The sequence below is a fragment of the Actinoplanes sp. NPDC051405 genome (assembly GCF_055586185.1).
The window spans coordinates 54,655-111,368 of sequence record NZ_JBVJIR010000025.1 but is presented as its reverse complement, the minus strand read 5'-3'; the positions used below and the strand labels follow the sequence as shown (position 1 = coordinate 111,368).

The window sequence follows — 56,714 nt, the reverse complement described above, 5'->3', positions numbered from 1 at the left end:
GAGGTCTTGTAGCCCGAGCCGCCGAACTTGCCGCCGGCGTGCAGCCGGGTGAGCACCAGCTCGACGCCGTTGAGGCCGGACTTGGCGTTGATGTCGGTCGGGATGCCCCGGCCGTCGTCGTCGACCTGCACCGAGCCGTCGGCGTGCAGGGTCACCTCGACGTGCTCGGCGTGCCCGCCGACGCCCTCGTCGGTGGCGTTGTCGAGGATCTCGTTGGCGAGGTGGTTGACGCCCCGGCTGTCGGTGGAACCGATGTACATACCCGGCCGCTTGCGGACCGCATCGAGTCCTTCGAGGTGCGTGAGGTCATCAGCCCCGTAGAGGATCTCTGGTTGCGCAGTCACGAGGTATTACTCCCGGCAGTGGCAGCTGTGAACGACGCGGCGAGCCTACCGGGCACCTCCGACGACTTTCGTGAGGCCGACCGTGAGCTGGTCGCCATAACACACGACTAAAGGGGCAAATGCTCCGGGTCGTGAGCCACAACACGATTCCGGCCGGCCTGTTTGGCCGCGTAGAGGCCGGCGTCGGCCCGGCCGAGCAGGGTGTCCGGGGTCGGGTCGCTGGGGCGCAGCCGGGCCAGGCCGACGCTGATGGTCACCGGGATGGGCCCGGAGCGCGTGTCGACCGGCGTGCCGGCCACCGCGGCCCGCAGCTCCTCGGCGAGCTCGGCCCCGGCCGAGTCGATGCCGGGCAGCAGCACCGCGAACTCCTCACCGCCGTACCGGGCGACCAGGCCGTCCGCCGGCAGGCCGCCGAGCAGGCGCTGGACCACACCCTTGATCACGTCGTCACCGACCTGGTGGCCGTGCGCGTCGTTGATCCGCTTGAAGTGGTCGATGTCGACCATGAGGGCGGTGACCGGCCCGTCCACCGCCCGGGCGGCGGCCAGCGAGCGCTCGGCGAGCTCGAAGAACCGCCGCCGGTTCGCGACGCCGGTCAGGCTGTCGGTCGTGGCCAGCTCGTTCACCCGGCTGAACAGCCGGGCGTTGTCGAAGGCGACCATGCCCTGGCCCACCAGCGCCGCCGCCAGCCCGAGGTCGGCCGCCGCGTACGCGCCCGGCCGGTCCGACGCCAGCACCAGCACGCCCACCGCGCCGTTGCGGTCGTCGAGGGTGACGGTGAGCCAGCTCTGCCCGGTCGAGTCGTCGAAGGCGCCGGCCCAGGGCGGCGTACCGTTGATCATGTCGGCCTGCCGGTTGTCCAGCAGGGCCCGCAGGTCCGGGTGCTCGGCCAGGGCGAGCTGCACCGGGGCCGGCCCGCCGAGCACGGTGATCTCCTCCGAGTCGGAGGTGCCGAGCAGCAGCCAGCCGCGGTTCGCGCCGGGCGTCTGCCGGGCGGTGAGCAGCAGCCGGCGCAGCACCAGCTGCGGGTCCAGGGTGCCGGTGAGCCGGGCCATCGCGCGGCGCAGCGTCTCGGCGAGGTCGCGCTGGCGGTTGGCGGCGGCCACCGCGACCTCCAGCTGGGCGGCCCGGGCGGTCTCCAGGCCGACTGCGATGTGGTGGGTGATGGCGGTCAGCACGTCGGCGTCGTCCACGGTGAAGACGCCCTTGGCGACCCGGCTGTCCAGGTAGACCACGCCGAGCAGGCGGTCGTCGAGCTCCAGCGGGGCGACCAGGATGCTGCGCAGGCCGTACTGGACCACGCTCTGCGCGCCCAGCGCCTCGCCCTGCTCGGTGCCGGTGACCACGAGGGGCTCGCGGCTGTGCCGGACCTTGTCGACGACGGTGGCGCTGTAGCCGGTCAGCTCGGCGACGTCGCGGCCGCTCGAGTCGCGGCCCACGAACGGGGCGAGCACCTGGGTCTCGGCGTCCATCAGGAACAGGATGGCGCGTTCGGCACCGAGCAGGCGGGTGGTCTCGTCCAGCGCGACGCGGGTCAGCCGGTCCGGGTCGATGACCCGGCTGGCGGCGAGACTGAGCTGCTCCAGGGCCGCCCAGCGCTGGCCGGCCCGGCCGCGGGCGGCCACCACCGGTACGCGGTTGCGGCGCCCGGCGTCGAGCCGGAACTCGGCGGCCACCCGGCGGGCCCGGTGCGGCCAGCCCCGGTCCTCGGCGATCCCGGCGGCCATCCGCGCCTGCCGGTCGGCCTCCCCGGTGCTGCCGATGGCGGCGAGCGCGCGGGCGCGTACCAGGGCAGCCTCGAAAGCCGGCAGCGGCGCGTCGACCTGGCGCAGCAGGGGCTCGGCCTTGGTCAGCAGGTCCAGCGCGGCCACGCTGCGCGCCGGGTCCAGGGCGAGCAGCGCCGCGCGGGCGACCCGGTGGTGCGCGGCCACGACGGGCCGGCGGGTGACCCGGCCGAGAGCGGAGACAGCCGCCGCGGCGACGGCGACCGCGGTGTCACGGTGGGCCGGCGCGGCCCGGCGGGCCTGCTCCAGCCGGCCGTATGCCAGGTAGACGTAGTAGCAGTGCTGGGCCGGCAGCACGTCGAGCGGGCGCAGCCCGAGGCTCTCGAAGTCCGCGACGGCGTCGTCGAAGGCGCCTTCGAGGTCGTCGCGCTCGATGGCGGACAGCATCCGGGCGATGATCGTGTCGACGACCTCGTGGATCTCCTTGGGTCCGTCCCCGGCGCGGGCGAGCGTGGTGATCGCCTCGCCGGCCCGGCCCCGCATGGCCAGCAGCCCGGCGTCGACGGCGACCACGGCACTGCGGTCGGCGTTGCCGCCGGCCTCGAGCCAGCGCTGGCGGCCCGGGCGGGCGGCCTCGGCCTCGGTGATCTCGCCGCGCAGCAGCCAGTCCCAGCCGAGGACGGCGTAACAGTCCAGGATCAGCCCGACGTCGAGGAAGCGGTCGCGTTCGGCCAGCACCTGGCGCACCCGCTCGCCGGAGTCGGCGCCGCTGCCGTGCACCGCGATGGCGGTCATCCAGTCGATGCGGGCGAGCAGGGTGGGGTCGCCGAACTCGTGGGCCTGCCGGACGGCGGCCGCGGTGATCCGGTCGGAGGTGCGCTGCAGTCCCAGCATCCGCAGGGCGAGGGTGAGGCCGACGAGGTCACGGGCCCGTTCCGGGGACCGGCCGAGCCGGCTCGTCGGGTGGATGAACCGCAGGCCGTAGAGCAGTGACCGCAGCGGGCGCAGGGTCCGCACGCTGCCGGAGCCGCCGTAGTGGTAGAGCGTCGTCTGGAGCCGCAGCCGCTCGCGGTAGGCGCCCTTGGCGGTGCCGTAGCCGAGCCGGGTGACGCCGATCAGGCAGCCCACGAAGAACAGCCACAGGCCGGTGAGAGCGGCCAGGACCGGGTTGCGCGGCAGCGGGCGGCCCAGCTCGGCCAGGCCCTGCTCGACCGCTCGGACCTGCGCCGCGCCGCCCCAGTTGCTCTCGTGCACGCGGGCCAGGTGCAGGTGCAGGTGGGCCCGCGCGATCCGGTCGGTGGTCCCCTCCAGGGCGGTGGTCAGGGCGGCGATCGCCTCGTCGAAGCGGCCGTTCTGGTGGTACGCGATCCCGAGCAGCTGGTGGAACTCGCTGCCCACGGTCAGCTCGCCGGTCTCGGCGGCCTCGGCGGCGTACTCCAGGAAGGTCAGCGCCGTGTCGGGGGCGTGCTCGGCCAGCGCCCGGGCTCCGGCGGCCTGTCCGGCGCGCAGCATCCGGGCCGGTTCGTAGGAGGGGTCGCCGAGCGCGCAGTGCCGGGCGAGGGCGTACACGTCTGAGCCCTCGCGGTCCAGCACGTCGGCGATGCGCTGGTGCAGCCGGCGTACCTCGTCGTCGGGCAGGCCGTCGATCAGCGCGAGGCGGATGCTGTCGTGCACGAACCGCACCGTGCCCTCGCGGTGCTCGACGAGGCCACGGCGGGCGGCGTCGGACAGGACGTCGAGGACCCGGCGGCGGCCGACACCGGCCACCTCGGCGACCAGGCCGGGGGCGAAGGTGGCGCCGATGACGCCGGCGAGCTGCAACAGCCGGCGGTTCTCCGGGGCCAGGGTGCCCATCCGGCGCAGCAGCAGCTGGGCGGAGTCGGCCGGCAGGGCCAGCTCCTGCACGCCGGCGGTGTCGACCCGCCAGACGCCCCAGTCGGGGGTCAGCAGGCCGGCGTCGATGACCGCCCGGGCATAGCCGAGGGTCGCGAACGGGTTCCCGCCGGTCAGCAGGGCGATCGCGGTGGCACCACGCTCGTCGATCCGGACCCCGCCGGACAGGGAGCTGATCAGGTCGCCGACCGCCGCGGCACTCAGCGGCGCCAGCGTGATGTCGGTGTCGGGGCCGGGCTGGAGGCGGTTCAGGACCATGGCGGCCGCGGGCGCGCCCTCGTCGTCGTTGCGGGCGGTGGCCACCACGAGCAGCGGCACCCCGGTGAGCCCGGCGGCGAGCTGCTCGAGCACCCGGACCGTGCCGTCGTCGAACCACTGCACGTCGTCGAGGTGCAGCAGCACCGGGCCGGTCGTCCGGGCCAGGCCGGTGAGCAGGTCGGCGACGGCGGCCGAGTGCCGCTCCAGGCCGATCTCGGCGGCCACGCCGGGCACGCCGAGCGCGTCGGCCAGTGCCGGCGACAGGCTGGTCACCAGGCCGGCACCCTGCCCGGCGGCGGAGCGCAACAGCTTGCCGGCGGCGACCGCGCCATCGGGGCGGCGCCGCAGAGCCCGGACGTACGCGTCCACAGCCGCTCGCAGCGGCGCCATCGGCCGGCGGTCACTGGGTGAGGCCGTACCCCGCAGCACGGTGCCCCCGGCCGCCACGACCAGCTCGCCCAGCTCGGCAGCCAGCCGGGTCTTGCCGCTGCCGGTGCTCCCGTGCAGCACAGCGATGCCACCACGGCCCGCCGCGGCGGCACTCCAGCGCTCCCGCAGGGTGCTGAACTCGGCGTCGCGACCGGTCAGCGGGGCGGTGGCGAGGGTGACCGGGCCGTCCTGCTCCCCGAGCGGGAACATCGCGGCCGGGTCGTCCCCGAGCCGCCGCAGGTCCGCCAGCAGGCCCGCGGCGCTCTGATAACGGTCGTCGGGGTCCTTGGCGAGCAGCCGGACGATGATCGCGGCGAAGGCGGCGCCCAGGCCCGGAGCCAGGGCCCGGGGATCCGGTACGGGCGCCGTGGCGTGCAGGTGCAGCAGCTCGCCGACGTCCCCCGCGGCGAACGGCGGCGCCCCGGTGACGCACTCGAAGAGCACCGCACCCAGGGCGTACAGGTCGGAGCGGCCGTCGACGGGCCGGTTGAGCATGCCGCTCTGCTCGGGCGGGCTGTAGAGCAGCGTGCCGGCGACCGGCTCCTCGGTGATCCCGGCGCCGGCCGAGACGCGGGTGGCCAGCCCGAAGTCGACCAGCCCGGCGCCGCCGTCCGGGCCGACGACGATGTTGTCCGGCTTGACGTCGCGGTGCACCAGGTCGTGGGCGTGCGCCGCCACCAGCGCGCCGGCGATGTCGGTGCCGATCCGGACGGCCACGGCCTCGCGGACCGGGCCCCGGGCCAGGCGGGCGGTCAGTGGCTCGCCCGGGAGCAGATCCATGATCACGTACGGGCGGCCGCCGGCCGTACCGGCCTTGTGCACGCGGGGCAGGCCCGGGCTGTCGACAGCGGCCAGCAGCGCGCACTGGCGGCGGAACTCGCGTACGCCCTCGTTGCTCGCGGCGATGGTGTCGCGCAGGAGTCTGAGGGCGTACTCCCGGCCGCGCAGGCGTACCCGGTGCACGACCGCCTGGGTGCCCCGGCCCAGCTCGCCCAGCACTTCGAGCCCGGCGGCATCGCCGGGCTCGAGCTGCAGCAGGGCCGGCTCAGCCGGCGGAGAAGGCGTGGCACCCACGTTGCCTTTATCGGCCCAGGTCGCCCCCGCTGAAGGATTGGCCCCCGGCGGATCTGCCGGCCGGGCCGGTCAGCCGCAGGTCTGCAGGACCTGTCCGGCCGTCACCACCTGCGGGTACAGCGCCCGCGACAGCTCCACCGGCGCCGACTTGCCGGCCACCGAGACCGGCGGCATCTCCTGGTAGACCACCGCGTGGTCGGTCACCGCCCGGGTGGCCGCGCAGACCACCACCGTGTCGTGCGGCGCGTACGCCTGCAACCGCGCCGCCGTGCTGACCACGCTGCCGCTGACCATCCCGTACCCGCCGTCGCGGGTCTGGTCCAGGTCGACGATGGCGTCGCCGGTGGCCAGCCCGACCCGGGTCCGGACCGGGAACCGGCCGGCCAGGAGACGCCCCCGCAGCGCCTCCTGGATCGCCAGGCCGGCCCGGACCGCTCCCACGGCCGCGCAGCGGGTGTCCTCCGGCGTGCCGGGCACCGGCCCGCCCGCCCCGAAGATCGCCATGACCGCGTCCCCGATGAACTTCTCGACCACCCCGCCCGCCGCCCGGACCTCGGCCGACACGGTGGCGAAGTAGTCCATCTGCAGATCCCGGACGTCCGCGCAGTCCAGCTCGTCGACGATGGCGGTGAAACCCACGATGTCGACGAACAGCACGGTCACTGTCTGTCGCCGGCACCGGATGCCGGCAGTGATTCTGTTCATGCCCCACGCCCCTTCGCCGCATTGGCGAGACAAACGGTGCCAGCCGGCAGGGGTACAGCGGATCCGCAGAATGACGTATCTGTGACAGCGGGCCCAGCGTCGAATTTGTGACGCAGAACAGTCCGAACCGACGAGAACGTGCTACCCGGATCGGCACTAGGCTGCCACGCATGGCCAGCGAGGGGGACGACGCGCCTATTGTCGGACGTACCGGCACTTTGACCACGGTTCGCACGGATCTGCTGGACGCCGGTCCCAGCGGCACCGCGGCAGTGTTCGTCACCGGCGAGAGCGGCGTGGGCAAGAGCCGCCTGCTGCGCGAGACGGCGGATGCGCTGCGTGACGCGGGTGTCGCTGTGCTGTCCGGCACCTGCCTGGACATCGGCGACGCCTCGCCCCTGCACCCGGTCCTGCAGGCGCTGCGCCGCGCCGGGGTGCACGCCGATACCGCCCCGGTGGACGCCGCCGCCAACCAGGACGGCGCGGGCGTGCTCCTCGAACGGGTCTCCCAGCAGCTGCGTTCCCTGGCCCAGGGCCGGCGGCTGCTGCTGGTGCTCGACGACCTGCAGTGGGCCGACCGCAGCACCCGGCAGCTGCTGCTCTACCTGCTCGCGGGCCTCGGCGAGATCAACCTGTCGGTGCTGGCGGCGGTCCGGGCCGAGTCGCTGCACGGCTCCCATCCGCTACGGCGGGTGCTGGCCGAGCTGCGCCGGTTGCGGTCCGTACGCGTGCTCGACCTGGCCCCGCTCGACCAGGAGTCGACCGGTGAGCTGGTCGCCGCGATCGCCGGCGCCGACGTGGCCCCGGAGGACGCCGACCGGGTCTACAAGCGCAGCGGCGGCAACCCCTTCGTGGTCGAGGAGCTCTCCCGGGACCTGCGGGACGGCCGGGTCGAGCTGTCCGACACGCTGCGCGAGATCTTCCTGTCCCGGGTCGACGAGCTGCCCCCGCACGCCCACGACGTGGTGCACGCCGTCGCCGCCGGGGTCGAGCCGGTCGAGCACGCCCTGCTGGCCCGGGTCCTGCCGCTGCCGGAGACGGAGCTGATCGAGGCGATCCGGGCCGCGGTCGCGCACCGCTTCGTGACCAGCGCGGCCGACGGCTACCGGCTGCGGCACCAGGTCGTCGCCGAGGTCCTCGAGCACGAGGTGCTGCCGGCCGAGCACGCCGCCCGGCACCGCCGCTACGCCGAGGCGCTGGAGGCTGTTCCCGGCGCCGTCGACCACGCCCGGCTGGCGCATCACTGGCGGCAGGCCGGCGAGCCCGCCCGGGCCATGCCCTCGGTCGTCGCCGCGGCCCGGGCCGCCGAGCAGCTCTACGGCTTCGCCGAGGCGCACCGCTACTGGAGCATGGCGCTGGAGCTGGGCTGCGACGAAGCCCCCGAGCGCACCGAGCTGCTCGCGCACGCCGCCGAGTCGGCGCACCGCTGCGGCGAGCACCAGCGGGCCCTGACCCGGCTCGAGGAGCTGGCCGCCCGCCCGGACGGCCCGGGGGCCTGCGAGATCCACCTGCGCCGGGCCCGCTACCTGGCCGCGGCGGGCCGCTCGGCGACGGCCGAGATCGAGTACGAGCGGGCGCTGGCGTTCGCCGAGTGCACCCCCTCGGAGAAGGCCAGCGCGGCCGCGCACCTCGCCGAGCTGCTGGTCCACCTGGGCCGCTACGCCGACGCCGGGGTCCGCGCGCGGGATGCGCTGGAGCTGGCCGAGAAGGCCGACGGCTCGACCGCCGACCTGGTCCGGGCCAGCGCGGCGCTCGGCTTCAGCCTGGCCTTCCGGGAGGACCCGGACGCGGGGCTGGCGGTGATCCGCCAGGCGGTGGAGATCGCCGAGCGCTCGGGGCACCCGGACGACATCGGCTGCGCCTATCTGCACCTCGCCGAGCTGCTCACCGGCCCGCTGAACAGCGTCGAGGAGGGCGTGCTGGTGGCCCGCCGCGGCGCGGAGAAGCTGGCCGCGATCGGGCTCGGCCGCACCTACCAGACCCGGCTGCTGGCCATCGCCGCCAACGGGCTGTTCCGGATCGGCGACTGGGCCGAGATGGAGAAGGTGCTCGACACCGCGATGCGGCACCGCCCGTCCGGCGCCGACGCGGTCGAGCTGCTGCTGTCGCGCTGCCGGCTGTGGGTCGGCGTCGGCGACGTGGAGCAGGCCGACCGCGACCTGGAGGCGGTGGCGACCATCCTCGCCGGTGGCGGGGCCCGGCACGTGCTGCCGATGCTCACGCTGCGGGCCGGGCTGGCCATGTGGCAGGGCCGGCACGCGGAGGCGCGGGCCGCCGTGCAGCGCGGCCTGACCGAGACCCGCTCCGACGATCTGGTGCTGCTGGGCGTGCTGGCCTGGCACGGGCTGCGCGCCGAGGCGGAGGCGCAGGCCGGCGGCAAGGTGCCGGTGGACCCGGGCGCGGTGCGCCGGCTGCAGACCGTGGTCGAGCGGATGACCAAGGGCGCGGGCAACGCGGCCCCGCCGGTACGCGCCGTGGTCGACGGCTACCTGGACCTGTGCGCGGCCGAGCAGAGCCGGATCGACGAGCGCAACGACCCGGAGCTGTGGGCCCGGGCGGCGACGGCGTGGGACAGGCGCAAGCAGCCGTACCCGGCGGCGTATTCGCGGCTGCGGCAGGCCGAGGCCACTTTCGCGCGCCGGCCTGGCCGGTCCAACCGCGGGCGGGCGGCGGCCACGATGGCGCTGCGCGAGGCGTACGCGACCGCCCGGGCCATGGGCGCCAACCCGTTCGCGGCCGAGATCACCGCGGTGGCCACCCGGGCCCGGGTGGCGCTGACCGGTGACGAGGAGACGGTCCCGATCCCGCCGCCGAGCCGCGACTCCGGCGACGAGCTGGACGTGCTGACCGAGCGCGAGCGGGAGGTCCTGGCGGCGGTCGCCGAGGGGCTGACCAACCGGGAGATCGGTCAGGCCCTGTTCATCAGTGAGCGGACCGTCGGCGTGCACGTCGGGCACATCTTCGACAAGCTCCAGGTGCGCACCCGGGTGCAGGCCAGCCGGGTGTTCCTCCGGGCGGCGTGACCTTTTCGTTATCTACGTACGCGGAATACGTCGTTCTACCGATCCCCGCGCCCGCCCCCGATGAAAGGCTGACTCTCGTTCGGGGGAGCACCGCCCGGCCGGCCGGTCCGACCAGGCCGCCGGGCGGTGCTGGAGGGCCTCCGCGAGGGAGTTCCGTGTGTGGAGGACCGCGATGATCACCGATTCCGTCTGGGGGCCTGTCCGCCAGGACATGGCCGACGTGCTGGCCGGGCACCCCGATGACGTACCCGCGGTGGTCGACCAGCTCACGAAGCTCCAGGACGTGCTGGAGCGGGTGCCGCCGTTGCTGGTCAGCAACCCGCTCGCCGACTTCAACAAGCTCTATCTGACCATCACGACCAGCGTGCTCGAGCGCCTGTACGCGGGCCGGTTCGCCGACCCGGCGTTCCTGTCCCGCCTGGACGTGGAGTTCGCCGCCCGCTACTTCGACGCCCTGCGCCAGTGGTCGGACGCCAGCGCCGGCTGCCCGCGGGCCTGGTCCGTGCTGTTCCACCGGATCCCCGGCCCGGACGCGCGCCCGCTGCCGTCGGCGGCCGCCGGGGTCAACGCGCACATCAACTTCGACCTGCCGTTCGCCCTGGTCACCACCTTCGACCACCTCGGCTCCGACCCGGTCGACGACAGCGACCAGCACCACGACTACCTGCAGATCAACGACATCTTCGCCGAGTCCATCCCCGGGCTGCGCCGCGGCTTCCTGGAGAAGTGGCAGCTGATCATCGACATGATGAACGGCGACCTGGACGACTGGTGGCAGGGCGAGCTGATCGAGTACACCCGCAACGTGGCCTGGCGCAACTCGCAGAAGCTCTGGTGCGTGCGCCATGACCTGCAGGCCCTCGGCCGCGAGCGGACGCGCCTGGACGGCACCGCCGAGGCTTTCGGCAAGCTGCTGATGTCGCCGATGGGCGCCATCCTGCAGTGACCTGATCTTTCTTCCGGGGGGCGGGGTGCAGGGCCCGTGCTTGTCCAAGAGCACGGGCCCTGAACCTCCGGGCTACTTGATCACGACGAGCCGGGCGACGTTCTTGCCGCCGTCCTTGGCGCCGGCCAGGCCGATCTCCGCGCCGCTCTTGATCGCGCCGGTCTCGACCTTCTTCTTGTCCTGCACGACCCGCAGCTTGTCGCCGTAGGTCCAGGTCTGCGCGAAGCCGTCGGCCGACTTGACGCTCACCGTCGTGGCGTCCACCGCGGTGACCGTGCCGCGCTGCACGACGACGGTCTTGACGCCGTCCTTGCCCTGCACCGTCATCTCGCCGTGCAGGGTGTTCTTCCGGAGGAATTTACGGGCTCCGGGGTGCTTGCCCGCCTTGTCCGGCTTGGCCGCGGCGGAGGCCGACGGTGCCGGGTCCGCCTCCAGGCCGACGGCCGCGAGCGCGAAGGTCTCGTCCGCGACGTCCGCCGCGGGCGCCGCCGGGGCGCCGGCCGGGCCCGCGCCGCAGCCGCTCAGCCCGAGCAGACCGGCGAGGCTCACAGTGGTCAGGGTCAGCGCGATACGGGTTCGTGTCATGCGGCCAAGACTGCGCCGGGCGTGCACGGGCCGGATCAGCGTCATGTTCGGGTTGGGTAAGAGCCGGTCGCGGCGGGCCGGGCGGCAGAGGGCAGGCTGATGGTGAACATCGCGCCACCCTCCGGGGCGTGCCCGGCCGCGATGGTGCCGCCGAGCCGCCCGACCAGGCGGGCGGCCAGAGCCAACCCCAGACCGCTACCGGTACGCCGGATGCCCCGGTAACGCCGCTGCAGGGCGCCACGCTGGAACGCCACCGCCAGGTCCTCGTCGGAGAAGCCCGGACCCCCGTCCCGGATCTCCAGCACACCGCCGTGCGGACCGGGCCGTATCGCCAGGATCAGCGAGGCACCCGGCGGCACGACCCGCAGCGCGTTCTCGCACAGCCCGTCGATGACCTGGCGGATGCGGCCGGGATCGGTGGCCACCACGACCGGCTCGGCGGGCAGCTCGGTGCGCACCCGCGGGCCGTCCGGGCCGCAGCGCTGCGCCCACGCCTCGGCGGCCGAGCCGGCCAGGTCGACCAGGTCCACCGGCACGATGTCCACGGGCAGGTCCGCGGCCTCCAGACGGGCGAGCACCAGCAGGTCCGAGATCAGCCGGTCGAGCCGGTCGGCCTCGGCGACCATGGTCTGCCCGGCCCGCGCCGCGTCGTCGGCGGCCACCACGCCATCGGCCAGGGCCTCGGCGTAGCCGCGGATCGTGGACAGCGGGGTACGCAGCTCGTGCGACACCGACAGCAGGAACTCGCGTTCCCGGCCCTCGCTGATCTGCAACGCCGCACCGAGCTGGTTCAGCGCCGACGCCAGCTCGGCCACCTCGGCCGGCGGTCGCACCGCGAGGCGTACCGAGCGGTCACCGGACGAGAGCCGGCCCGCCGCCACGGCCGCCTGCCGCAGCGGCCGGGCGATGAAACGGGCCAGCAGCGCTCCGGCGAGGACACCGCCGAGCAGGCCGGCCAGCAGCGCGAGCCACACTCCGCCGAGGACGCGGGCCGCCGTACCGGAAGCGGTGTCGCGGGTGAGCACGACCCCGCTGGTGTTGCCCCGCAGCGGCCGGCCGACGATCAGCACCGCGCGGCCGCCGACCGTGCCGCGGGTGTTGACCGTCGCGCCTGCGGCGACCTGGGTGACCACCCGGTCCGGCAGCCCGGCCCGGTCGACGGTGCCCCGCCGGATCAGGTAGACGTCGACGCCGTCGGCCCGCAGCCGGGACACGATCCGCTCCCGGGCCACCTGACGTTCGGTGGTGAGCAGCTCGACCGCGAGCGCGGACTTCTCCACCAGCTCGTCGCGGGCGGCGTTGTTGGCCGACCGCACCGCGATGGGCAGCGCCACGAGGGCGGTGATGATGACGGCGACGACGGCGGTGGCCGCGGTGACCAGGACGGTCCGGCCGGACAGGGTGCCGAGGATGCTACGCATCGGCGGTGTAGCCGACTCCGCGGACCGTGCGGATCAGGGTCGCGGCGGCGCCCAGCTTGGCGCGCACCTGGGCCACGTGCACATCGACCGTACGGGTGCCCGCCGGCGACGCGTACCCCCAGACGCTGGCCAGCAGCTCCTCCCGGGTGAAGACCCGTCCCGGGCGTCCGAGCAGGTGCGCGAGCAGGTCGAACTCGGTCGGGGTGAGCGTCAGCGGCACACCGTCCACGGTGACCAGATGCCGGCCGGAGTCCAGCTGCAGCGGCCCGAGCGTACGCACGTGGCCGCCGTCGGGTGGCCCGGCGGCGCGGCGCAGCAGGGCCCGCACCCGGGCGACCAGCTCCCGCGGGCTGAACGGCTTGGTGAGGTAGTCGTCGCCGCCGAGCTCGAGGCCGAGGATCCGGTCGACCTCGTCGTCGCGGGCGGTGAGGAAAACGACGGGTGTCCAGTCACCGGCCTCACGCAGCCGGCGGCAGATCTCCGTGCCCTCCATCCCGGGCAGCGCGATGTCCAGCACGCACGCCACCGGCCGCAACCGCCGGGCCGCGGCCAGCCCGGCCGCGCCGTCGTGCTCGACGTGCACCCCGAAGCCGTCCCGGCTCAGGTAGAGCCGGACCAGGTCCGCGATCGGCCGTTCGTCCTCGACCAGCAGGATCAGGCCCTTGGCGGGAGGTTCACTCACCGCACCATCATGCCCGGCTCAGGCCCGGCTCAATGTTCGGATGAGGTACGGGTCGACAGCGCCGCCGCCCGCAGCGTCAGATACCGCTGCTCGGGCAGACTGGCCGTCATGGCCGCCGCCCGCAGGTAACCGGTGTGCGCCGCGGCGTGGTCACCGGCCAGCTCCAGCAGGTGCGCGCGGACCGACTCCAGCCGGTGGTTGCCCGCCATCCGCTCGTCACCGTCGAGCTCGGCCAGCACGGCCAGCCCGGCCAGCGGCCCGCGCGCCCGGGCCACGGCCACCGCCCGGTTCAGCGTGACCACCGGGCCCGGCGAGACGCGTTCCAGCACCTCGTAGAGGGCGAGGATCTGCGGCCAGTCGGTCTCCGCGGCGGTGCGGGCCTCGTCGTGCAGCGCGGCGATCGCGGCCTGCAACTGGTACGGCCCCAGCGGCCCCCGGCCCAGCGTCCCGGAGACCAGCGCGACCCCCTCGGCGATGAACGCGGCATTCCACAGTCCGCGATCCTGCTCGTCGAGAGGCACCAGCGCGCCGTGCTCGTCGGTCCGCGCCGGACGCCGGGCGTCGGTGAGCAGCATGAGCGCGAGCAGCCCGGCCGTCTCACCGTCACCGGGCAGCAGCCGGTGCAGCATCCGGGTCAGCCGGATGGCCTCGGCGGTCAGGTCGGCCCGTTGCAGGTCCGGTCCGGCGCTCGTGGTGTAGCCCTCGTTGAAGACCAGGTAGAGCACCTGCCGTACGACCTGCAGCCGGTCGGCCCGCTCAGCGTCGGGCGGCGCCTCGAAGCCCAGCCCGCTGGTGCGGATCCGCTGCTTGGCCCGGCTGATCCGCTGGGCCATCGTGGCCTCGGGCACCAGGAACGCCCGGGCGATCTCGGCGGTGCTCAGGCCACCGACCGCGCGCAGCGTCAGGGCGAGCTGCGACGGCGGCGACAACGACGGATGGCAGCAGAGGAAGAGCAGATTGAGGGTGTCGTCCTCATCGACGGCGACGGCCGGGTCGGCGGGCTCGAGCAGTGCGACGTGCTCCTCGCGGGCGCGGCGGGCGCTCTCGCTGCGCCACTCGTCGACCAGCCGGCGGCCGGCCACGGTGATCAGCCAGGACCGAGGGCTGTCGGGCACCCCCTCGACCGGCCACTTGAGGGCGGCGGAGAGCAGGGCCTCCTGGACCGCGTCCTCGGCGGCGTCGAACTGCCCGTACCGGCGTACGAGGACCCCGAGGGCCTGCGGCGCGAGCTCGCGCAGCAGGCCCTCGACGCCGGGCTGGTCCGTGGTCACTGCTCGGGCGGCCCGTCGGGAACCTCGCGCAGCTCGACCCGCTCGGCCCAGACGACGATCTGGCTCGCGCGCTCGATCGCCCGCTGCTCGTCCTTCACCTCGAGCACCCAGTAGCCGGCCAGCGACTCCTTGGCCTCGGCGAACGGCCCGTCGGTCACCACGACCTGGCCGTCGACCAGCGAGACGGTCTTGGCCGAGGTGGGGTCGGCCAGCCCGCGGGCCTCGACGAACTCACCGGCCTGCGCCAGCTCGGCATTGAACGACATCATGAACTGGATCATCTCGGAGACCCACTCCTGGCTCCGGCTCTGCATCATGGTGGCGCCGTCACCGAACATCATCAGCATGTACTTCATGGCTCAGTCTCCCAGCCCTCGGGTGCCCCCGGCGGGGCACTTCCACCGATGAGTCGGAGACCCCGCCGCGTTCTCGACACCGCCCACCAGAATTTCTCGGCTCGCCCGGGAGCACTATCCTCCCGGGCATGCCGACCGTCGATGTGTTCCTGCTCGTGGCCCAGGCTGTGCTGGGAGTGCTCGTGCTCGCGTCGGCCGTCTGGCTGCTGGTGCAGCACAACCGCCGGCCGGGCCGGGTCCGGCTGTTCCGACGGCCGGTCCAGCGACCGCGGCTGCTGGCCGCGGCGTACGCGGTCCTCGCTCTCTGGGCCGGCATCCAGGTGGTGCAGGACCTCCTCACCGACAACAGCCTCGCGTTCAAGCTGATCTCGCTGGCCACGCTGGGCGCGTTCGTGGTCCTGCTCGCCTGCGCCCGCCGCCCCGCCTGACGGGATGCCGCGCGGAGTCGGGTCAGCCGAGAAGCCGGTCGAGCACCGTAGCTACGGAGAGCGCTTTCCGTAGGAGTCGCTGCGCCGTACCGAAAGACCGGGTTTGTCGGTTCTAGGGCACGGAATGCTTGACACATCGGAAAACTGGGCGCAACACTGCGGCGGTATGGAGAGCGCTCTCCATTGATCACTCCCCCGTGACTCCGTCCCCGAACGTCAGGAGTTCCCGTGCATCCGGCATCCCCCCAGGCGCTGTCCCCGCACGCGCCCCGACCTCGACGCTGGCGCCGGTTGATCCCCGTCACCGTGCTCGCCGTCGTCGCCGCCTACGTGGGCGTCGTGCAGTTCACCGCGCACGCCGCCGATTCCCTGCTCTCGCAGGGCAGACCCGCGACCGCGTCGTCGCAGGAGGGCGCGGACGTCGCCGCGGCCCTCGCCGTGGACGGCAACGCCGGTACGCGCTGGTCGAGCCAGTTCAGCGATCCCCAGTGGCTGCGGGTGGACCTCGGCACCACCGCCACGATCAGCCAGGTCGTGCTGCAGTGGGAGGGGGCGTACGCGAAGGCGTACAAGATCCAGACCAGTGCCGACGGCACCACCTGGACCGACATCCACAGCACCACCACCGGCGCCGGCGGCACCGAGACACTCACCGTCAGCGGCACCGGCCGCTACGTCCGCATGTACGGCACCACCCGCGCCAGCGGCTACGGCTACTCCCTCTACGAGTTCAAGGTCTACGGCTCCACCGGCGCACCCACGGCCTGTGGCACCACCAATGCCGCCCAGGGCAAGCCGGCCACCGCCTCCTCGCAGGAGGGTGCGGACGTCGCCGCGGGCAAGGCCGTCGACGGGGATGCGGGCTCCCGCTGGTCGAGCGAGTTCGCCGATCCCCAGTGGCTGCGCGTGGACCTGGGCACCTCCCAGGCGATCTGCCAGGTGGTCCTGCAGTGGGAGGGGGCGTACGCGAAGGCGTACAAGATCCAGACCAGTGCCGACGGCACCACCTGGACCGACATCCACAGCACCACCACCGGCGCCGGCGGCACCGAGACACTCACCGTCAGCGGCACCGGCCGCTACATCCGGATGTACGGCACCACCCGCGCCAGCGGCTACGGCTACTCCCTCTACGAGTTCAAGGTCTTCACCGGTGGCAGCACGACGCCGCCCACCGACCCGACCACGCCGCCGCCCGTGCCCGGTGACTTCACCACCGTCTGGACCGACGACTTCAGTGGCGCCGCCAACACTTCGCCGAACGCGGCGAACTGGTTGCTGCGCACCGGCACCCAGTATCCCGGCGGCGCCGCGAACTGGGGCACCGGCGAGGTCGAGACCGCGTCGAACTCCACCGCCAACGTCTACCTCGACGGCGCCGGCAAGCTGAACATCAAGGCCATCCGCGACGGCGCCGGCAAGTGGACCTCGGGGCGTATCGAGACCCAGCGCACCGATTTCGAGCCGCTGGCCGGGCAGTTGACGAAGTTCACCGCCGTCCTGAAGCAGCCCGACGTGGCCAACGGCGCCGGCTACTGGCCCGGCTTCCGCGCGACCGGTGCGGCCTACCGGGGCAACTACACCAACTGGCCCGGTGTCGGCGAGACCGACATCATGACGGACGTCAACGGGCGCAGCCAGCTCTCCCAGACCCTGCACTGCGGCACCGCACCCGACGGGCCGTGCGCGGAATACAACGGCCGGCAGAGCGGGCTCGCCGGCTGCACCGGCTGCCAGACCGGCTTCCACGAGTACACCCAGGTCATCGACCGCACCAAGACCGACGAGGAGATCCGCTTCTACCTCGACGGCCGGCAGACCTGGGTGGTCCGCGAGTCGCAGGTCGGCGTGACCGCGTGGCGCGCGGCCGTGCACCACGGCTTCTTCCTGCGCTTCGATCTGGCCATCGGCGGCTCGCTGCCGAACGCGATCGCGGGCTTCACCACGCCCACCCCGGAGACCACCTCGGGCGGCGTGCTCAGCGTCGACTCCGTGACCGTGGCCCGGGCCACCGGCACCACCCCGGCGGCGATGACCGACCCGGCCACCCCGGCCGGCCCGTCCACCGTCCGGGTCACCGGTACGCAGGGCAACTGGCAGCTGACCGTCAACGGCTCGCCGTACGAGGTCAAGGGCATCACCTACGGCCCGCCGCAGGCCGCCGCCGACGGCTACATGCGGGATCTGAAGAACATGGGCGTCAACACGATCCGCATCTGGGGACCGGACGACAACACCCCGGCGCTGCTCGACCGGGCCGCCCAGCAGAACATCAAGGTGGTCGTCGGCCTCTGGCTCAACCACGGCGCCGACTACGTCAACGACACCGCGTACAAGACCGCGGTGAAGGCCGAGATCGTCGCCCGGGTCAACGCGCTCAAGGGCCGGCAGGGCGTGCTGATGTGGGACGTCGGCAACGAGGTCATCCTGGAGATGCAGAACTACGGGCTGGCCGCCGACGTGGTCGAGGCGCGCCGGATCGCGTACGCCAAGTTCGTCAACGAGGTCGCCGAGGCTATCCACGCGGCCGACCCGAACCACCCGGTCACGTCGACCGACGCGTACACCCATGCCTGGACGTACTACAAGCCGCACACCCCGGCCCTGGACCTGCTCGCCGTCAACTCCTACGGCGCGATCGACACGGTCAAGCGGGACTGGATCGCCGGCGGCTACACCAAGCCGTACATCCTGACCGAGGGCGGCCCGGCCGGCGAGTGGGAGGTCCCCAACGACGTCAACGGGGTCCCGGACGAGCCGACCGATCTGCAGAAGCGGGCCGGATACACGTACAGCTGGAACGCGATCAAGGGCCACCCGGGTGTGGCGCTGGGCGCCACCGAGTTCCACTACGGACTCGAGAACGACTTCGGCGGGGTCTGGCTGAACACGTTCACCGGTGGCTGGCGGCGGCTCGGCTACCACGCGCTGCGGCAGGCGTACACCGGGCAGGCGTCGGCGAACACCCCGCCGGAGATCACCAGCATGACGGTGAGCCCGCAGACGGCGGTGCCGGCCGGCGGCACGTTCACCGTGAACGTCGCCGCGACCGATCCGCAGGGCGATCTCATCCGGTACAACCTGATGGCGAGCGACAAGCACATCACCGGCAACCGCGGCCTGCGGAATCTGACCTTCACCGAGAACGGCAGTCAGTTCACGGTACGCGCGCCGGAACAGCTCGGCGTCTGGAAGGTCTACGTGTACGCGTTCGACGGCCACGGCAACGTGGGCATCGAGCAGCGCTCGTTCAAGGTGGTCCCGCCGACCGTCCCGGGCACGAACCTGGCCCGGGGCAAGACGGTGACCGCGTCGACGTACCAGCCGACCGGCACGAACGGGCCGCAGCTGCCGGCGTACGCGGTCGACGGTGACTACGGCACCCGCTGGGCCAGCGAATGGGTCGACACCGCGTGGGTGCAGGTCGACCTGGGCTCGGTGCAGTCGTTCAACCGGGTGCTGCTGGCCTGGGAGGCGGCGTACGCCAAGGGCTACACGGTGCAGGTGTCGGACAACGGCAGCACCTGGCAGACGATCCACACGACGACCAGCGGCAACGGCGGCTTCGACGACCTGGCGATCAGCGGCACGGGTCGCTACGTCCGGGTCTCCGGCACCACCCGCGCCACCGACTACGGCTATTCGCTCTGGGAGTTCGGCGTCTACCGCGGCTGACCACTGTGGCGCCCTCGCTCCGGCGGGGGCGCCACTTTTATAGAGTCGGCAGATGTCGCAGGTGACCCGCTGGTGCGCCCGGATCACCGGTTCGCGCCTGTTCGAAGTGCTGATCATCGTCATCATCGGCGCCAACGCGATCGTGCTCGGCCTGGAGACGTACCCGGATCTGGGCCATGCCCGGCCGCTGCTGCACGCGCTGGAATGGACCTTCCGCCTGCTCTTCCTGGCCGAGATCGCGGTCCGGATCCTGGCTTACGGCCGGCGGCCGCAGGACTTCTTCCGCAACGGCTGGAACGTCTTCGACTTCGTCGTGACGCTGGCCGTCTTCATCCCCGTCCTGCACGGTGACACGACCGTGCTGCGGATCATCCGGATCGCCCGGGTACTGCGGCTGGTGCGCTTCTCCCCCGGCCTGCGGACCATCGTCTCGGCGCTGCTGCGCAGCCTGCCGGGCGTGGGCGGTTTCCTCGCCCTGGCGCTGGTCACCCTCTACGTGTACGGCATGGCGGGCTGGCTGATCTTCAAAGACCACTACCCCGAGGAGTACGGCACCATCGGCCGCGCCGTGCTGACCCTCTTCGTGCTGCTCTCCCAGGAGAACCTGCCGCAGCTGATCGAGCAGGGCCTGGCCGTCTCCGCCTGGACCCTCGTCTACTACGTCAGCTACATCCTGATCACGGTGAACCTGCTGGTCAACATCCTCATCGCGGTCATCGTGAACTCGATGGAGGAGGTCCGCCGGCTGGAGATGACCGAGGGCCTGGCGCCCGACTTCGACGCCGACGGTGACGGCGAGCCGGACGAACTGGACCGGCTCGCGATCAGCCAGCGCCTGGACGATCTCCGCGCGGTGATCGCCGAACTGGAACGGGACCTCCGGGTCGGCGAGCGAACCCCTGATTCTGTCGGTGGCCGGGTCTATCGTCGGCAATGAGCTGAGGAGGAGTTATGGACAAAGTCGTCCACTTCGAGGTCCCGTTCGACGATTCGGACCGGGCGCACACCTTCTATCGCGAAGCCTTCGGCTGGCAGTTGGCGAGCATGCCGGGCATGGGCTACACGATGGTCACCACCACCGCGACCGACGAGTCCGGCCGGCCGGGTGAGCCCGGCGGCATCAACGGCGGCATGCTCGCCAAGCAGGGCCCGATCACCAGCCCGGTGATCACCATCGGCGTCGAGGACCTGGACGACGCGCTGGCCCGGGTCGAGAAGCTGGGCGGCAAGGTGGCGATCGGCCGGCAGCCGGTCGGGGACATGGGCTTCTCGGCCTACGTCCACGACACCGAGGGCAACCTGATCGGCCTCTGGCAGAACGCCTGAGACCGCTCAGCCCGCGAGGCCGGCCGTCCAGGCCAGGACCCGGTCCACGTCGGAGCGGGTCCAGCCGACCGCCGAGTCGATCGGCACCAGCAGCGTGGGTGCCGACCGGCCGGCGGCCCAGCGGCGGCCCGCCTCGGTGTGGTTGTCGTCGATCCAGGCGGCCGGGCGGTCACCCACCACCTCCGCCACCGCCGGCACCTTGGCCTCCGGCGGGAACGGCAACGGCGGGAAGGTGACCACCGGCAGCGCGGCGACGCCCAGCTTCGCGCCGAAGAGGGTGTTGGCGTCCTCGCCCCAGGCACTGGCCCAGTGCAGGTCACCGGCGGCGGCCAGCTCGGTGATCCACGCGGCGTGGTCCGGGCAGTAACGCTCCGGACCCTCACCGGGATAGAACTCGTGCTCGAGGTATCCGTCGGGGCAGGAGGACGCGGCGAAGGGGTTCAGCACCCCGTCGAGATCCAGCAGCAGAACGGGTCGGCTCACCGTGCCATCCAACCCCGGCGGGCTTACCGTCTCTGCATGCGGGTCATGACCTGGAACGTATGGTGGCGTTTCGGCGGCAACTGGCGCGACCGGGCCGCCGGCATCAGAACCACCCTGGAGACGTACCAGCCGGACGTGGTGGGCCTGGTGGAGACCTGGGCCGCCGACGGCACGACGCAGGCCGAGGTGCTCGCCGGGCACCTCGGCATGCACGCGGCGTTCGCACCCACCTCGCTGCCACCGGCGCCGGATCCGGTCGAGGAGCCCGGCCAGCTCGGCGCGGTGGTCGGACTGGGTCTGCTGAGCCGCTGGCCGATCCTGCGCACCGAGGTCCGCGAGCTGCCGCACCCCCAGCGCCCCGGCCCGCCGCCGACGGCGCTGATCGGCACTCTCGACCATCCCCGGGGCAACCTGTACGTCATCGTCACGTGCCGCGAATGGGAGCCGCACTACGCCGAGGACCGGGCCGTGCAGACGGTGGCGCTCGCCGAGCTGGTGACGGACCCGGCGTTCGACGGACCCCTGCCGGTGTTGCTGATCGGCGACCTGAACGCGCCACCGGACGAGCCGGAGCTGGCTCCCCTGCGCGCCGTCACCGTGGACACGTGGGAGGCCGGTGGCGGCGATCCGGGGGCGACCACTCTGGACTCGCTGCTGCCGTATGCGCCGCTGGAGGCGACCACGCTGATCGACCGCCGGATCGACCACGTGCTGGTGCGCCCGGGACGCCCGGAGAGCGCCGTGACGGTCCGGGGCGCTTTCATCGCCGGTGACCGCCCGATCGACGGGCTCTACCCGTCCGACCACTACGCCATCGGCGCCGATCTGGACCCGTGAGCCGAAGTGTCGTACCCCTTCTCTACCTTCTCCGCATGGTCTCCGCGACGTACTCCTACCTCGGCTCCTCGGCTCTGGTCCCGGCCGGCGGGCTCACGTTGCAGACCTGCGGTGGACCGGCGGCACACCCGAGGTTCTTCACCGGCTTCCTGACCGAGCCGGGTGCCACGGCGACCGGGCTGCTGGCCGTCGCGGAGGTCGCCCGCAGCCGCTATTTCCGGCCGTTCGACCCGGCCGGCCTGGACCCGGTCGTCACCGCCGGGGCGGACAGGTTGCGCTTCGAGTCGTTCTCCGGCTGCTGCGGCGTCTACGCCCGCCTGGACGTGCTGCCGCCCGGCATCGACGGCGAGATCACCGCGCACGGCACCACCAACATCGACGTCAATCCGCCGCTGCAACGCGCGCTGACCCGGGTGGGCCGCGTCGACCCGCTGCACCTCGCGGTCGGTCCCGACGACTTGGCGGTGTCCACGTTCGACGGCCCCCTGGTCGAGCGCAAGGTGCCGCTGCCGTCCCGCTGGCTGCGCGGCTTCGCCGAGGCGCAGGTGCTGACGTCGCGCTTCGACCCGCGCGCCGAGATCGGCGTGACCGAGGCCCGAGTCCTGCTCCAGCGCCTGACGGCGGGCGACCGCTCCGTGCTGTGGGCGCTCCCGGCAGGGCGCTCGCTGCGCCTCACGTCCCGGCCGGTGCCGGGCGCGATCTGCCTGCCGGGCGCGGGCCGGCTGGTCGCCCTCAAACCCTTCCTGCGGTGGGCAACCGGACTGCGCGTCTACGGTCCGGCGGTCGCGACCAGCAGTGGCCCGGTGGCCAGCACGTGGGAGCTGAGCATGCCGGCGCTGCGGCTGTCACTGACGTTGTCACCGGAGCCGCACCGGGGTTTCTCCGGCGAGGGCGCGGTCCTGGAGTCACTGGCGGGCGACGAGGCGGTCGACGATGCCGAGCTGGTCAGCGCGCTGCTGTCCTGGGATCCGGCGATCGACGTCGACGCGCTGGCGGCAGCGGCGGGCATCGGGGCCCGGCGGGTCCGCGACGCGCTGACGCAGCTCGGCACGGCGGGCCGCGTCGGCTATGACGTGGCCGAGGCGGGCTACTTCCACCGCACCCTGCCGTACGCGGCGGAGGTGGTGGAGCGGATGAATCCGCGGCTGGCCGGGGCACGGGCGCTGGTCGCCGCGGGAGCGGTGGAGGTGACCCGGGAGGTCGCGGTCGTGCGCAGCGGTGACGACACCTACCACGTGCGCCACGCCGACGACGTGTATTCGTGCACCTGCCCTTGGTGGGCGAAACACCGGGGAGAACGGGGGCCGTGCAAGCATGCGCTGGCCGTACGCATCGTCCGCGCGGGAGCGCCGGCATGAGCCTGGCCTGGGAGACGCTCGACCGTCTCACGGGTGAGGGCGACATCGACCAGCTCGCCGGGCTGTTGCTCAACGCGGAGGAAACGCAGCGGCGGGCGTTCGCCAAGGAGTTCGAGGCCCGGATCAAGGCGATGACGGCCGACGACTGGCACCGTCCCCGCCACGATCCGGCCCGGGGGTACGCCCTGATCGCGATCGCGTGCTTCTCGTCCGCCGCCAAGACGGCGGCGCTGCTGATCCGGCCGGTCGTGCGGGAAGGCTGGGGCCGGCTCCCCGCCGACCGGTTCATCTCGATCGCCCGGGCCCGGCAGCTGCCGTGGCTGGGCGAGCTCGGCACCCGGCTGGCGGCCCGGGTGCGCCCTGACGACTCATGGACGGGTCAGTGGCAGTTCCCGGCTGCTCTGTTGCGTGCGGCGGACGCGGAACCCCCGACGAGCGAGGGAATGGTTCGCGGCTGGCTCGCCGAGCTGCTGCGGTTCCGGAATGAGGGCGGGCCGGCCCGGCTGGTCGACCGCCTCCGCGAAAGCCCTTACCTCGACCTGTTCCTGCCCGCGCTGTTCACCATCGACGGCCTGGGCAACGCCTTGAATGAAGGGCACTTCTCCGAGGCGGACGGCAGCTGGCAGAGCACCCCGCTGTTCCCGTCTGCGGTCGCCCAGCTTGTTGCCGAGGGCCGGCTCGACCGTCGGCAGATTCTCGACGCCACTGTGGATCGGCTGGTCTGCGGCGACCGGCCGGCTGCCCTGCGCCCGTTCACCCTGCTGCTCGAAGCACTGGCCCCGACGAACGACGAGGTGGCCGGCCACGCCCTGGACTACGCCCGGCTGCTGCCCGACGCACCGTCACCGATCGCCACCATGGCCCAGCGCGCCCTGCGTCGGCTCGATGAGGAGGGCCACCTGGAGCTGGGGACATTGCTCGAAGCGAGCCGGTCGGTGCTGGTGCGGAAGGAGAGGTCTCTGGTCAAGGCTCAGCTGGTGTGGCTGGAGAGGGTCGCTCGGCGCGAGCGTGACCGCATCGCTGAGGTGGTGGAGGTGGTGGCCGTCGCCCTCGACCACCCGGCGCTTGATGTTCAGGAGCGGGCGCAGAGGCTGATCGGCCGGCATGCCCCGCTCACGACAGCGGCTCTTGCTGAAGCGCTGGCTGGGCTTCCGGGCGCCGGCGCCATCCTTTCCGGCGCTCCTGAACCAGGGGACTCTGCTGCGGAGCTGGATGGCGTCCTTCCGCTGCCGGCACCGGTGCCGTCGGCCGTCATGCCGCCGCCGATCGCGAGCGCGGCGGAGCTGGGTGAGGAGGTGGTCGCCCTCATCCGCGAGGAGTCCGGCGTCCGGTGGGAGCGCGTGCTGGCGGGCATCGTGACCCTGCACGCCGCCGGACGGACGTCCGACCTCGCCGAGGTTTTCGAGCCGGTGTTCGACCGCCACCCGGATGCCTTCGGTGATCAGCGGTGGAACCACCGGCCGCGCCTCATCTTCCTCGGCGAGGCGCTCTGGAGCGTCATCGACCCGAAGCGACACGGTCGCGCCTGGGAGCGCATGGTCGCGGCGGTGCGCGCCGCTCGCGAGGAAGGCTCTTCCCACGGCAATCCCCTGATCGGCAACCCGAACGGCGTGCCGGCGCTGCGCATCGCGGAGCTTGCAGTGCAGGTGACACGCGCGCCGGTAGCGGAGTTGTTCGCCACCCCGACGCACGTCAACGGCAGCCTCGACGCCGAGGCTCTGCTGGGCCGGCTCGTCCGGGCCGAGTCACAGGGCCGGCAGCCGTGGCCCACGGACTTCGAACAAGCTCTGCTACGAGTTCCCCGCGAGATCGACGCCTCGGTCCGGCAACGGGCACAAGCTCTGACCTCGCCGGCGGGACACCAGTTCGCCGAGTGGCTGGCCGGTGGCGGCATGCCCGACCCGGCGAGCACCCGCTTCGAGCAACGGTCCGTCGCTTCGGAGCCCGGTGTCCTGCTCCAGGAGATCGCCGGCCGCCGCGTCATGGCGAACCTCCAGCCGGCCCGCACCGCCGGACTGCTCGAGAATCACCTGACCTGGCTGGAACGCCGCCCCAAGCCGAACTACTTCGGCGCGGAACTGACCGGCGACGTCACCACCCTGGCCATGGTGCTCCCCCACCACCGGGAGATCACCGCGGCCTGGGCGCTGCCGGCCCTGGCCCGCCTGGCCGACCAGGACGAGCGCGGCGGCGCGACGCTGCTCCCGGCGCTGGCAGAGTGCACCGGCCCGCTCGGCCCGGCCATGTCGCTCGCCCTGACGTACGTGTTCGGCGCGCGCCATGAGCAGGACCGGGTGGCGGGCGTGGACGCGTTCCTCGCGCTGGCGGTGACCGGCGCACCGATCGCCTCGGCGATGGGGACGGACGTGGGCGACCTCTGCGCGGACGGCACGGTGAAGCTCAACCGGGTGGTGCTGGCCCTGGCCGACGCTCACCGCGCCGGCGCCTCGGCCGCGGTGTGGGACGTCCTGGCGGCAGCCATCCCACCGTTGCTGGTCCACGGTCCGCGCGGCCTGCCCGATCTGCTGGAGCTGGCCACGCAGGTGGCCTCGACGATCGGCGTGAAGCTGGAGATCGCGGAGCTGGCGGAAGCAGCGGCGAAGCCGGGAAGTTCTCGCCTGACCAGGGAGGCGAGGCGCCTGCAGGCAACGCTCACGTCATGAACGGGGGCGAACCGTCCCCGCGGCGCCGGGCCGGCCCGGACGGCGGGACGGGATCGGTCACGTGCCCAGGCCGGCGGACCGGGCCTGGATGATCGCCTCGGCCCGGCTGGTCACCTGCAGTTTGGCGAAGATGCTGGTGATGTGGTTGCCCACGGTCGCCGCCGCGAGGCTCAGCCGCGCCGCGATGGCCGCATTGCCCAGGCCGGCCGCGATCAGCGTCAGTACCTCCCGTTCCCGCGGCGTGAGCTGCGGAAAAGCGGTGCGGTCGGCGTGCGGCCGGGACAGGTAGGCCAGCGCTCGGCGGGCGACGCCGGGGCCGAAGATGGCCTCGCCGGCGGCCACCGCGGCGATCGCCCGGATGACGTTGTCCGGGGCGGCGCCCTTGAGGACGTAACCGCGCGCGCCGGCCCGCATGGCGGCGAAGACGGACTCGTCGTCGTCGAACATGGTGAGCATCAGCACCGCCACCCCGGGGGCGACCCGGGCGACTTCCCGGGTCGCGTCGATGCCGTTGAGGCCGGGCATCTGGATGTCCATCACCAGGACGTCGGGGCCGAGCGTCACGGCTGCCCGCACTGCTTCGGCACCGGTGGCGGCCGTGCCGACCAGGTCGTACCCGTCGTGGGCGGACAGCAATGCCCCCAGGCCCTCCCGCACGATGCCGTGGTCGTCGGCGACGACGATGCGCAGGGTCATACCAGCTCTCTTCCCTGGACCGTGGAATCGGCCTGCCGGCCCGCCGCCGGCAGGGGCAGCCGGACGCGGACGCGTCCACCGGTGCGGTCGTGGCGGATCTCGCACTCGCCGCCGAGCTCCGCCGTACGCTCGCGGATCGAGGTGAGTCCGACACCGGGCTGCCAGCTGTCAGCCGCGTTGACGCCGTTGTCGCAGATCTCCAGGCACAACGCGGTGGCCTCGACGTCGAGGCGCACGACGGCGGTCGAGGCGGTCGAGTGGCGTACGACGTTGGTGAGCGCCTCGGTGGCGATGCGGTAGACCGCGACCTCCACGGCGGCGGGCAGTTCCGGCAGCTCGGTGGGTCCGTCGATGCGGACCGAGACCGGGCTGCTGTCGCCGCCGCGGGACAGCACGCTCGCATACTCGTGCAGGGCACCGACGAGGCCCATCCCGTCCAGGGCCGGTGGGCGCAGGTCGTACACCAGGCGCCGGATCTCCTCGATGGCGCCGACGGTCTGGTCGCACACCGTGCCCAGCAGGGTGGTGCTGCGGGCGGGATCGGTGCCGAGCAGCCGGCGGGCGGCGTCGGCGTTAAGGACCACACTGGTCAGCACCGGGCCGAGCCCGTCGTGCAGGTCCCGGCGGATCCGGCGGCGTTCCTCCTCCCGGCCGCTGATCACCCGTTCCCGGGACACGCGCAGTTCGTCGGCCAGCCGGCCCGCCTCGACCGCCACCGCGAGCGGTGCGGCCAGCAGCGTCAGGACCTGTTCGTCGGCGGGGTCCAGCCGGCCCTCGCCGGTGCGCAGCCCGACGACCAGCTCACCGACGGCGACGTCGCCGGACCGCAGGGCGACGGCGTGCCGCCCGGGTGGCAACTCGCCGTGGCCGGTCACCTTGCGGTCGTCGACCATGATCGCCGCGGCCGGGAACCGCATCACCCGGCACAGCGCTTCCAGCACGCCCGCCACGCCGTCGGCCGCGGTGCCGGCCTGGCTCAGGCGCGCGCCGACCGTGGCGATCGCCTGGACCGGATCCCGGCGGGCGCCGTAGAACGCGCGGTGGACCAGGCCCTGCAGCCACACCCGGACCGGGTTGAAGGCGAGCGCCACGGCCAGTGTGGCCAGCACCGGGACGCTCTGCCGGCGCACGACGACGTCGAGCGTCGCGACCAGCGCCAGGTAGCCGCCCACCACCCCGCCGGTCAGCAGCAGGTACAGCACCGAGCGGGACACCACGAGGCGGATGTCGAGCAACTGGTGGCGCAGCACCGCGATGGTGATCGCCAGAGGTACCAGCAGGATCGGCAGGATGCCCAGCAGCAACGTGTCCGTCCGCAGGATCGCCTCGAGGCCGAATGCGGCGAGCATGACGATCATGGCGAACACCAGCCAGAGCAACTGACGCCGGACTGTGTCGCCGCCCCGCCGGTACCGGAGCACCAGCGCGCTCACCGCGCCCAGGTAGCCCGCCGCGATCGGGAGCTGCACGGCGGCGCCCACCCACTCCAGCTGTGGCAGCGCCACGTCCGGGTATCCCCGCGCCCCGACGAGCGCCGGCATGCCCCCGAGCGGGTCGATCACCGCGAGCGCGGTGAACACCACCCCGTTGCCGACGAGCAGCGCGGGCAGCCACCGCCAGCGCCGGCCGGGCAGCCGTCCGTCGGGGAGCAGGGCCAGCGCGAGCGGGACGAACAGAGCCAGCGCCCAGGTCCAGCCGCCGTTCGTGAGCGTGGCCAGCAGCCGCCACGGCACCCCGGTCCAGCCGTTGCTGACCGCCCACGCGAGCACCGCGGTGCCCGTACCGGTGAAGGCCCAGCAGACGCCGCCGACGAGCAGGGACCAGCCGACCGGGTGGCGCGGACGGTGGTGGGCGATGAGCCAGCCGGCCACGGCCAGGGCCAGCCCGATCGCGGCGTTGGAGCCGACCAGCGCCTCGGACAGCCGGTGCCGGCCCAGGCCGGACGCCGTGCCGGCAGCGACCGCGACGACAACCTCGGCGAGCGCCGTCCCGAGCAACGCCGCGGCCAGGGCTCGGCGACGCCGTTCGCCGCTGGTGCCTGCTTCGGTGGTCACCGTCCCATCATCGGAGCCGGCGCCCCCATCCCGATAGGGGCCGTACCCCCAGGACAGCCGGGAAAGTCCCCCGGCCCCGGCGGGGGAGATGAACCTGCCGGCCAGGGCCGGGCACATCGCACGCTGAGCCGGACCACCATCTGACCGAACCTGAGGAGCTCCTCATGACCACCACCGATGCGGCGTCGCCGGCGCCTACCATCGCCTCCACCCGTCAGGTACGCGATGTCCGCGGTTTCTGGCGCGTCCTGCTCGCCGTCATCGCGCCACTGCCCATGCTGTTCATGGGCTTGTTCCACATCCTGAACCCGGTGGACGGCGGCGAGAGCTTCACCGGGACCGTCACCGCCTTCACGGGCAGCCAGGACCGGCTGGAACTGCTGGAGTGGCTCGGTGCGCCGTTCCTCATGCTGCTGGTGCCCGCCACGTTCGCGGTCGCCTGGGTCAGCCGGCGCCGCACCCCTCGGCTCACCACCGTGGGGGCACTGCTCGCCGTGGGCGGCGTCAGTGCCGGCTTCGGACTGCTTCCCGGCGCGGTGCACCCCGCGTACCTCACCGTCCGGGACGGGCTCGACGTCGCCACCGTGGACAAGCTCTCCACCGCCACGTCCGAGCACCCATTGCAGCTCATCGGCGGGTTGCTCTTCATCCTGGGGATCACCGTCGGGCTGCTGCTGCTGGGCATCGCCCTGTGGCGCAGCCGCGTCGCCCCGGCGTGGATGGGCATCGCCCTCGCGGTGGGTGGAGCGACGCACCCGTTCATGCCCGGTCATGTGGCCGCCGGGATCGGCCTGATCGTCGCCGCCGTGGGCTTCGCCGGCGCGAGCGTCGCCCTGCTGCGGTCCCGGAACGACGACTTCGACCTGCCGCCCGTACGGATCAGCTGACCGGGGTGGAGGCCCCTGCGCGCCACAGCCTCAGTGGCACCGTGGCGCGCAGGGGAATTCTGTGATCCGGTCGCTCCGGGAGAGCGTTTTCCGGACTGAGTTGATTGTTGCCCCGGTGTTGCGGCACGTCAATATCTTGTGGTTCCGGAACCGAGCCGCATTGGTATTCGGGATGGCGATATTGACAGGGCCCGCACCGCCGCAGAGACTGAGATGCTTCCTTTGTGAATGGAGTTTTTTGTGAGCATCGCGCTGCGGGCTGTAGCGGGCAGCTGCCTACTGACCCTGCTGCTCGGTGCCGGTGCTTGTGACTCCGGGACGTCCACCACAGCCGCGCCGCCGGTCGCCAGTTCGTCGGCCGCCGGTTTCTTCGGCGGCACCGATCTGGCCTGGGTCGAGATCACCATCGCCATGAACGAGGAGTTGCTGCCGCTGCTGGACCTGGCTCCCACGCACGCCTCGGATCCGGGCCTGCGGTCCCTCGCGGCCAAGGTCAGGACCACCCATGAGCAGGAGCTTAGCACTCTGCGAAGCCTGCACGACGAGGCCAGGCTGCCCGCCGAGAATCCGCACAAGGGCATGCCGATGCCCGGCATGGTGACCCCCGAGCAGGTCGCTCAGGCCGCGGCCGCCCAGGGTGCCGCCTTCGACAAGCTGCTCGCCCAGCACCTCAAAGCGCATCTCGAGCAGGGCGTCAAGCTCGCCGAGAGCGAGGGGAAAGCCGGCCTCGAGCCGCGGACCAAGGACCTCGCCGCCCAGGTGCTCGCCGGACGCCGCCAATTTCTCGCGCAGCTGCCGGCGACAAAATCCAGCGGGAAATAATTGTTATTCCGACGCCACGAAATGGTCCGGGCGTCCGACCAGCGGCACCCGGACCATTTCGCGTGACTGTTACGGCAGGACGTAGTTCGCGTTCAGGGCTGCGCCCCGTTCCGGCTTGTACTGGTCGAAACCGCGCGGGTCGCACTGCAGCCCACCGTTGATGCAGTGGGTCACCAGGGCGTTCAGGGTCCGCGCGTCCCAGGCGTTGTAGAAGTCGTAGTGGAACGAGTACGCCCGCCCGCTCGCCAGCCGCACGTTCGTCATGTTGCCGCTCACCGGGAACGCCATCTTGAACTCGACCATCGGCACGGCCACCGGGTGGCTGGCCGGGCACACGCCGACCGTCGGGTACGCCATGTGGCTCTTGTGGTCCGGCGTGTCCAGGTGGATGCCGTCCCAGCAGCTCGGCGCCTGGTACCGGATGTTCAGCTGGGTGCCGGCCGGGCAGTTCGCCGGGAAGTCCCAGTTGCGCACGCTGTCGCCGCACTCCCAGCCCTCGACCGCACCCGGCGCGTTCCTGAACTCGTCGAGGGTCGCCGACGGACTGCCGACCACGTACCGCAGGCCCGGCGGGGACGGGCGCACGCTGCGGTAGTCGATCACGCCGCTCTTGTAGTAGATGACCTGGCGGCCCACCGGCTGCACGGCCGTGTCGCCGTTGAGCAGCGTCGGCATCCAGTAGCCGGTCTTGTCACCGGGCGTGATGCAGGAGGTGCCGCCGGCGTTGAGGCTGGCCAGGGTCGTGGCCGCGTTCGTGGTGGTGTTGCCCATGAACGTGTGCGAGTGCGAGGCGCCCGGCATGTTGGGGAAGACGATCGGGTCGTCCGGCAGGTTGGAGCGGCTCACCGAGCAGTTCGCCTGGAACTCGTGGTGGGTCGTGGGCGGGTTGGTCGCCGGGGGCGTCGCCGTCGACGGGGTCACCCCGGTCACGGGCGGGTTCGCCAGGACGTAGCCGTCGCCGGCCGGGGGTGTGCTGCTGCTCGTGCCGTACACCTTGAACTCGTACAGCGAGTAGCCGTAGCCGGTGCCGCGCTGGGTGCCGTACATGCGCACGTACCGGCCGCTGCCGTTGACCGTCAAGGTCTGGCTGCCGCCGGCAGCCGTCGTGGTGCTGTAGATGGTGGTCCAGGCGTTGCCGTCCGGCGAGGTCTGGATCTGGTACGCCTTCGCGTACGCCGCCTCCCACTGCAGGACGACCTGGGTGACCGTGGCGGTGCTGCCCAGGTCGACGCGCAACCACTGAGGATCCGCCCACTGGCTGCCCCACCGGGTGTCCGTACGGCCGTCGACCGCGGCCGCCGCGGGCGACTCACCGTTCTCCAGCGACGACGCGAGCGCCGGTTTTCCCTGCGACAGCAGAGTGTCGGCGGCCTGCGCCGATTGCACTCCCGCCACCAGCAGCGATCCCGCCACGGCGGCGACACCGAGCGGCGCGACGAGCCGTCTGAGCCGGCTTCTTGCTGTTCTCATGAGTTCTCCCACGGGGGTGAGGACGGATGGCACCACGGCCGGACGTGCGGGGATCGGCCGACATAACTTGGAGAGCGCTTTCCGAAGTGTTACGCCGAGGTTGCGCGTACGTCAATATGCCCCGGTGGTTCCGGAACCGGAGCGCCCCGGAGCGGGCTCGGAAGGGCAGGTCGGAGAGCGCTCTCCATCATGTGCTATAAAAACTGTTATGCAGACCCGGAGCCTCACCCCATGACCGCCGGCACCCGGCGGTTGCCCGTCGGCGAGCGGTTGCCGACGCTGGAGGACGTGGCCCGGGTCGCCGGCGTCTCCCGGGCGACCGCCTCCCGAGTGATCAACGGCGTCCGCAACGTGGACCCGCAGCTGCACGAGATGGTGTGGAACGCGGTCGGCCAGACCGGCTACGTGCCCAACCGGCTGGCCCGCTCGCTGGTCACCCGGCGCACCGGCACGGTGGCCCTGGTCGTGTCCGACTCGGAGTCGCACGACGACGACCCGTTCATGGGCCGCTTCTTCGCCGACCCGTACTTCGGCCGGGTCGTCGGCGGACTGATGAGCGTGCTGCGCGCGGCCGGCATCCAGCTGGCGCTGCAGATCGTCGGCACCGAGGAGCAGCGCACCCGGCTGGTCGGCGACCTGCGCCACGGCCAGGCCGACGGCGTGATAGTGCTGTCGCTGCCGGGCCACGATCCACTGCCGCGCATGCTCACCGACGCCGGCGTGCCCGCGGTGATGATCGGCCGCCCGGCCGACCCGGTGCCGATCAACTACGTGGACCTGGCCAACGACACCGGCGCGTCACTGGCCGCCGACCACCTCGTCGGCCGCGGCTGCCAGCTGGTGGCGATGATCTCCGGCCCGGCGGACGTGCCGGCCAGCAACGACCGGATCACCGGCTTCCGCCGCTCGATGGCCCGGCACGGGCACGCCTGGGTGCCGCTGGCCTCGGGCAACTTCACCCAGGAGAGCGGCGAGCAGGCGATGCGCACCCTGCTGGCCGAGCACCCGCAGGTGGACGGCGTCTTCGTGGCCAACGACCTGATGGCGCTCGGCGCCCTGCTGGCTTTGCGCGACGCCGGCCGCCGCGTGCCGGAAGACGTGGCGATGGTCGGCTTCGACGACAGCAGCGCGGCGGTGGCGGCGAGCCCGGCCCTGACCACGGTGCGGCATCCGCTGGAGGACATGGCCGCGGAAAGCGCCCGCCTGCTGATGGCCCGCATCGAAGACCCGACCATGCGCATCTCATCGGTGATCTACGAGCCGACGCTGGTGCTGCGCCAGTCGGCCTGAAGCGGTGCGTCCCGCCGCCACGGGGGCGCGGCGGGACGCACCCACCGACACTCACGTCACGGCGTCCTGCGGGAAGGGCCTGACAGTCAACTGTCGAGAAGGATCTGGCGAATCCGCTCGCGGCTGTAACCGGTGGCCGCCACGATGTCCACCTGGCGCATCCCCGCCCGGTCAGCGGCGCGGATCTCCTCGACCAGGTCGGCGCGCGCCTGGTCCACCTTCTCCCGGGCCTCCCGGATGATCTGGGCAGCCCGCTCCTGGGCACGCGGCACCCCGGCCTCCGCCGTGCGGAGCTTCCGTACCGCCGCCTCAAGAGTCACGAGTGCATCGTCCCTGGTCGGCAGGTAGGCCAAGTGGCATATCCAATCAGTTGGCCAAATAAATGGCTTGATGTTTGGCCCAATACAAGGTTTTGTATTTGGCATGCGGCAGACAGGTGAGCGGTCCGCCGACCGAGCTGGTCAGCCGTACGGCACAGAAAGGCCCCGCACAAATCACCGTGCGGGGCCTCGTCGTTCCATCAGCCGATGGCCGGGCCGGCTACGGGCTGGCGGCCAGGAAAAGGAACGCCGCGAGCAGTCCCAAGTGGATGCCGCCCTGCAACACGTTGGCCCGGCCCGGGACCACGGTCAGCGTGCCGACCACCACCGTCAGCGCCAGCAGCACCATCTGCGTGCCGCCCAGGCCGAGCAGCAGCGGACCCTCCAGCCAGATCATCGCGATGGCGATCGCCGGGATGGTCAGGCCGATGCTCGCCATCGCCGATCCCAGGGCGAGATTGAGGCTGGTCTGCATGCGGTCACGCGCTGCCGCCCGTACCGCTGCAATGGTCTCCGGCAGCAGCACCAGCAACGCGATCACCACGCCGACCACCGCCTGCGGCATGCCGGCCGCGGCCACCGCCGACTCGATCGACGGGGAGACGCCCTTGGCCAGGCCGACGACCGCGACCAGCGCGACCAGCAGCAGGCCCACGCTGGTCAGCGCCGCCCGGCGGGTCGGCGGTTCGAGGTGGTCCTCTTCCTTGATGACCTCGCCGGCCGTCGTGATCGGCAGGAAGTAGTCGCGGTGCCGGTGCGTCTGGACCAGCACGAACAGCAGGTAGAGCGCGAGCGAGGCCACCGCGGCGAAGCCGAGCTGGGCCGGGGAGAACTGCGGGCCCGGGCGGCTGGTCGTGAAGCTGGGCAGCACCAGGCTCAGGGTGGCGATCATCGCCACCGCGGCCAGGGCGCCTCCGGTGCCCTCGGAGTGGAAGACCGCCACCCGCCGGCGGATCGCCCCGACCAGCAGGGACAGGCCGAGGATGCCGTTGACGGTGATCATCACGGCCGCGAACACCGTGTCGCGGGCCAGGGCCTGCGCCTTTTCGCCGCCGCTGATCATCAGGGTGACGATGAGGGCGACCTCGATGATGGTCACGGCCACGGCCAGCACCAGCGAGCCGAACGGCTCGCCGACCTTGTGGGCGACCACCTCCGCGTGATGCACCGCGGCCAGCACGGCCCCCGCCAGCAGCAGACCGCTGATGATCACGGCCGGCGGCGGCAGGTCGCGGCCCCACGTCAGGATGAGGGCGGCGACGGCGAGGACCGGGACCCAGGCCGTCCAGCGGGCGAGGTAACTCGTGATCTTCGCATTCATCTGTCAACCCTGCCAGAAAACCGGCTCCCCCGCCCTGCGACCAGCGTCTCCCCGGAAATTGACGCGTTGACGTTGGCGCACCCCGCTGCCGGGGCACGATAGCTTCATGGCCTACGTCAACCCGTCCGGTGAGTTCTCCCGCGACCAGCGTTACATCGCCACCCGGATCACGGCCGACGGCCGCGACGGCTATCCCGCCGAGCCCGGCCGCTACCGGCTCGTGGTCAGCCGCGCCTGCCCGTGGGCCAACCGAGCGATCATCGTACGGCGGCTGCTCGGGCTCGAGGACGTGCTGAGTATGGGCATCGCCGGCCCGACGCACGACGAGCGCAGCTGGACCTTCGACCTCGACCCCGGCGGCCGGGACCCGGTGCTCGGCATCGAACGTCTGCAGGAGGCCTTCCTCGCCCGGTTCCCCGACTACGACAAGGGCATCACCGTCCCGGCGATCGTGGACGTGCCGACCGGGCAGGTGGTCACCAACGACTTCGCGCAGATCACCGTCGACCTGAGCCTGGAGTGGAAGAAGTACCACCGCGAGGGCGCCCCCGAGCTGTATCCCGAGCACCTGCGCGAAGAGATCGACAAGGTGAACAAGTTCGTCTTCGCCGACGTCAACAACGGCGTCTACCGCGCGGGTTTCGCCGGCACCCAGGAGGCCTACGAGAAGGCGTACCACCGGCTCTTCGACCGTCTCGACAAGCTCTCCGAGCTGCTGTCCGGCCGGCGCTACCTGGCCGGGGACACGATCACCGAGGCCGACGTGCGGCTGTTCACCACGCTGGTGCGCTTCGACCCGGTCTACCACGGTCACTTCAAGTGCAACCGGCAGAAGCTCACCGAGATGCCAGTGCTGTGGGCGTACGCGCGGGATCTGTTCCAGACGCCGGGCTTCGGGGACACGATCGACTTCGTGCACATCAAGCAGCACTACTACGAGGTGCACCGCGACATTAACCCGACCGGGATCGTGCCGGCGGGCCCTGACCTGGGCAACTGGCTCACCGAGCACGGGCGCGAGGCACTCGGCGGCCGGCCGTTCGGCGACGGCACCCCGCCTCCGCCGCCCAAGGAGGCGGAGGTCGTCCCCACCGCGCACGGAGCCGCCGCATAGGATCTCCTCCGGTGTCCATCCTGGAGGTCCCGTGAGCGACCAGATCGACAGCACGACCGCGCAGCCCGCCCGCCGGTACAACTACTGGCTCGGCGGCAAGGACAACTTCGCGGTCGACCGGGCCTCCGGCGACGAGATCCTCAAGACCTTCCCGACGGCCCGGCTGGCCGCGCTGGAGAACCGCCGCTTCCTGCAGCGGGCCACTCGCTACCTGGCCGCGGAGGCCGGCATCCGGCAGTTCCTGGACATCGGCACGGGCCTGCCCACGGCGGACAACACCCACGAGGTGGCGCAGCGCATCGCGCCGGAGAGCCGGGTCGTCTACGTCGACAACGACCCGATGGTGATGGTGCACGCCCGGGCGCTGCTGACCAGCACGCCCGAGGGCCGCACCACCTACATCGAGGCCGACCTGCGGTCGCCCGAGCAGATCCTGGCCGACCCCGACCTGCGGGCGACCCTCGACCTGGGCGAGCCGGTCGCGCTGATGCTGGTCGCGGTGCTGCACTTCGTCCAGGGGTACGGCGCCGGCCGGCCGATCGTCCGCACGTTGATGGACGCGCTGCCCAGCGGCAGTTTCCTCGTGGTGACCAACGCGACGAAGGACCCGTTGCCCGCGAAGATGGCGGCGGACTACGACGCGGCACTGGCGGCCGGTGTCACCAACATCTGGCCCCGGGACCGCGCCGAGTTCACCGACCTGTTCAGCGGGCTGGAGCTGGTCGAGCCGGGCGTCACCCCGGTCAGCGAGTGGCGCGCGGAGTCCGAGCCGGAGCCCCGCCCGAACCCGGCCCACATCGCCATGTACGGCGGGGTCGGGCGCAAGCCCTAACCTTCGTGCGGCTCCAGCGCGGCTCTGAGCAGGTCGGCCAGAAGGCGCTGGTCGGCCGGTGACAGATGGCTCAGCAGGCTCTGCTGCCGGGCCAGGCCGGCGGCCACGGCCCGGTCGACGACGTCGATGCCCTTCGGCGTCAGCCTGACCAGCACGCCGCGCCGATCCGAGGGTGACGGGCGGCGTTCGGCCAGACCGGCCTTCTCCAGCCGGTCCAGCCGCGCGGTGGTGCCGCCGGTGCTGAGCATCATCGAGGCGGCCAGGGCCCCCGGCGACAGCTCGTACGGCTCCCCCGACCGGCGCAGCGTCGCGAGCACGTCGAATTCCGCGCGGCCGATGCCGAAGTCCGCGTACGCCCGTTCACCCTCGTCGCCGGCGATCCGGGCCAGCCGGTAAATCCGGCCGAACACCGCCATCGCCGTCGTGTCCAGGTCAGGGCGCTCGCGGTGCCATTGCTCGGTGATCCGGTCGACGCCGTCGGTGTGTGCCACGACCCCATTCTCTCGATGTCGAGCTTCTTGACAAGAAGGCAATCACGGATAAGTCTCTTGATGTCGAGATACTTTGCGTCGAGGGAGTCCGGATGCGCCCGCCGGTTCTGCTGGTCACCGCCCTGACCCCGGTCGTCTGGGGCACCACGTACGCCGTCACCACCGAGTTCCTGCCGCCCGGACGGCCCCTGCTAGCCGCCGCGCTGCGCGCCTTGCCCGCCGGGTTGCTGCTGGTCGCCCTGACCCGTCGGCTGCCGCGCGGCGACTGGTGGTGGCGCTCGGCGGTGCTCGGGACGCTCAACATCGGCGTGTTCTTCGCCCTGCTGTTCGTCAGCGCGTACCGGCTGCCCGGCGGGATGGCGGCAGTGCTCGGCGCGGCGCAACCACTGCTGGTCGCGGCGCTGACCGTGCTGCTGCTGACCGAGCGGGTCGCGCTGCGGACGGTCCTGGCCGCGGTCGTCGGCGCGGGCGGGGTCGCGCTCGCCGTGCTGACCGCCGAGGCCCGGCTCGACCCGATCGGGCTGCTGGCCGGGCTGGCCGGGACGGCGTCGATGGCGCTCGGCCTGGTGCTGACCAAGCGCTGGGGACGCCCGGACGCCTCGCTGCTCACGACCACGGGCTGGCAGCTCACCGCCGGCGGACTGCTGCTCACTCCACTGGCGCTCGGCGTCGAGGGACTGCCGACGACGCTCACCGGCGTGAACGTCGCCGGGTACGCGTACCTGTCGCTGGTCGGCACCGCGCTGGCGTACACGATCTGGTTCCGCGGGCTGGACCGCCTGCCCGCGGCCCGGGTCTCGCTGCTCGCGCTGCTCTCGCCGGTGGTGGCGACCGCCGTCGGGTGGGCCGCCCTGGGTCAGGGGCTCACGCCGGTGCAGGTGCTGGGCATGCTGCTCGCCTTCGGCGCGGTGCTGGCCGGGACGTCAGCGCAGGTCCGCGTTCTCCACGATGCGGGTGGCGAAACCGGTGCGCGCGGCCCGGAGCATCGCCTGGCCGAGGCGGTCGGTGCTGGTCACGTACTTCGGCGCGACCTTGAACAGCAACGGGATCAGCGGCGCGGTGAGCGCGTAGGTCACCCGGTAGATGCCGGTCTTCGAGGTGGCGCCGTGGGTCGGCTGGATGAAACCGGGGCGGAAGCCGTACCCGTTCGGGAAGGTCTTGATGACCTCGACCTCCGTCCGGGCCTTGACCCGCGCCCACATCTGCCGGCCGTCGGGCTTGGTCCCCGCGCCTGACACGTAGACGAAAGTCATCTCGGGATTGAGCCCGGCAAGCATGTGCGCGGCCGCGACCGGATAGTCGTACGAGATCTTCGTGTACGCCGCCTCGTCGAGCCCGACCGAGGAGACGCCGAGGCAGTAGAAGCAGGCGTCGTAGCCGCGCAGCTCGTCCTCGATCGGCGTCAGCTCGGCAAAGTCGGCCAGGGTGACCTCGCGCAGCTTGGGGTGCCGCACCCCGGTGGGCCGGCGCCCGACGGACAGCACCTGCTCGACGTCGGCGGCCAGCAGGCTCTCGCGCAGCGCGCCCTGACCGACCATGCCGGTCGCGCCGAAGATGATGACCTTCATGTGGTGTCCTTCGCGGTGAGGATCCGGACGCTCTCGACAACCGTCCGGCGGCGTGCGGCGAGCCCGTCGGGCCCCGCGGTGTGGGTCAGGGCCAGATCCGGCGAGCCGAGCACGGACAGGCCGGTGACCAGCGCCAGGAGCTCCTCCGGCGGGAAGCGGTCGCTGATCCGGCCGGCCCGCTGCGCGGCCGCGATGGCGGCGACCTTCTGCTGGTCGGCCGCGACGACGGCGGCCGGCATGGTCGCGCTGCCGCGCTCCAGGGAGTGCCACAGGGCCAGGCGCAACGCGTACGGCTGCTGCTGGATCCGGTCGAACAGCCGGGCCGCGTAGCCGGGCAGGTCGTCCGGGTCGATCGGCACGTCCTCGACGGTGTCCACCACCAGGGCGTGGAACACGGCGTCGAACAGGTCCTCCTTGTTGCCGAAGTAGGAGTAGATCAGCGCCTTGTTGGCCATGGCGGCGGCCGCGATCCGGTCGACCCGGGCGCCGGCGATGCCCCGCTCGGCGAACTCGGTCGCCGCGGCCTCCAGCAGCCGCCTCCGGGTGTCCTCAGCATCGCGGACCATGCCGGCCAGCCTAGCTGACTAACTAGTTAGTTGGACGCATTTTGTCGTACCGGGCTTCTAGAGTGCGACAGTGCCCGTTGAACGCTGGACTGCCGCCCAAGTCACCGCGCTCGCCCCCGACGCGAGCTCGCTGAAGGGTGCGCGCGGGGTGAGCAGCGCCGCCAAGTGGCAGCAGACCGGGCTGCTCGGCGAGTCGCTGTGGGGGCTCTGCCGAGGCAGCGGCCGGCAGCCCTACCAGGTTGGCGTCGACCTGGCGGGCCCGGCCTACAAGTGCTCCTGCCCGAGCCGGAAGTTCCCGTGCAAGCACGCGCTGGGGCTGCTGCTGCTCTGGGCCGAGGGCGGCGGGATCGAGCCGGCCACCACGGCACCGGCCTTCGTGACGGAATGGCTCGCGGGCCGGGCGGCGCGGGCCGCACCCCGGCAGCCCGGGCCGGTGGACCCGGAAGGTGCCCGCAAGCGCGGGCAGCAACGCGCCGAGCGGGTCGCGGCGGGCATGGCCGAGCTGCGGCGATGGCTGGACGACCAGGTGCAGCAGGGGCTGGCCGGGGCGCAACAGGCGGGGCGCCAGCCGTACGAGACGATGGCCGCTCGCCTCGTGGACGCGCAGGCCCCCACGGTGGCCTCGGCGGTCCGGCGCCTCGGTGGCGCGGCGGGCATCGGCCCGCAGTGGGCCGACCGGCTGCTCGGCGGCCTCGCGATGATCCGCCTGCTGGTCGCCGGTCACGAACGCCTCGACACCCTGCCGCCCGCCCTGGCCGCGACGGTCCGGTCCCGGATCGGCTTCCCGGTCAGCCAGGAGGACGTGCTCGCGACGACGCCGGTCCGTGACCACTGGCAGATCCTGGGCCAGGTCGACAGCGACGAGGGCGCGATCACCACCCGGCGCACCTGGCTGCTGGGGGCCACGACCGGACGATTCGCGCTGGTCCTGTCGTTCGCCGCGCCGGGCCAGTCCTTGTCCGCCGAGCTCGTGCCGGGCAGCGTCGTCGATGCGGCACTGTGCTTCTATCCCGGAGCCGCGCCGCTGCGCGCGCTCGTGCGGGAGCAGTTCGGCCCGCCACGGCCATTGACCGCACCGGCCGGCGCGGTCGGGTTGCGAACCGCCCTGGCCGGCTGGGCGACCACGGTCGCGGCCGAGCCGTGGCGATCGGACGCGCCGATGCTGATCGGCGGCGTCGCGCCCAGCGCCGACGGGTTCCTCACCGACACCGCGGGCGAGTCGTTGCCGCTGGCGCCCGGCCATCGGGAGCCCTGGTGGTTGCTGGCGGCGGCCGGTGGCGCACCGGCCACCGTCGCGGGGGAATGGTCGCCCGCGGGGCTGCGACCGCTCGCCGCCTGGGTCCACGGCCGCCACGTGCCGGCCGCAGCACCGGCCCCCGGCCCCGCGACAGCACGCCGGCCCGAGCTGCCGGCCGACCTGCTGGCGGCGGCGCTGGTGGGGACGGCCCGGCGACCGTGGGCTTCGCCGACGGTCCACATCGGTGACCGCGAGCTGCACACCGGAGAATCCTCGCTATTGGAGGCGGCGGCGACCGCCCTGACATACCGACGGGCCGGCGTCACCCCGGAGTCCGGGCATGCGCCGGTCGAGCCCGCGCCGGCGGAGGTCGATGCGCCGTTCCCCGAGGCCGCGGCGGCTCGGCTGATCCGCTTGCTCACCGACGGCGCGGCGCCCGGCGGCGCTCAGCAGGTGCAGGAACTGCTGGCCCAGTGGCTCGCGGCAGCCGCCGCGCACGGCGGGCACGTGCCGCCCGAGACGCTGCCGGCGCTGCTGGATGCGGGCCGGCGCAACGCGGCCATCCGGCCCGCGCTCGGCAAGGTGGCGGGCAATCGTGGCACCTGGCTGGCGGGGATGCGGCCCGACTGGCGGTGGCTGCGCGACGAGGCTCCCGCGGCCGGGGTGCCCAGCGATCCGGAGGTCTGGGAGACCGGCACGGCGGGCGAACGGCTCGCGTACCTGTCGCGGCTGCGCGCCACCGATCCCGCCGCCGCGCTCGCACTGTTGCAGAGCACCTGGCCGACGGAGGCGCCCGACGACCGTGCCCGCTTCGTGGCCGCTCTCGACACCGGTCTGTCCCTGGCCGACGACGCCTTCCTGGAGCAGGCGCTCGACGACCGCCGCAAGGAGGTCCGGGAGACCGCCCTCGATCTGCTGCAACGACTCCCCGGATCAGCGCTGGCCCGCCGGATGACGGTGCGGGCGCACGAGGCGGTGCGCTGGGAAGGCCGGCTCGTCGTCACCCCGCCCGCGGAGCTGACGCCGGAGCTGCGGCGCGACGGCGTGGCGGCACAGCCCGCGCGCGGCACGGGAGTGCAGGCCTGGCTGCTGGAGGAGATCATCGCCGGCACGCCGCTGAGCACCTGGACCGCCGCCTTCGACCGCGGCCCCGCCGCGGCCGTGGCGCTGGCCCGCGGCCACGACTGGGAGACGCCGCTGCTGCACGGCTGGGCCAAGGCCGCCATCGTCCAGGCCGAGTCCGAGTGGGCCACGGCGCTCGTCTTCAACGACACCGGTGAAGGCGCGGCCAAGCTGCGCGAGGCGGTGCGATGGGATCTGCACCTGCTGCTGCCACCCGCCGACCTGGCCCGGATCGCCGCCGACTTCCTGCGCCGCGAGGACCACCTCGCCCACCGGCTGCTCGCGGTGCACCCGGGCGAATGGCCGGAGGAACTGGCGGTCGCGGTGGTGGAGACGATCGCCCACCGCGCGCGGACGGACAAGCACAGCTGGCAGCTGGCGGAGCTGTGCCGGGCGGCTGCACTGGCCATGCCACCCCGGTATGCGGGGCCGGTGGCGCGGCTGGCCGAGGAGCTCGATCAGCAGCAGGGCGACGTGTCCCGGGTCCGGCCGGTGGCCGACCTGGCCCGGACCCTCGACTTCCGCTACGAGATGCTGCAGGAGCTGCGCTGACCGGCCCATCTTGTCCGGCCCATCTTGTCGGGGGGCCTGAGTAACGTTCCCGGCACAGCCAATCGCATTCCGCAGGGACATAGAGGGAGCCCGAGTGACCGCACTGCGACCGCACGCCGAGGACCAGTATGCCGAGGAGCTGGCCCTGCTCGCCACGACGGACGAGCGCCCGCGCCCGCCCGGCTGGCGGCTGTCGCCGCAGGCGGTGGTGACCTACCTGCTCGGCGACGGCGCCAAGATCACCCCGAAGTACGTGGGGCCGCGCCGGCTGATGGAGGTGGCGGTGTCCACCCTGGTCACCGACCGTGCGCTGCTGCTGCTCGGCGTGCCCGGCACGGCCAAGACCTGGGTGTCCGAGCACCTGGCGGCTGCTATCTCGGGCGACTCGACCCTGCTGGTGCAGGGCACGGCCGGCACCGCCGAGGAGGCGATCCGGTACGGCTGGAACTACGCCCGCCTGATCGCCGAGGGCCCGTCCGAGGCGGCCCTGGTGCCCAGCCCGGTGATGCGGGCCATGCAGACCGGCACCATCGCCCGGATGGAGGAGCTGACCCGCGTCCCGTCCGACGTGCAGGACGCGCTGATCACCGTGCTGTCGGAGAAGACCCTGCCGGTCCCGGAGCTCAACACGGAGGTCCAGGCCCAGCGCGGCTTCAACCTGATCGCGACGGCCAACGACCGCGACCGCGGCGTCAACGAGCTGTCCAGCGCGCTGCGCCGCCGGTTCAACACGGTGGTCCTGCCCGTGCCGGCGTCCGCCGACGAAGAGGTGGAGATCGTCGCCCGCCGGGTCGGCCAGCTCGGCAGATCCCTGGACCTGCCCGAGGTCCCGACCGCCCTGGAGGAGATCCGCCGGGTCGTGACGATCTTCCGCGAGCTGCGTACCGGCCTCACCGAGGACGGCCGCACCAAACTGAAATCCCCCACCGGCACCCTGTCCCCGGCCGAAGCCATCTCGGTGATCACCAGCGGCATGGCCCTGGCCGCCCACTTCGGCGACGGCCACCTGCACCCCAGCGACATAGCCGCCGGCATCGTGGGCGCGGTCATCAAGGACCCGGTCTCCGACAGCGTCGTCTGGCGCGAATACCTGGAAACAGTCGTCCGCGAACGCACCGACTGGCGAGACTTCTACCGAGCCGCCCGCGATGCCTGAACGGCTCTACGGCATCCGCCACCACGGCCCCGGCTCGGCCCGGGCGGTGGTGCAGGAGCTCGACCGCCAACTCCCGGACATCGTCTTGATCGAAGGGCCGCCGGAAGCGGACGAGCTGGTCCGCTGGGTGGCGGACCCCGGCCTGGAGCCACCGGTGGCGCTGCTGGGCTACGCGGCGGACAACCCGGGGCGGGCGGCGTTCTGGCCGTTCGCGGTGTTCTCCCCGGAATGGCAGGCGATGCGGTGGGCGGCGGAGCGGGGGGTGCCGGTTCGGTTCTTCGATTTGCCGTATGCCTATCGGTTGACTGACAGGCGGACGCCGGACGCGCCGCCTTCGGCTGGGCCGCCGCCCTCGGACCCGGCATCGCCGGGTGCTGGGCCGCTTCCCGACCCGGCGCCAGCAGGCGCTGGACCACCGCCCGTCCTGATGCCGACCGGCGCCGATCCACTTCCCGACCCGGCCTCGCCAGGCGTCGCCCTCCCGCCGGATCTGGCGGCGCTGCCGAGCACCGGCGCGGCACCAGCGGCGCCTTCAGACCTGGACCCCTCCAGCACGGAATCTGCGAGCACGCCTGGCGTTTCTCCGCGTCCCGTGAACCTGCGGTCTGCTGTGGACAGTGAACACGAGATGACCGGCCAGGCTGCTGGGGACGAGCCCGTTCTGCGGTTGCGGCCTGTTGATCCCATCGGGGAGCTGGCCGCCGCGGCCGGTTACGACGATCCCGAGCGGTGGTGGGAGGACGTTGTCGAGCATCGGGGGATGCCCGCGTTCGAAGCCATCGCCGAGGCTATGACGGCCATCCGGGACAACGCGCCCGAGGATCCCGAGGATCTGTTGCGGGAGGCCTACATGCGCACGGTGCTGCGGGAGGTGCGGCGCACCCACGAGAACATCGCCGTTGTCTGCGGGGCCTGGCATGTGCCCGCGCTCGCCCGCAAGGTCACCGCGCGGGAGGATGCCGCTCTGCTCAAGGGGCGGAAGAAGGCCAAGGTCGTCTTCACCTGGGTGCCGTGGACGTACGGGAGACTCGCTTCCTGGTCCGGTTACGGCGCCGGGGTGCGGTCGCCGGGCTGGTACCACCACCTGTTCACCACCGGCGACGACGTTGTGCCGCGCTGGCTTGTCGATGCTGCTCAGGTGCTTCGGGCCGAGGGCGTGCCCACTTCTTCCGCGCACGTCATCGAGGCCACCCGGCTTGCCGAGGCGCTGGCCGGTGTTCGCGGGCGGCCGTTGGCCGGGCTGGCCGAGGTGACCGAGGCTGCCGAGGCGGTCATGTGTGACGGCGAGCCGTTGCGGGTCGAGCTGATCGATCGGCGGCTGGTGGTCGGTGAGCGGCTCGGTGCGGTGCCCGATGCCATGCCCGCCGTACCGCTTGCCCGGGATCTTGCCGCCCAGCAGCGGTCCGTCCGGCTCAAGGCCGAGGCGCTCGAACGCGTTCTTGACCTGGACCTGCGCCGCGACATCGACCTGGCTCGCAGCCGGCTCCTGCACCGGCTGCGCGCGATCGGGGTGCCGTGGGGTGAGGCCGACACCACTCAGCGCGGCACCGGCACGTTCCGGGAGCAGTGGCGGCTGCGGTGGCTGCCCGACTTCGCCGTCCAGCTGGTCGAGGGCAGCATGTACGGCACCACCGTCGTCGCCGCAGCCACCACCAAGGTGACCGACGCGGCCCGTAAAGCGGCGTCCCTCGGTGATGTGACCGCGCTCGTCGAGGTGTGCCTGCTCGCCGATCTCGCGGACGCGTACCCGCCGGTGCTGGCCGCACTCGACACACGGGCCGCGCTCGACGCCGACATCAACCACCTGATGGCCGCCATTCCCGCCCTCGCCCGCACCCTGCGGTACGGCGACGTACGGCGCACCGATGTCGCCGGGCTGGCCACCGTCACCGCCAGCCTGCTGACCCGGGTCTGCGCCGGGTTGCCTTCCGCCGTCGGCTCGTTGTCCGATGAGGCCGCGAAGGACTTGCGGGCGCACATCGACGGCGTGCACTCCGCGGTGAGCCTGCTCGACGACGACGAGCTGCGTGACCGCTGGCTGACCACATTGGAATCAGCCTCGCGCCGCGCGGATCTGCACGGGCTGCTCGCCGGGCGGTTCACTCGGCTGCTGCTCGACGCGGGTCGGCTCGGGACTGCCGAGGTGCAGCGGCGGCTGCGGTTGCCGTTGACCGTCGGCACGCCACCCGGGCACGGCGCCGCCTGGGTCGAGGGTTTCCTCGCCGGCGGTGGCCTGCTGCTCGTGCACGATGACGCACTGCTGGAACTGCTCGACGGGTGGCTCGCCGACATCGCACCCGACGCTTTTGATGACGTTCTGCCGTTGCTGCGCCGTACCTTTGGGGCCTTCGCAGCGGGTGAGCGCCGCGCGATCGGTGAGCGCGTCGCCGACCCGGGCGGCGCCGGCGGCGCCACCGGCGAGCCGCTGGTGCTGGACCACGACCGGGCGGCCCTGGTGCTGCCGACCTTGAGTGCGCTGCTGGGCCGGGAGGTCTCATGACGGACAGCGAAGATCCCGTCCGGCGCGAGCGGCTGCGACGCTGGCGGCTCGTGCTCGGCGGCCCGGCCGAGGAGTCGCTCGGCGCGGCGCAGGGCCGCGACGGTGCGATGGACGCCGCCCTGTCAGCCCTGTACGACGGCGGCGGTGACGGCGAGGGCAGCCGGACAGCCCGCTCGGCCGGGCTGGGCAGTTCGGCGCCGAAGGTGGCACGGTGGCTCGGCGACATCCGCGAGTACTTCCCCAGCACCGTCGTGCAAGTGATGCAGGCCGACGCGATCGAGCGGCTCGATCTGACCCGGCTGCTGCTGGAGCCGGAGATGCTGGCCGCGGTCGAGCCGGACGTGCACCTGGTCGGCACGCTGCTCTCGCTGAACAGGGTGATGCCGGAACGCACCAAGGACGCGGCGCGGCAGGTGGTGCGCAAGGTCGTCACCGAGCTGGAGAAGCGGGTCGCCCAGCAGACCCGGTCCGCGGTCAGCGGCGCGCTGAACCGGGCCGCGCGGATCAACCGGCCGCGGCACGCCGACATCGACTGGGACCGGACGATCCGGGCGAACCTCAAGCACTACCAGCCCGGGCCGGGCACGATCATCCCGGAACGCCTGATCGGGTACGGGCGGCGCGCCACCGCGATCCAGCGGGACGTGGTGCTCTGCGTCGACCAGTCCGGCTCGATGGCCGCGTCGGTGGTGTTCTCCGGGGTGTTCGCGGCGGTGCTGGCTTCGATGCGGTCGCTGCGGACGTCGCTGGTGGTCTTCGACACGGCGGTGGTCGACCTGACCGAGGAGCTGAGCGATCCGGTCGAGGTGCTGTTCGGCACGCAGCTGGGCGGTGGCACCGACATCAACCGGGCCATCGGCTACAGCCAGCAGCTCATCACCCGGCCCCGGGACAGCATCTTCGTGCTGATCAGCGACCTGTACGAGGGCGGGGTCCGGGAGCAGATGCTGCGCCGGGTGGCGGAGATGAAAACCGCGGGGGTGCAGGTGGTCGTGCTGCTGGCACTGTCGGACGAGGGGGCGCCGGCCTACGACCATGAGAACGCGGCGGCGCTGGCGGCGCTGGGCGTGCCGGCCTTCGCGTGCACGCCGGACGCTTTTCCGGACCTGATGGCGGCGGCGATCGAACGGCGGGACCTGATGGCGTTCGCCCAACGCTTCACCGACCGCTGAGAGGACAGCGGCGTCAGGTGGCGGTGGGACGGCGGCGGGCGAGGGCACGCCAAGCGACAACGGCCACCGCCAGCGGCAGCGCCGCGTTCGCGAGCAGGATCGGCAACTCTTCAGCCACGCTGTAGCCGGCCGACCGTACCCCCACCACCAGATTCACCACACACACGATCAGCCACAAAGGACCGAAGACCAGCACCACCAACCCCGCGGCATCCGGCCCACCCGCCAGCAGGGAGATCAGCAGCCACACCGCAGCCCACAGCCCCACCCCGGCCGCCCACAAGAACCAGATCCGTCCCCCGCCCACCTCCGGCGAGTACAGCGATCCCACAACCACAGCAACAACCGCCGGCACCCCGAAGACCAGCCCGAACACCGCGATCTCCGCCCGCACCGGATAACCGGCCGACACCACGCCCAGCCACGCGTTCAGCACCGCGATGAAATACCAGAGCGGCACGAACACCCCTGCCGCGACCAGCCCGCGCGGTGCCGGCGCCAGCAGAGCACTCAGCACCAGCGTCGCGGCGAACAACAACAGGCCGGCGGCAAGAAAACGAGGCAGGCGAGGCATCAGGCGCTGATCGTCATGCGGGTCACACGCTCACCCGCGACCTGAAAAGTGAAGTGGCTCGGCCCGTTGAAACCGCCGCCACCCACCATCGCCGTCACCACGTACGCGCCGTCCTTCACCGCCACCTCCGTGACGTCGAAGGTCGCGTGCACGCCGATGTTCTCGCCGTCGCTCCACCGCCGGATCGCCTCGTGGCCGTGGAATTCCCGGCCCCAGTCGTCGACCACGCCGTCGGATGCGAACGCCGCCAGGAACGCTTCGGTGTCACCCGCGTTGGTCGCGTCGAAGACGGCCTGGACGGGCACGGGCAGCAACACACTCATGTGATCGAAGATAACGCAGGTACGTTATCAGCGCTACATGGCCGGCGGCAGGACTATTGCGGTCAGCACGAGACCGTCCTCGACCAGATAGCGGCCGGTCAGCACCGGGAACGGCCCCGGCACGAGCACCCGCGCGGTGAACGTCGCTGCCTCCGGCTCGAAGCTCACCTCGGCCTCCTCGAAGCCCAGCCACTCCCCCGTCCGCGGCGACCACACCTTGTACACCGACTCCTTCGCGCTGAACAGCAGCCGTTCCCAGCACACCTCCGGCCGCGCCGACGCCAGCCCGGCCAGGTGCGTCCGCTCGTCCGGCGACGCCACCAGCTCCAGCACCCCGTCCGGCAGCGGCCCCTGCTCCTCCGCGTCGATGCCGATGCCGCCGGCCTCCGACGTACGCGCCACCGCGGCCGCCCGGTAGCCGGCGCAGTGCGTCATGCTGCCCACGATGCCGTCCGGCCAGACCGGCGCTCCGCGGACGCCGGGCAGGATGGGGGCCGGCGGCACCCCGAGCTCGGCCAGGGCCAGCCGGGCGCAGTTGCGTACCGTCGCGAACTCCTGCTTCCGCTTCTCCACGGCGTTCGCCACCAGCGCGGCCTCGGCCGGGAACAGGGACGCGGGCGGGTCCGAGCGGGTGTGAACCGTTCGCACAGCCGGCGGCAGAATGCGGTCAAGCACCGGCGAAGAACCCCAGGATCGCGTCGTTGACCGCCGCCGGCTGCTCCAGGTAGCCGTAGTGACCCGCGTCCGCGATGCGCGCGTACCGGGCCTGCGGGATCGCGTCGGCCAGCTCGCGGCCCCGGGCCGCGGGCGCGATCAGGTCATCGGCGAACGACAGCACCAGGGTCGGCACCCGGATCCCCCGGTACGCCGGCCGCCGGTCGGTGTCCACGGTCACGCCGAGGTGCGCGCGCAGCCCCGGATCGGCCCAGTCGGTCGGGGACACCTCCATGATGTCCAGCCAGTCCCGCGCGCTCTCCGGGTCCTCGAGGGTGCGGGGCGACAGGTTCTGCAGCGCCCGGTTGACCGCGTCGTACTCCGGCGGCAAGGTGACCCCCGAAGCGGTCATCGCCCGGTCCGCGGCCGTCAGGGCCCGCGACACCACGTCCGGCCTGGCCCGGCTTGCCATCAGCACCGCCTGGGTGACCAGCTCCGGCCGCACCAGCAGCAGTTCCTGCACCACGTAGGCGCCCATCGAGGTGCCGATCAGCCGGCACGGCCCGCCGGCGACGCGCTCGATCACCGCGATCGCGTCGGCCACCAGCTGCTCGACCGTCAGGCCGGGCGTCGCCGGACCGCTGCGGCCGATCCCGCGGTTGTCCAGAGTGATCGTCCGGTAGCCGGCGGCGGTCAGGGCCGGCACCTGGTGCAGCGCCCAGGTGCGGCCGCGGGCCGCCGAGCCGGGGATGAGCAGGACCGGCGCACCCCGGCCCGACTCCTCGTAGTGGAGGGTGATGTCACCGACACCGATCGCGGGCATGTGCGGAAGGCTAGCCGAGCCGGCGGAGCGGATACTGACGCGATGACCTCCGCGATCCGCCGGCTGGCCGCTGGGCTGCCTCGCGACCCGGGCGTCTACCGGTTCCGCGACGCCCGCGGGCGCGTGCTCTACGTCGGCCGGGCCACCGAGCTGCGGGCCCGCGTCGGGTCGTACGGCGGCGACCTGCGCGACCGTCGGCACCTGCGCCGGATGGTTCCGGCGGTGGCCCGGATCGAGGCCGTGGCCTGCGAGTCGGTGCACGAGGCGGCCTGGCTCGAACGCAACCTGCTGGAGGAGTCGCTGCCCCGGTGGAACAGGACGGCCGGCGGCGAGGAGGTCCCGGCGTACCTGCGGCTTGATGCCCGGCCCGCGACGGCCGGCCTGCGCCTCACCCACGAGGCCGGGCCGCCGGTCGCGGGGGTGCGGATCTTCGGGCCGTATCTCGGCGGCACGCGCGCCCGGCTCGCGGTCAGCGCGCTGCACCGGGCGCATCCGCTCGCGGCCGCGGCCGCGGGCCTGACCGGCGCCGAGCGGGAGCTGGCCGCCCGGCGCGGCGTCAGCGCCGTCGACCGCGAGGAGCTGGCCGAGGCCGTCGCGGCGGTCCTGCGGCGTGATCCGGTCGCGGTCGCGGCCGCCCGGCAGACCCTCGAAGGGGTACGCGACAGAGCCGCCGCCGCGCTCGCCTTCGAGCTGGCCGGCCGCGTCCAGGAGGAGATCCGCGCGCTGGAGTGGGTGACCGTCGCGCAGCAGGTCACGACGCTGGAGCCGGTCGACGTCACCGTGCAGGGCTGGGCCGACGGCTGGCTGGTGTCGTTCGCCGTGCGGGCCGGCCGGGTCCGCTCGTGGAGCCAGCGCCGCAGCGCCCGGCCCCCGCACGAGCCCCCACCGGCATGGGCGGGTTTCGCCCAGCGCAACGCCGAACTGGCCGCAACGCTGGCCAGGCTGGCCCATGACGGAAACTGGGCCGGTGACGATCACCTATGGCTGGCGGACCGGCTTCGACAACGCCGCCCTCGACGCCCTGCACGCGGCTGGTTTCGGGTACTCCCCCCAGGGAATCGACTGGCAGGGCCGGCTCGACCGGCACAGCCTGGGCTGGGTCTGCGCCCACCGGGCGGACGTGCTGGTCGGCTTCGTCAACGTGACCTGGGACGGTGGCGTGCACGCTTTCCTGGTGGACACCGTGGTGGCCGCCGAGGCCCGCGGCCAGGGCGTCGGCACCACTCTGGTGGCAACCGCGGTGACCGGCGCCCGGGCGGCGGGCTGCCAGTGGCTGCACGTCGACTACGAGCCGCACCTGACCTCGTTCTATGTCGAGGCCTGCGGCTTCCGGCCGACCGCTGCCGGTCTCATGGCCCTCGATCTGACTTCGCCCGCAGGAGGAAATCATGCCGTTGACCGGTGAGTACGCCCCGAGCCCGTCCGACCGGGCCCGCGAGCAGGCCGAGAAGTTCGAGGCCAGCGGGGGCACCGAGGCCGCCGACCTGCGGGGCCGCCCGATCATCCTGCTGACCTCGGTCGGCGCCCGGACCGGCAAGATCCGCAAGACTCCGCTGATGAGGGTCGAGCACAACGGCGAGTATGCGGTGGTCGCGTCCCGCGGCGGCGCCCCCACGCATCCGGTCTGGTACTGGAACCTGATCAAGAATCCGCACGTCGAGCTCCAGGACGGCAACGTCAAGCGCGACTACCGGGCCCGCGAGGTCTCCGGCGAGGAGCGGGCCGTGTGGTGGGAGCGGGCGGTCGGGGCGTGGCCGCCGTACGCGGAGTATCAGACCAAGACCGACCGGATCATCCCGGTCCTGGTCCTCACCCCGATCTCCGGCTGAGAGGTACGCCATGCCACTGTCCGGCGAGTACGGCCCGAGCACCTCCGCGTGGGCCCGTAAGCAGGCAGAGACGTACGAGGCGACCAACGGCGAGCGCGCGGGCGACATCAGCGGGCGGCCGGTGATCGTGCTGACCTCGGTCGGCGCCCGGACCGGACTGCTGCGCAAGACGGCGCTGATGCGCGTCGAACACAACGGCGAGTATGCCGTCGTCGGCTCGCTGGCCGGTGGCCCGAAGAACCCGGTCTGGGTCTACAACCTGCGCAAGGAGCCCCGCGTCGAGCTGCAGGACGGCGACGCCCGGCACGACTACGTCGCGCGTGAGGTCACCGGCGACGAGCGCGCGGTGTGGTGGGAGCGGGCCGTCGCGGCGTTCCCGACGTACGCGACGTACGAGAAGAAGACCGCCCGGCCGATCCCGGTCTTCGTGCTGACCCGCGCCTGACCGGTGGGCCGTCAGCGGGTCAGGCGGGCGGCGCGTGAGGCCCGTGCCGCCGGCACCACCAGCGGCGTCCGCGTCTGCGGGTCCGGGATGACCTCGCACCGCAGCCCGTAGACGTCCTCGACCAGCTCCGCGGTGACGATCTCCCCCGGTACGCCCTCCGCGACGATCCGCCCGGCCTTCATCACGATCAGGTGGGTCGCGTAGCGGCAGGCGTGGTTGAGGTCGTGCAGCACCGCGACCAGGGTCCGGCCCTGCTCGTTCAGGTCGGCGCAGAGGTCCAGCAGGTCGACCTGGTAGGCGATGTCCAGGTACGTCGTCGGCTCGTCGAGCAACAGGATGCCGGTCTGCTGGGCGAGCGCCATGGCCATCCACACCCGCTGCCGCTGACCGCCGGACAGCTCGTCGACGGCGCGGTCCGCCAGCGCCGTCACGCCGGTGGCCTCCATGGCCGCGGCGACCTGGTTCTCGTCCTCCGGCGTCCATTGACGCAGCAGCTTCTGGTGCGGATACCGGCCGCGGGCCACGAGGTCGGCCACCGAGATGCCTTCCGGGGCGGTGGCTGTCTGCGGCAGCAGGCCGAGGCGCCGGGCGACCTCCTTGGCCCGGTACGAGCCGATCGACGCACCGTCCAGCACCACCGAGCCCTGCTTCGGGGTGAGCAGCGCGGACAGGGCACGCAGCAGCGTGGACTTGCCGCAGGCGTTGGGTCCGATGATCACCGTGAAGGAGCCGTCGGGGATCGTCACGTCCAGGCCGGCGGCGATCACCCGGTCGCCGTAGGCCAGCGTCAGGCCGGTCCCGGACAGCCGCGAGGTCATCAGTTTCCCTTTCGCCATTGCCCGGCGAGCAGCCAGGCCAGATAGACCCCGCCGACCGCGCCGGTCACCACCCCGACGGGCAGCTGGGCGGGGGCCAGCAGCCGTTGCGCGACGAAGTCGCTGAGCACCATCAGCAGGGCGCCGGTGATCGCCGCCGGGAGCAGCTGCAGCGCCGGCGAGCCGGTGAGCCGCCGGGTGATCTGCGGCGCGGCCAGGGCCACGAACGCCACCGGGCCGGTCGTGGCGGTCGCCACCGCGCAGACCGCCACGGCCAGCAGGACCAGCACCAGGCGGGAGCGGTTCACCCGTACGCCGAGCGACTGCGCTGAGTCGTCGCCCATCTCCAGCAGCTGGAGTCGCCGGCCGAACAGCAGGAGCAGCGGCGTGAGCACCAGCAGGGCCAGGCCCAGCAGGCGCACGTACTCCCAGGTCCGGCCGTTCAGGGTGCCGACCAGCCAGATCGAGGCGGCCTGGGCGGCGTCGACCCGGGCCCGGCTGATCAGGTAGCTGTTGACCGCGACGAGCATCGCGCTGATGCCGATCCCGACGAGCACGATCCGCCGGACCGCGCCCCCGCCGACCGCCGCGAGGCCGTACACGATCAGGGCCGTGAGCAGGCCGCCCACGACGGCCGCGACCGCGGCCCCGCCCGGCCCGGCGCCGAACACGAGAATCGCGACGACCGCGCCGGTGGCCGAGCCGGTGGTGAAGCCGACGATGTCGGGGCTGCCCAGCGGGTTGCGCGACAGGCTCTGGAAGACCGCGCCGGACATCGCCAGCGCCGCCCCGACCAGCAGGCCCAGGCTGACCCGGGGCAGGCGCAGGTCGAGCAGGATGAAACGGTCGGCGCGCCGGCCGCCACCGTCGAGGATCTCGAGGATGTCGGCGACCGGCAGCCGTACGCCGACGGCGACGACGGTCCAGACCACGACGGCGGCCACGGCCAGCAGCAGGGCCCCGCTGACCCCCAGCGTGCGCAGGTCGAGGCGGACGGCGAGGCCCGGCGCCCGGACGGTGATCCGGCGTCTCACAGCGGCACGATCCGGCGGCGCAGGATGATGGCGAGGAACACCGGGACGCCGATGAAGGCGGTGATCAGGCCCGCCTGCACCTCGCCGGGGCGCGCGATCACCCGGCCGGCGACGTCCGCGAGCAGCAGCAGCGTCGGCGCGAGCACCAGCGAGTACGGCAGCAGCCAGCGCTGGTCCGGCCCGACCAGGGTGCGCGCGATGTGCGGGACGGCGAGCCCGACGAACGCGATCGGCCCGACCGCCGCCGTGGCCGCGCCGCAGAGCAGGGTGACGGCGACCGCGGTGAGCACCCGGGTGCGGTTGAGGTTGGCGCCGAGCGCCCGGGCGGTGTCCTCCCCGAGCGCGATCACGTTGAGCGAGGGGCCGAGGGCGAACGCCAGCAGCGCGCCCACCAGGATGAACGGCGCCACCGCCCAGAACACGCCGAGGTCGCGGCCGGCGAGGGCGCCGACCGTCCACAGCCGGTAGCGGTCGAAGGTGGTGACGTCGAGCAGCGCGACCGCGTTGGTGACCGCGAGCAGGGCGGCGCCGACCGCGGCACCGGCGAGGGCCAGCCGTTCCGGCGACGCGCCCGAGCGGCCGCGGGTGCCGAGCAGGTAGACCACGACGAACGCCCCGGCCGCCCCGGCGAAGGCGAACCAGATGTAGCCGGTCAGCGACCCGATGCCGAGCACCCGGATGGCGAGCACGACGGCGGTGGCCGCGCCCGCGTTGATGCCGAGGATGCCCGGGTCGGCCAGCGGGTTGCGGGTCAGCGCCTGCATCAGCGCGCCGGCCAGGCCCAGGGCGATCCCGGCGGCGATGCCGAGGACCGTCCGCGGCACCCGCAGGTCCAGGACGATCCGGATGTCCTCCGAGGTCACCCCGCGGGTGAAGAAGGCGTCCCAGATCGTGCCCAGCGGGATCGGCTTGGTGCCGACCACGATGCTGAGCACGGCCACCGCCGCGAGCGCCCCGGTCGCGGCGACCAGCCCCAGGCCACGGGTGGTCAGCCCACCCCGGGCCCGGACCCGGGCCTCGAGCGGGGTGTAACCGGCGCGCTCGGCGGCGGTACTGGTCACGCCAGGGCGGCCTTGACAAGCGGCACGAACTTTTCGATGACGAACGGGGTGCTCAGCACCGAGTTGGTGGAGAAGCCGTTGACCAGGTCGGCGTCGTCGACGATGAGCAGCCGGCCGGCCTTGGCGGACGGGATGCTGTTCAGCACGGCGTCCTTCTTGAGCTCGGCGCCGGCGCCCAGGGCGAAGATGACGGTCAGGTCGGCGTCGAGCAGGCCGACCTTCTCCTTGGAGACCTCGGCGTAGAAGTTGGCCGGCTTGAGGTCCTCGATCTTCTGCGAGTTCTGGAAGCCGAGCGCCTCCATGAACTGCACCCGGCCGTCGCCGCGGGTGTACGCGCCGTACTGCCCGCCGAACGCGGCCGCGACGACCACGCTCTTGCCGGCGAACCCCGGGTGGGCCGCCTTGGCGTCGGCGAGTGCCTTGTCGTTGGCCGCGACCAGGGCCTCCCCCTCGGCCTTGCGGCCCAGTGCCTCGGCGATCAGCAGCGTCTGGTCCTTGAGCGTGGTGCCGTACGGCGCCGTGCCGGCCGGGCCGGACAGCGTCGGGGCGAGCTTCTCCAGCTGGTCCCACTCGGCCTTGGTGTTGGCGCTCTTGGTGAAGGTGATCAGGTCCGGGCGCAGCGTGGCGACGCTCTCGTAGTTGATCTCGGGACCCTTCAGCACGGTGGGCTTGGCCCCGTTGAGCTTGGCCTGGGCCCACGGCCCGACGCCGGTCGGCCAGGCCTGGAACCAGTCGAGGATGCCGACCGGGACGACACCGAGGGCGAGCAGCGCGTCGGCGTCTCCCCAGCCGAGCGACACGACCGTCCTGGGTGCCTCCTCGACGATGGTGCTGCCGAACTGGTGGGTCACCGTGGCCGGGAACGAGCCACCGGTCGCGGCGGACGAACCACCCGTGGTCGGGCTGTCGCCGCCGTCGCTGTCGCCACAGGCCGCGAGGAGGCCGGCGGCCGCCACGCCCGCTGCACCGAAGAGCAGGTTCCGGCGCGAGATGAGCGGATGGGTCGCCATGTCGAACTCCGTTTCAGGTTAGGTAACCCTCACCTTACCGACGCTCACGGATCTTGGGAAACCGGAGTGAGCAGCCGCATAGCGGCCCCGTTCGGGCCAACCTGCCGGAAAACCGGGTGCTCATCCCCCACTTCGGGTCGATCATGGGGTAATGCGTACCCCCCATCAGTCCGTCGACCGGCCCGGCAGCCGCATGGTGGAATCGGCGGCCGCGCCGACCGCCCCCGCCACCCTGCCGCTGTCCGGTGCCGTTGATGACGGTGACCGGCTGGTGGACGTGGTCGACCTGCTCGCGCTGGACGCTTTTGTCACCGGCCGGGAGCCGTTCGGCCGCACCCGGTACCTGGAAAACGTACGCGCCGAGGCCTTGCTGACCACGGAGGACGCGCGCATCGTGCGGGACGCCGTGGAGGAGGACGGGCACGGCCGGCTGTCGGTCGGCGAGGGCTGGACGCTGCACGTCACCCGCTGGAAGCAGAGCCGCCGGGCCCGGGTCACGGTCACCGCGATCAGCTCCGAGCTGGCCGAGTCAGTGCTGGCCGTGGCCGTCGAGGACGCCGTCGAGGAGCCGGAGCCGGCCGACGACAGCGTGCCGATCGGCTTCTGGCACTACGGCGCGCACGGCCCGCGCCGGGTGCAGCGCGAGATCGACGCGGCGCCGTGGGACAAGATCCGGGCCAACTACGCCGGCCCGGTGGCGAGCACCCTGGAACGGCTGATGGCCATCGACGGCACGGCGGTCAACGGCCGGCTGCTCCTGCTGCACGGCGAGCCGGGCACCGGCAAGACCACCGCGCTGCGGGCGCTGGCCCAGCAGTGGCGCTCGTGGTGCCAGGTCGACTGCGTGCTCGACCCGGAACGCCTCTTCGGCGATCCGGCCTATCTGATGAGCGTCGCCCTGGGCAGCGGCGACGACGACGAACCGCGCTGGCGCCTGCTCATGCTCGAGGACTGCGACGAGCTGATCAGCGGCGACGCCAAGGCCAGCGCCGGCCAGTCGCTGTCCCGGCTGCTCAACCTGACCGACGGGCTGCTCGGGCAGGGCCGCAACGCGCTGATCGGGATCACCACCAACGAGGACCTGGCCACGCTGCACCCCGCGGTGGTCCGGCCGGGGCGGTGCCTGGCCAGCATCGAGGTCGGGCGGCTGCCGTACGGGGAAGCAGTCGCGTGGCTGGGCACCCCGGCCGGCGTCGGCCCGCACGGCGCGACCCTGGCCGAGCTGTACGCGCTGCGCACCGGCGCCCAGCCGGTGACCGTCCCGGTGACGCCCCCGGCCACCGGCATGTACCTGTAGTCAGCCGCTGCACTGCGGTGCGGCGTACCGGCCGTCGGCAGTGGTGGAGCTGAGCAGCTTGCCGTCCAGGGTGATCGTGCACGTGACGGGTCCGGCGTCGCCGCCACCCTTGCGCTGGCTGATGAGCACCAGCGGTTTCTTCTGCCCGGTCACCTCGAAGGTGACGCGCCAGGGGAGGGCGATCCCGTTCAGCCGGAT

At 72.6% G+C, this 56,714-nt stretch carries 48 protein-coding genes and 2 pseudogenes (2 of these 50 only partly in view); 24 read left to right on the top strand and 26 right to left on the bottom strand.

Going from position 1 to position 56,714, the window contains the following annotated elements; all coding sequences use genetic code 11:
- The 3 genes from ACZ6S4_RS39860 to ACZ6S4_RS39850 all read right to left on the bottom strand — a co-directional run.
- Positions 1–344, bottom strand: the 5' end (the start) of a protein-coding gene (locus ACZ6S4_RS39860; protein ID WP_465479871.1) for a DNA gyrase/topoisomerase IV subunit B. The gene continues 1,711 nt to the left of window position 1, outside the view; only the first 344 of its 2,055 coding nucleotides appear in the window; its start codon is at positions 342–344; its stop codon lies beyond the left edge, outside the window.
- A 107-nt stretch (positions 345–451) separates the two neighbouring features.
- A complete protein-coding gene (locus ACZ6S4_RS39855) occupies positions 452–5,722 on the bottom strand; it encodes a diguanylate cyclase (RefSeq protein ID WP_465479870.1) in 5,271 nt (1,756 codons plus the stop codon).
- A 69-nt stretch (positions 5,723–5,791) separates the two neighbouring features.
- On the bottom strand, positions 5,792–6,427 hold the full coding sequence (locus tag ACZ6S4_RS39850; protein ID WP_465479869.1) for an adenylate/guanylate cyclase domain-containing protein: 636 nt from the start codon (positions 6,425–6,427) through the stop codon (positions 5,792–5,794).
- Positions 6,428–6,597: 170 nt separating this feature from the next.
- On the opposite strand from ACZ6S4_RS39850, the gene ACZ6S4_RS39845 reads away from it, so the two are divergent.
- Entirely contained in the window at positions 6,598–9,450 is a 2,853-nt protein-coding gene (locus tag ACZ6S4_RS39845; RefSeq protein ID WP_465479868.1) for a helix-turn-helix transcriptional regulator, read from the top strand.
- Between the two features lie 175 nt (positions 9,451–9,625).
- Positions 9,626–10,396 carry a DUF5995 family protein gene (locus tag ACZ6S4_RS39840; protein ID WP_465479875.1) on the top strand — a complete coding sequence of 257 codons (771 nt, stop codon included), beginning with the start codon at positions 9,626–9,628 and terminating at the stop codon, positions 10,394–10,396.
- A gap of 72 nt (positions 10,397–10,468) precedes the next feature.
- Here ACZ6S4_RS39840 and ACZ6S4_RS39835 read toward each other — a convergent pair whose 3' ends face one another.
- Genes ACZ6S4_RS39835 through ACZ6S4_RS39815 form a run of 5 tightly spaced genes read right to left on the bottom strand, consistent with a single transcriptional unit; the run spans position 10,469 to position 14,711 of the window.
- On the bottom strand, positions 10,469–10,981 hold the full coding sequence (locus ACZ6S4_RS39835; protein WP_465479867.1) for a hypothetical protein: 513 nt from the start codon (positions 10,979–10,981) through the stop codon (positions 10,469–10,471).
- A gap of 41 nt (positions 10,982–11,022) precedes the next feature.
- Entirely contained in the window at positions 11,023–12,402 is a 1,380-nt protein-coding gene (locus ACZ6S4_RS39830) for a HAMP domain-containing sensor histidine kinase (RefSeq protein WP_465479866.1), read from the bottom strand.
- On the bottom strand, positions 12,395–13,084 hold the full coding sequence (locus ACZ6S4_RS39825) for a response regulator transcription factor (protein WP_360828501.1): 690 nt from the start codon (positions 13,082–13,084) through the stop codon (positions 12,395–12,397). The genes ACZ6S4_RS39830 and ACZ6S4_RS39825 overlap by 8 nt, the downstream gene beginning before the upstream one ends.
- A 29-nt stretch (positions 13,085–13,113) precedes the next feature.
- Entirely contained in the window at positions 13,114–14,355 is a 1,242-nt protein-coding gene (locus ACZ6S4_RS39820) for an RNA polymerase sigma factor (protein WP_465479865.1), read from the bottom strand.
- Positions 14,352–14,711, bottom strand: coding sequence for a YciI family protein (locus tag ACZ6S4_RS39815; RefSeq protein WP_465479864.1), 360 nt, complete (start codon positions 14,709–14,711; stop codon positions 14,352–14,354). Before ACZ6S4_RS39815 ends, ACZ6S4_RS39820 begins: the two co-directional genes overlap by 4 nt.
- 128 nt (positions 14,712–14,839) lie before the next feature.
- Here ACZ6S4_RS39815 and ACZ6S4_RS39810 point away from each other — a divergent pair, with 128 nt between their 5' ends.
- From ACZ6S4_RS39810 to ACZ6S4_RS39795, 4 genes are all read left to right on the top strand, one after another.
- Positions 14,840–15,139: a hypothetical protein gene (locus ACZ6S4_RS39810; protein ID WP_465479863.1), complete on the top strand. Its 300-nt coding sequence runs from the start codon at positions 14,840–14,842 to the stop codon at positions 15,137–15,139.
- Between the two features lie 291 nt (positions 15,140–15,430).
- Positions 15,431–18,814, top strand: a complete 3,384-nt coding sequence (locus ACZ6S4_RS39805; RefSeq protein WP_465479862.1) for a galactose-binding domain-containing protein — start codon at positions 15,431–15,433, stop codon at positions 18,812–18,814.
- Positions 18,815–18,866: 52 nt separating this feature from the next.
- On the top strand, positions 18,867–19,751 hold the full coding sequence (locus ACZ6S4_RS39800; RefSeq protein WP_465479861.1) for an ion transporter: 885 nt from the start codon (positions 18,867–18,869) through the stop codon (positions 19,749–19,751).
- A gap of 14 nt (positions 19,752–19,765) precedes the next feature.
- Positions 19,766–20,140, top strand: coding sequence for a VOC family protein (locus ACZ6S4_RS39795; RefSeq protein ID WP_465479860.1), 375 nt, complete (start codon positions 19,766–19,768; stop codon positions 20,138–20,140).
- Positions 20,141–20,146: 6 nt separating this feature from the next.
- On the opposite strand, the gene ACZ6S4_RS39790 is transcribed toward ACZ6S4_RS39795, so the two are convergent.
- A complete protein-coding gene (locus ACZ6S4_RS39790) occupies positions 20,147–20,623 on the bottom strand; it encodes a hypothetical protein (protein ID WP_465479859.1) in 477 nt (158 codons plus the stop codon).
- A gap of 36 nt (positions 20,624–20,659) precedes the next feature.
- Between ACZ6S4_RS39790 and ACZ6S4_RS39785 the strand changes: the two genes are divergently transcribed.
- The 3 genes from ACZ6S4_RS39785 to ACZ6S4_RS39775 are packed head-to-tail and all read left to right on the top strand — an operon-like array spanning position 20,660 to position 25,481.
- The gene (locus ACZ6S4_RS39785) at positions 20,660–21,460 is read left to right on the top strand and encodes an endonuclease/exonuclease/phosphatase family protein (RefSeq protein ID WP_465479858.1); all 801 of its coding nucleotides are present in this window, start codon (positions 20,660–20,662) and stop codon (positions 21,458–21,460) included.
- Between the two features lie 35 nt (positions 21,461–21,495).
- Positions 21,496–22,818, top strand: coding sequence for an SWIM zinc finger family protein (locus tag ACZ6S4_RS39780; RefSeq protein WP_465479857.1), 1,323 nt, complete (start codon positions 21,496–21,498; stop codon positions 22,816–22,818).
- On the top strand, positions 22,815–25,481 hold the full coding sequence (locus tag ACZ6S4_RS39775; RefSeq protein WP_465479856.1) for a hypothetical protein: 2,667 nt from the start codon (positions 22,815–22,817) through the stop codon (positions 25,479–25,481). The genes ACZ6S4_RS39780 and ACZ6S4_RS39775 overlap by 4 nt, the downstream gene beginning before the upstream one ends.
- A 57-nt stretch (positions 25,482–25,538) precedes the next feature.
- Here the strand turns inward: ACZ6S4_RS39775 and ACZ6S4_RS39770 are convergent, their stop codons facing one another.
- Positions 25,539–26,177, bottom strand: a complete 639-nt coding sequence (locus tag ACZ6S4_RS39770) for a response regulator transcription factor (protein WP_465479855.1) — start codon at positions 26,175–26,177, stop codon at positions 25,539–25,541.
- Positions 26,174–28,231: a sensor histidine kinase gene (locus ACZ6S4_RS39765; RefSeq protein ID WP_465479854.1), complete on the bottom strand. Its 2,058-nt coding sequence runs from the start codon at positions 28,229–28,231 to the stop codon at positions 26,174–26,176. The genes ACZ6S4_RS39770 and ACZ6S4_RS39765 overlap by 4 nt, the downstream gene beginning before the upstream one ends.
- 164 nt (positions 28,232–28,395) lie before the next feature.
- Here ACZ6S4_RS39765 and ACZ6S4_RS39760 point away from each other — a divergent pair, with 164 nt between their 5' ends.
- Positions 28,396–29,118, top strand: a complete 723-nt coding sequence (locus ACZ6S4_RS39760) for a hypothetical protein (protein WP_465479853.1) — start codon at positions 28,396–28,398, stop codon at positions 29,116–29,118.
- Between the two features lie 240 nt (positions 29,119–29,358).
- On the top strand, positions 29,359–29,940 hold the full coding sequence (locus ACZ6S4_RS39755; protein WP_465479852.1) for a DUF305 domain-containing protein: 582 nt from the start codon (positions 29,359–29,361) through the stop codon (positions 29,938–29,940).
- Positions 29,941–30,009: 69 nt separating this feature from the next.
- Here ACZ6S4_RS39755 and ACZ6S4_RS39750 read toward each other — a convergent pair whose 3' ends face one another.
- Complete coding sequence (locus ACZ6S4_RS39750; RefSeq protein ID WP_465479851.1) at positions 30,010–31,410, bottom strand: DUF1996 domain-containing protein; 1,401 nt, start codon at positions 31,408–31,410, stop codon at positions 30,010–30,012.
- Positions 31,411–31,641: 231 nt separating this feature from the next.
- On the opposite strand from ACZ6S4_RS39750, the gene ACZ6S4_RS39745 reads away from it, so the two are divergent.
- Positions 31,642–32,700: a LacI family DNA-binding transcriptional regulator gene (locus ACZ6S4_RS39745; protein ID WP_465479850.1), complete on the top strand. Its 1,059-nt coding sequence runs from the start codon at positions 31,642–31,644 to the stop codon at positions 32,698–32,700.
- 86 nt (positions 32,701–32,786) lie between these two features.
- On the opposite strand, the gene ACZ6S4_RS39740 is transcribed toward ACZ6S4_RS39745, so the two are convergent.
- Together ACZ6S4_RS39740 and ACZ6S4_RS39735 are read right to left on the bottom strand one after the other, a co-directional pair.
- A complete protein-coding gene (locus ACZ6S4_RS39740) occupies positions 32,787–33,020 on the bottom strand; it encodes a hypothetical protein (RefSeq protein ID WP_465479849.1) in 234 nt (77 codons plus the stop codon).
- Between the two features lie 220 nt (positions 33,021–33,240).
- The gene (locus tag ACZ6S4_RS39735; protein ID WP_465479848.1) at positions 33,241–34,341 is read right to left on the bottom strand and encodes a calcium:cation antiporter; all 1,101 of its coding nucleotides are present in this window, start codon (positions 34,339–34,341) and stop codon (positions 33,241–33,243) included.
- Between the two features lie 106 nt (positions 34,342–34,447).
- Here ACZ6S4_RS39735 and ACZ6S4_RS39730 point away from each other — a divergent pair, with 106 nt between their 5' ends.
- Together ACZ6S4_RS39730 and ACZ6S4_RS39725 are read left to right on the top strand one after the other, a co-directional pair.
- Complete coding sequence (locus tag ACZ6S4_RS39730) at positions 34,448–35,455, top strand: glutathione S-transferase family protein (RefSeq protein ID WP_465479847.1); 1,008 nt, start codon at positions 34,448–34,450, stop codon at positions 35,453–35,455.
- Between the two features lie 31 nt (positions 35,456–35,486).
- Entirely contained in the window at positions 35,487–36,287 is an 801-nt protein-coding gene (locus ACZ6S4_RS39725; protein WP_465479846.1) for an SAM-dependent methyltransferase, read from the top strand.
- Here the strand turns inward: ACZ6S4_RS39725 and ACZ6S4_RS39720 are convergent.
- The gene (locus ACZ6S4_RS39720) at positions 36,284–36,778 is read right to left on the bottom strand and encodes a MarR family winged helix-turn-helix transcriptional regulator (RefSeq protein WP_465479845.1); all 495 of its coding nucleotides are present in this window, start codon (positions 36,776–36,778) and stop codon (positions 36,284–36,286) included. The two genes, ACZ6S4_RS39725 and ACZ6S4_RS39720, sit on opposite strands and share 4 nt — an antisense overlap.
- Before the next feature lie 92 nt (positions 36,779–36,870).
- Between ACZ6S4_RS39720 and ACZ6S4_RS39715 the strand changes: the two are divergent.
- Positions 36,871–37,680: pseudogene (locus tag ACZ6S4_RS39715) on the top strand (EamA family transporter); the annotation flags it as partial.
- 21 nt (positions 37,681–37,701) lie between these two features.
- On the opposite strand, the gene ACZ6S4_RS39710 reads toward ACZ6S4_RS39715, so the two are convergent.
- Positions 37,702–38,346, bottom strand: coding sequence for an NAD-dependent epimerase/dehydratase family protein (locus ACZ6S4_RS39710; protein WP_465479844.1), 645 nt, complete (start codon positions 38,344–38,346; stop codon positions 37,702–37,704).
- The gene (locus ACZ6S4_RS39705) at positions 38,343–38,912 is read right to left on the bottom strand and encodes a TetR family transcriptional regulator (protein ID WP_465479843.1); all 570 of its coding nucleotides are present in this window, start codon (positions 38,910–38,912) and stop codon (positions 38,343–38,345) included. Before ACZ6S4_RS39705 ends, ACZ6S4_RS39710 begins: the two co-directional genes overlap by 4 nt.
- Positions 38,913–38,982: 70 nt before the next feature.
- Between ACZ6S4_RS39705 and ACZ6S4_RS39700 the strand changes: the two genes are divergently transcribed.
- The 4 genes from ACZ6S4_RS39700 to ACZ6S4_RS39685 all read left to right on the top strand — a co-directional run bounded on the left by ACZ6S4_RS39700 (position 38,983) and on the right by ACZ6S4_RS39685 (position 46,651).
- Positions 38,983–41,823: an SWIM zinc finger family protein gene (locus ACZ6S4_RS39700; protein ID WP_465479842.1), complete on the top strand. Its 2,841-nt coding sequence runs from the start codon at positions 38,983–38,985 to the stop codon at positions 41,821–41,823.
- A 94-nt stretch (positions 41,824–41,917) separates the two neighbouring features.
- Positions 41,918–42,979, top strand: coding sequence for an ATP-binding protein (locus ACZ6S4_RS39695; protein ID WP_465479841.1), 1,062 nt, complete (start codon positions 41,918–41,920; stop codon positions 42,977–42,979).
- A complete protein-coding gene (locus ACZ6S4_RS39690) occupies positions 42,972–45,479 on the top strand; it encodes a DUF5682 family protein (protein ID WP_465479840.1) in 2,508 nt (835 codons plus the stop codon). Before ACZ6S4_RS39695 ends, ACZ6S4_RS39690 begins: the two co-directional genes overlap by 8 nt.
- Positions 45,476–46,651: a VWA domain-containing protein gene (locus ACZ6S4_RS39685; RefSeq protein ID WP_465479839.1), complete on the top strand. Its 1,176-nt coding sequence runs from the start codon at positions 45,476–45,478 to the stop codon at positions 46,649–46,651. Before ACZ6S4_RS39690 ends, ACZ6S4_RS39685 begins: the two co-directional genes overlap by 4 nt.
- 13 nt (positions 46,652–46,664) lie before the next feature.
- On the opposite strand, the gene ACZ6S4_RS39680 is transcribed toward ACZ6S4_RS39685, so the two are convergent.
- The 4 genes from ACZ6S4_RS39680 to ACZ6S4_RS39665 are packed head-to-tail and all read right to left on the bottom strand — an operon-like array spanning position 46,665 to position 49,025.
- A complete protein-coding gene (locus ACZ6S4_RS39680; RefSeq protein WP_465479838.1) occupies positions 46,665–47,225 on the bottom strand; it encodes a hypothetical protein in 561 nt (186 codons plus the stop codon).
- Positions 47,225–47,548 (bottom strand): nuclear transport factor 2 family protein, encoded by a 324-nt coding sequence (locus tag ACZ6S4_RS39675; RefSeq protein WP_465479837.1) that lies wholly within the window; start codon positions 47,546–47,548, stop codon positions 47,225–47,227. The genes ACZ6S4_RS39680 and ACZ6S4_RS39675 overlap by 1 nt, the downstream gene beginning before the upstream one ends.
- A gap of 33 nt (positions 47,549–47,581) precedes the next feature.
- On the bottom strand, positions 47,582–48,196 hold the full coding sequence (locus ACZ6S4_RS39670) for a 4'-phosphopantetheinyl transferase family protein (protein WP_465479836.1): 615 nt from the start codon (positions 48,194–48,196) through the stop codon (positions 47,582–47,584).
- A gap of 19 nt (positions 48,197–48,215) precedes the next feature.
- Complete coding sequence (locus ACZ6S4_RS39665) at positions 48,216–49,025, bottom strand: alpha/beta fold hydrolase (RefSeq protein WP_465479874.1); 810 nt, start codon at positions 49,023–49,025, stop codon at positions 48,216–48,218.
- 42 nt (positions 49,026–49,067) lie between these two features.
- Between ACZ6S4_RS39665 and ACZ6S4_RS39660 the strand changes: the two are divergent.
- The 4 genes and pseudogenes from ACZ6S4_RS39660 to ACZ6S4_RS39645 form a co-directional block, all read left to right on the top strand.
- Positions 49,068–49,271 (top strand): annotated as a pseudogene (locus ACZ6S4_RS39660) (GIY-YIG nuclease family protein); the annotation flags it as partial.
- A gap of 721 nt (positions 49,272–49,992) precedes the next feature.
- Positions 49,993–50,430, top strand: coding sequence for a GNAT family N-acetyltransferase (locus ACZ6S4_RS39655; RefSeq protein WP_465479835.1), 438 nt, complete (start codon positions 49,993–49,995; stop codon positions 50,428–50,430).
- Positions 50,414–50,854, top strand: coding sequence for a nitroreductase family deazaflavin-dependent oxidoreductase (locus ACZ6S4_RS39650; RefSeq protein WP_465479834.1), 441 nt, complete (start codon positions 50,414–50,416; stop codon positions 50,852–50,854). Before ACZ6S4_RS39655 ends, ACZ6S4_RS39650 begins: the two co-directional genes overlap by 17 nt.
- Positions 50,855–50,864: 10 nt before the next feature.
- The gene (locus ACZ6S4_RS39645; RefSeq protein WP_465479833.1) at positions 50,865–51,299 is read left to right on the top strand and encodes a nitroreductase family deazaflavin-dependent oxidoreductase; all 435 of its coding nucleotides are present in this window, start codon (positions 50,865–50,867) and stop codon (positions 51,297–51,299) included.
- Between the two features lie 11 nt (positions 51,300–51,310).
- On the opposite strand, the gene ACZ6S4_RS39640 is transcribed toward ACZ6S4_RS39645, so the two are convergent.
- The 4 genes from ACZ6S4_RS39640 to ACZ6S4_RS39625 form a co-directional block, all read right to left on the bottom strand.
- Complete coding sequence (locus ACZ6S4_RS39640) at positions 51,311–52,117, bottom strand: ABC transporter ATP-binding protein (protein WP_465479832.1); 807 nt, start codon at positions 52,115–52,117, stop codon at positions 51,311–51,313.
- Positions 52,117–53,148, bottom strand: a complete 1,032-nt coding sequence (locus ACZ6S4_RS39635) for a FecCD family ABC transporter permease (protein ID WP_465479831.1) — start codon at positions 53,146–53,148, stop codon at positions 52,117–52,119. Before ACZ6S4_RS39635 ends, ACZ6S4_RS39640 begins: the two co-directional genes overlap by 1 nt.
- Positions 53,145–54,140 carry a FecCD family ABC transporter permease gene (locus ACZ6S4_RS39630; protein ID WP_465479873.1) on the bottom strand — a complete coding sequence of 332 codons (996 nt, stop codon included), beginning with the start codon at positions 54,138–54,140 and terminating at the stop codon, positions 53,145–53,147. The genes ACZ6S4_RS39635 and ACZ6S4_RS39630 overlap by 4 nt, the downstream gene beginning before the upstream one ends.
- A 65-nt stretch (positions 54,141–54,205) precedes the next feature.
- Complete coding sequence (locus ACZ6S4_RS39625) at positions 54,206–55,219, bottom strand: ABC transporter substrate-binding protein (protein WP_465479830.1); 1,014 nt, start codon at positions 55,217–55,219, stop codon at positions 54,206–54,208.
- Between the two features lie 151 nt (positions 55,220–55,370).
- Between ACZ6S4_RS39625 and ACZ6S4_RS39620 the strand changes: the two genes are divergently transcribed.
- Positions 55,371–56,516: a DUF5925 domain-containing protein gene (locus ACZ6S4_RS39620; protein ID WP_465479829.1), complete on the top strand. Its 1,146-nt coding sequence runs from the start codon at positions 55,371–55,373 to the stop codon at positions 56,514–56,516.
- Here ACZ6S4_RS39620 and ACZ6S4_RS39615 read toward each other — a convergent pair whose 3' ends face one another.
- On the bottom strand, positions 56,517–56,714 hold the final stretch of the coding sequence (locus ACZ6S4_RS39615) for an MmpS family transport accessory protein (RefSeq protein ID WP_465479828.1). The gene runs 318 nt beyond the window's last position; 198 of the gene's 516 nt are visible here — the last part of the coding sequence; its start codon lies beyond the right edge, outside the window — the gene reads right to left on this strand; the stop codon is at positions 56,517–56,519.

What these genes read in the sequence shown, in the direction of transcription:
- ACZ6S4_RS39850 (WP_465479869.1), bottom strand. Translation starts at nt 6,427, where the DNA reads ATGAACAGAATCACTGCCGGCATCCGGTGCCGGCGACAGACAGTGACC.
- ACZ6S4_RS39845 (WP_465479868.1), top strand. Translation starts at nt 6,598, where the DNA reads ATGGCCAGCGAGGGGGACGACGCGCCTATTGTCGGACGTACCGGCACT.
- ACZ6S4_RS39835 (WP_465479867.1), bottom strand. Translation starts at nt 10,981, where the DNA reads ATGACACGAACCCGTATCGCGCTGACCCTGACCACTGTGAGCCTCGCC.
- ACZ6S4_RS39830 (WP_465479866.1), bottom strand. Translation starts at nt 12,402, where the DNA reads ATGCGTAGCATCCTCGGCACCCTGTCCGGCCGGACCGTCCTGGTCACC.
- ACZ6S4_RS39815 (WP_465479864.1), bottom strand. Translation starts at nt 14,711, where the DNA reads ATGAAGTACATGCTGATGATGTTCGGTGACGGCGCCACCATGATGCAG.
- ACZ6S4_RS39810 (WP_465479863.1), top strand. Translation starts at nt 14,840, where the DNA reads ATGCCGACCGTCGATGTGTTCCTGCTCGTGGCCCAGGCTGTGCTGGGA.
- ACZ6S4_RS39800 (WP_465479861.1), top strand. Translation starts at nt 18,867, where the DNA reads ATGTCGCAGGTGACCCGCTGGTGCGCCCGGATCACCGGTTCGCGCCTG.
- ACZ6S4_RS39795 (WP_465479860.1), top strand. Translation starts at nt 19,766, where the DNA reads ATGGACAAAGTCGTCCACTTCGAGGTCCCGTTCGACGATTCGGACCGG.
- ACZ6S4_RS39785 (WP_465479858.1), top strand. Translation starts at nt 20,660, where the DNA reads ATGCGGGTCATGACCTGGAACGTATGGTGGCGTTTCGGCGGCAACTGG.
- ACZ6S4_RS39780 (WP_465479857.1), top strand. Translation starts at nt 21,496, where the DNA reads ATGGTCTCCGCGACGTACTCCTACCTCGGCTCCTCGGCTCTGGTCCCG.
- ACZ6S4_RS39775 (WP_465479856.1), top strand. Translation starts at nt 22,815, where the DNA reads ATGAGCCTGGCCTGGGAGACGCTCGACCGTCTCACGGGTGAGGGCGAC.
- ACZ6S4_RS39770 (WP_465479855.1), bottom strand. Translation starts at nt 26,177, where the DNA reads ATGACCCTGCGCATCGTCGTCGCCGACGACCACGGCATCGTGCGGGAG.
- ACZ6S4_RS39760 (WP_465479853.1), top strand. Translation starts at nt 28,396, where the DNA reads ATGACCACCACCGATGCGGCGTCGCCGGCGCCTACCATCGCCTCCACC.
- ACZ6S4_RS39750 (WP_465479851.1), bottom strand. Translation starts at nt 31,410, where the DNA reads ATGAGAACAGCAAGAAGCCGGCTCAGACGGCTCGTCGCGCCGCTCGGT.
- ACZ6S4_RS39745 (WP_465479850.1), top strand. Translation starts at nt 31,642, where the DNA reads ATGACCGCCGGCACCCGGCGGTTGCCCGTCGGCGAGCGGTTGCCGACG.
- ACZ6S4_RS39735 (WP_465479848.1), bottom strand. Translation starts at nt 34,341, where the DNA reads ATGAATGCGAAGATCACGAGTTACCTCGCCCGCTGGACGGCCTGGGTC.
- ACZ6S4_RS39730 (WP_465479847.1), top strand. Translation starts at nt 34,448, where the DNA reads ATGGCCTACGTCAACCCGTCCGGTGAGTTCTCCCGCGACCAGCGTTAC.
- ACZ6S4_RS39710 (WP_465479844.1), bottom strand. Translation starts at nt 38,346, where the DNA reads ATGAAGGTCATCATCTTCGGCGCGACCGGCATGGTCGGTCAGGGCGCG.
- ACZ6S4_RS39705 (WP_465479843.1), bottom strand. Translation starts at nt 38,912, where the DNA reads ATGGTCCGCGATGCTGAGGACACCCGGAGGCGGCTGCTGGAGGCCGCG.
- ACZ6S4_RS39690 (WP_465479840.1), top strand. Translation starts at nt 42,972, where the DNA reads ATGCCTGAACGGCTCTACGGCATCCGCCACCACGGCCCCGGCTCGGCC.
- ACZ6S4_RS39685 (WP_465479839.1), top strand. Translation starts at nt 45,476, where the DNA reads ATGACGGACAGCGAAGATCCCGTCCGGCGCGAGCGGCTGCGACGCTGG.
- ACZ6S4_RS39680 (WP_465479838.1), bottom strand. Translation starts at nt 47,225, where the DNA reads ATGCCTCGCCTGCCTCGTTTTCTTGCCGCCGGCCTGTTGTTGTTCGCC.
- ACZ6S4_RS39675 (WP_465479837.1), bottom strand. Translation starts at nt 47,548, where the DNA reads ATGAGTGTGTTGCTGCCCGTGCCCGTCCAGGCCGTCTTCGACGCGACC.
- ACZ6S4_RS39665 (WP_465479874.1), bottom strand. Translation starts at nt 49,025, where the DNA reads ATGCCCGCGATCGGTGTCGGTGACATCACCCTCCACTACGAGGAGTCG.
- ACZ6S4_RS39650 (WP_465479834.1), top strand. Translation starts at nt 50,414, where the DNA reads ATGCCGTTGACCGGTGAGTACGCCCCGAGCCCGTCCGACCGGGCCCGC.
- ACZ6S4_RS39645 (WP_465479833.1), top strand. Translation starts at nt 50,865, where the DNA reads ATGCCACTGTCCGGCGAGTACGGCCCGAGCACCTCCGCGTGGGCCCGT.
- ACZ6S4_RS39640 (WP_465479832.1), bottom strand. Translation starts at nt 52,117, where the DNA reads ATGACCTCGCGGCTGTCCGGGACCGGCCTGACGCTGGCCTACGGCGAC.
- ACZ6S4_RS39625 (WP_465479830.1), bottom strand. Translation starts at nt 55,219, where the DNA reads ATGGCGACCCATCCGCTCATCTCGCGCCGGAACCTGCTCTTCGGTGCA.
- ACZ6S4_RS39620 (WP_465479829.1), top strand. Translation starts at nt 55,371, where the DNA reads ATGCGTACCCCCCATCAGTCCGTCGACCGGCCCGGCAGCCGCATGGTG.